The sequence below is a fragment of the Dyella japonica genome (genome assembly GCF_040545895.1).
In the GTDB taxonomy this organism is placed as follows: domain Bacteria; phylum Pseudomonadota; class Gammaproteobacteria; order Xanthomonadales; family Rhodanobacteraceae; genus Dyella; species Dyella japonica_D.
In genome coordinates, this window is the sequence record NZ_JBEPMU010000001.1 from 1,086,365 (window position 1) to 1,141,493 (window position 55,129).

A 55,129-nucleotide genomic window follows, 5' to 3' on the forward strand; every position below is an offset into this window, starting at 1 on the left:
AATGGGATGTCGCAAACGATCGCGACTACATCGGCCTGCCGATCCAGACGGTGCAACGCATACCGTCGCGGCAGGATCAATACAGCCAGGAATTCCGCGTGGCCTCCAATGGCGATGGACCTTTCAGCTACGTGGGCGGTGTTTATTTCTACACGCAGGAGATCAACGGCAAGCCGATCAGCGTGTACGGTCCAGCGGCCACGTACTGGCTGGTGAGCACCACGAATTTCCCGCGCATGCCGGACAATCTCGCCGATGGTTACGGCCAATACGGCAACTCGCACTTCGAAATGAAGAGCTATGCCGCCTTTGGCGAAGCCAACTACCGCATCACCGACAAGCTGACCGCGACGCTAGGCCTGCGCTACACCTACGAAGACAAGAACGGCGACTATTCGACCACCGTGTCGGGCGGCTTGCCGACCACGCCGGGCAGCATCCAGGACAACGCCAAGCTCTCGCTGTTCCGGCCGCAGAGTTATTCAGCCTCCGACAGCGGCGGCAATGTGTCGGGTCGCACCAACCTCGCCTATCAGTTCACCGATTCGCTGATGAGTTACTTGAGTTATGCGCGCGGTTACAAGTCGGGCGGACTCAACATGTCGGGCCTGCCGCTGGATGCCTTGAACAATCCCGCACTGGGAACCGCGGTGATCAAGGACGAAACGAACAAGACCTGGGAACTGGGCTTGAAATCGGCGTGGTGGGGCGGCCGTGCGACATTGAACCTTGCCGCGTACCACACGGTGGTCGACAACTACCAGGCCAACATCACCTCCAGCGTCGAGACGGCGGCGTTGCGCACGTATCCGGCGAACATTCCCGAAGTCACCGTCAAAGGCCTCGAAGCGGATTTCGCCGCGCAGGTGTTCCAGGGCTTCGTAGTGCACGCGTCGCTTGCCTATGCCGATGGCAAGTACACCGACTATCCGCTCGGACCCTGCCCGCTGGAATGGCAGAACCCCAATGCCGCGGGTGGTTGCCAACCGTTCAAGCCGCCGGCATCGCTGGCGAACAAGACGTCCAATCCTCGCGGTAACCCGAATGTACCGGGCGCGTATGTGCTCACGGGACTGCCGCTTGCCGGCCTGTCCAAATGGGCAGGCACGCTGGGCTTCGATTACGAGCTACCGTTCCGCACGGGTGCCTTCCTCTTCCACCTCGATTCGAGTGCGCGCAGCGGCTACAACAGCGATACGAGCAACTCCATCTATACGCGGATTGCCGGCTACAACGTCACCAATGCAAGCGTCGGCTATCGCTTCAACGACCATTGGGAAGCCGACGTCTTTGTGCGCAACCTGTTCGACAGCAACTACATCACGGCCCTCACCATCCAGACCGGAAATTCCGGCCTGATCCTGGGACAACCCAGCGATCCGCGCATGGTGGGCGTGACGGTTCGCGCGAACTTCTGACGGCGGCTGCGCAAGGCTCCACTCGCCAAAACGAGGGAGCCAGCACCAATCACGTGTGGCGCAGCATCAGTTCGACTTCGCGTAGAACACATAGGTGGCCGTATACGGAACGCCGACTTTCGTACCCGCGCGCGTGGGCGGCGTGACGGGTGCAACGCCGCCCGCGGTGGCTATCCGCTGAACGTAGACGACCTTGCTCAAGGCACCGGGCGCAGCGTCGGCCGTGACCTTGATGAGCAACCAGGGGATATCGGACGCCGGCTGCTTCGCAGGCACCGTGGTTACCGGTGTGTTCGTGTCACGGGTGATCTTGCTGCCATCGGCCGCTTCCCACGAGGGGCCGGCATAGTGATGGATCACCTCGTCATGGCCCTTGAGCTCGGCCAGTGGCGCCTCGAAGGTCCACTTCGGCACCGCTCCGGCCTCCGCGGTGCTCGTATAGATCTGAACGCCCGTCGCCTTAGCAGTGAACGCGACGGTGTAGCCGGCGGGCGGTTGCAGCGCAGCCGGCACCGCGTCTTCCGCCTGCGCCGCCCTTGTGCCGGCGAAAAGCAGGAAAACAGTCGCTGTCCATGCGATGGCGGATATTTTCTTCATGGGCTTGTCCTCGATGACGTTCTGCATGGGGGGATTCGTCGTGTCCGTCATGGATCGCAAACGGACATACAACGCGGGAGCCAATCTGCGGTGAGTCCCGAAAAAGAAGCAACGGGTTGATCGCCGTCTCGCCGACATGGATGGGCGACGCCTTTCCATGTCCAGGACTGCGTCCGATTCCTCTTCCCATGTTCGAGCGCGGCCACGTCAAGCCGACGTGACGCCGCCCGGCCAACTTGACGCCCGCGGTGCAGTTACGCCACCTTCCGGCACTGGATCAGGCCATGCGACTGCCGCCATGCGACGCGAGATCGCCATCGTCGTTTTTCCGGGGTTTCAACTGCTGGATGCCGCCGGCCCCGTCGCCGTCTTCGAAATGGCGGAACGCTTCCGGCCCGAAAGCTATGCGATCGACGTGCTCGCCCCGGGTGGCGGCGTGGTGCGCAGTTCATCGGGCGTGTGCCTGGCGGCGTCGCCTATCGAAAAGAAACGGTTCGACACGGTGATCGTATCCGGCGGCAACATGGCGCAAGTCGAAGAGAGCCAGGACGATATCGTGGCCTGGCTCGGCGACGATGCATGGCGCCGCGCCGCGGGCGTCTGCTCCGGTGCGTTCTTCCTCGCGCACGCCGGCCTGCTCGATGGCCGACGCGCGACCACGCATTGGGCGGTGGCCGAGCGCTTCCAGCAGCGCTATCCGCAGGTGCGGCTGGATGCCGACCGGATGTTCGTGAGGGACGGCAATGTGTGGACGTCGGCAGGCATCTCCGCAGGCATCGACCTTGCGCTCGCGCTCGTCGAAGACGATCTAGGCCCCGGCATCGCACGACGCACGGCCCAGCAACTGGTCGTGCACCAGCGTCGGCATGGTGGGCAATCGCAGTACTCCGTGCTGGTGGAACAAGGTGGCAAGACGGGAAGGTTCGGCGATCTCATCGGCTGGATGCGCTCGCGCCTTGCCGAGCCGATGACGGTCGAACGTCTGGCTGAGCGCGCGGCGATGAGTCCCCGGAACTTTGCGCGTGCGTTCGCGGCGGAAATCGGTGCCACGCCGGCGAAGGTCGTGGAAGGCCTGCGGCTGGAAGCCGCGCGCATCGCGGTGGAGACCAGCCACGTCAACCTGGACCACATCGCAGCATCGACGGGTTTTGGCGATACCAGCCGCATGCGACGTGCTTTCGTCCGCGCCTTCGGCATGTCGCCGCAGTCGTTGCGTCGAAGCGCGAGCGCGTGATGGAAACGGATCGGCGCACCGGCATGCCCTCGCGTTTGGCCGTTTTTGCGCGGAAATTGTCCTTGCCGATACGGCGGGCAACGCCTAAAAAGAACGCCTTGTAGCACCTCCTCCGCGCGTGTCATGACATCCGCGGCTTGCACGATGGAACCGTCACCGTCTTTCCCGTGAGGATACGCATGCGCGTTATTTCCCTTGTTTCGGCATGTCTTCTGTCTCTGGCTACCGCGCAAGCCGCGGCGGCCGCGCCTGCGCCTGCAGCGCCCACCACGCGACTCGATCACATCCTGCTGTGGGGACGCGGCATCGATCAGGTCACCTCGGTCATGGCGGTCAAGCTGGGCTTCCAGGTCCGGCCCGGGCGCGATCCCGATGGCGTTGCCAATCGCTACATCCGCTTCTCGGACACCAGCTTCATCGAGCTGCTCGGCATCACGCGCCCCAACCCCACGTTCGATCCGGGCATGAAGGAAGACCAGCAGGCGCTGAAAGGCGGACCGGGTTCGCGCACCTTCGGCTTCCGCTCCTCGTCGCTCGATGCGATCCATCAATCGCTGCAGGCGTTGCATTACGCCGTGACGCCGTTCTTCTCCGGTCCCGATAGTGCGAAGCCGGGTTGGCGACTGTTCGCGTTCGATCGTGCACCGTTGTCGAGCAACACCTTCTTCATCGACTATGCCGCCGATTACGCGCCCGACCAATTCGATCCCGGCAATGCCGAGGACTATCGCGTCACGCGCGAGCATCCCAACGGCGCGCGTGAACTCTCCTCGATATGGCTGGTCTCGGGCGACGCGGAGGCCGATCGCAAGCAGCTGGAGAAGATGGGCTTTGGCCACGCCGTGCCCGTGAAGCTGGCCGCGCTCGGTGCGAAAGGATTCTGCGTGCCCGTCGGCCCGACGGCGCTGTTGGCGCTTCAACCCGACGGTACCGGCCTTGCCGAGCAGACCATGGCCAGCGGCGGCCCCCGCATTCTTGGCGTGAGCTTTGCCGTGAGTGATCTCGCGCGTGCGCAGCGCTGGGCGGAGCGTGGCTACGAGCGCAAGCTCGCGACCTATCGCGGACTCTCAGGCGAGTCCGTTCTCGCTCCCACCCAGGACGATCTTGGCCTGTCCATCGAATTCCATGCGATGCAACAGGGCGGCTCACCCTGCGCGGCTGTAAACCTGTAGCGCCCATCACCCAAGGCGCACGATGCAGCACCGACGTGGCAGCCACGCCGGTGCGCACTTCGATGTCGCTTCGGCAGGATCGATCGGTACGTCGGCCGGCCGCACGTTAGTGCCCGATGCCTTCCATCAGGCACCTTGCTCGACCCATTGCGCGCGCCACGCCGGCGCATCGAAGGGGTCGGCAAAGTACTGACTTTCGTGCGCCACCCTGCCGTCCCGGAACTCCATGATGCTCACGGTGAACGCACGCTTGTCACCGTAGTTGATCGTGTATTCGGTGACCCAGAGGTTGCCCTCGCCTGCGATGCGCCGCACCGCAAATCCCGAGGGCTTGCCGGGATGATGGCCGCGAAGTGCCTGCAGGTTGTACCTGCCATGGATGATCTCGCCCGACTGCGGGTACTCGCAGATCGCGTCATCGTGATAGATCTCATGCTCGGCCACCAGATCGCCCGCGGCGGATGCCGCCCAGTGTCGATCCAGGGCCGTCCGAATGCTTTGCGCTTCCATCATCGGTCTCCGGCTGAGTCCGTGTGTTCGCGACGCCCGACGCCAGACAGGCATGCGGCTTGATCGAAGCGCCCGGCAGAGCGGCAGCGCTTCCACCACATGCAAGGCTGCGCTTCAGCCCGCTGGGCGGCAAGTGCACGCCCTTCACCCAGCCGCGGCTTGAGGCCACTGCCCCGCCTTGGGTGGCAACTCTCCCGCTCAAGGCTTATTTTTGTTCAATCACGAACAAAAAGCTTGACGGCCGCGCGGGCGAAGAATATTATTCGAAAGCGTACAAAATTATGCACGTCGATTGAAGGTGCATCTCTACACGCAGGGAGCCAACTTCAGGGCGATTCGTCGCCACTACCACCGGACCTCATGCCATGACCACCAAACGCTCTTCCACCCAATCCAGACGCCTTCTCGCCAGCAACCTGATACTGGCGTTGGCGTTCATTTCCAGCCCCTTGTGGGCAGAAGAAAATACCGCCGCGACCTCGCCCGCGAATGGTGCGCAGCGATCACATACGCTGAACACCTCGCGCAATGAGCAGGCAAATGACGTCTCCAGCAGCCGCATCAACGGCCGCTCGGACTGGGACGTGGATTACCCTTCGCAACTGGCCCCACAACCCGTGCAATCCTCCCGCGTCGCGAACGCGGTGGCGCAGCTGCCCGTGTCAGCGGAGTCGCAGCTCTAAGCATGGCTGCCTGATGCAGCGCACAGTCAGCGGCGTGATCGACACCCGTTGGCCTGCCCTGCCAGATCATCATGGCGCGCGTACCGTTTGCCACGCGCGCCATCGACGCTCCGTCATCAATACTTCAAATTGAGTTCCGGCACGTTCGGTCGATGGAGTTCGTACAGCTCCTGGAACTCCTCCTCCGTGAATTCGTCCGGAGCATAGACGGCCACCGGATCCCATTCGCGGTCGGTCTTCCGCGGTTGGCGAGGGCCGCCACGCAGCGAATACCAGCGCCCATCGCGCTCCAGCAATTCGGGGGCCTCTTCGACGTGCTCGGTTTTCACGTCATGGGGAGCGACAAGGAATACGGCGAAGATCATGGACTGGCTCCTCGTGCAAAAGCCGCCGCTCGCAAACGCGTGGCACGGCGGCATCGTGTAGCGATCGTAGCGCGTTCGGCCCGCGAGAACCTCATGGAGTCTCCCCGCGCTGGCTGTGTCAAAAGAACGCAGATTTCTCATCGACGTTCGACGAATGCCTCGGCCTCGTCCGTCGCCAGCGATACCAAAGTATCGGAGACACCTTGGTGCAATGGCGGCGCCCATGCCGGCTGACTAGGTTTGCAAGCGGGAAAGTGCGTCTTCACGGTGCCATTCCAACCACTGGCGGCAACGCAACCAACGAGGCGCTCCACCATGGCACTGGGCAAGTTGCCGATTGTTCCTGCGAGCTTCTTTGGCATCGTGCTCGGCTTCGGCGGTTTGGGTAACGCCTGGCGCGCAGCGAACGAGGTGTGGCATCTGCCTCGCGCGGTCGGCGAGGCGCTGCTGGCAGCAGCGGCGCTGATCTGGATCACGCTGCTGGTGCTGACCACCGCCAAGTGGATCTATGCGCGCCCCGCCGCGCTCGCGGAACTCAACCATCCGATCCAGTCGTGCTTCGTCGGCCTGGCCGGCCTCACGACCATGGTGATTGCCGCGGCGGTATTGCCTTATTCGCACACGGCTGCCTTGATTCTGTTCGTGCTCGGCTTTCTCCACACGGTGAGTTTCGCCGTATGGCTCACCGGCATGCTTTGGGAAGGCGGGCGCGACAAGGCGCACACCACCGCCGCGCTGTATCTGCCGGTGGTGGGCGGCTCCTTCGTCGCGGCATCGGTCGCCGCGAATCTTGGCTATGGCGACTGGGGCGAACTGGCGTTTGGTGCCGGCGCCTTTACCTGGCTGGCGATCGACGCGGTCCTGCTTCATCGGCTCTACACCGCCGAACCCATGCCACCGATAATTCGCCCCACCCTTGGTATCCAGCTGGCACCGCCCACCGTGGGCGCGCTGGCATACATCAACCTGAGTCACGGGCCGCCCGACATGTTCATCCATGCGATGCTCGCCTACGGCTTGATGATCAGCGTGGTGCTGCTGCGCCTGTGGCCGTGGATACGCGAGCAACCCTTCTCCGTCGGCTACTGGGGCTTCACCTTCGGCGTGACCTCACTCACGACGGCACCACTGCGTCTCATCGAACATGGCGAAACCGGACCGCTGGCCATCATGGCGCCGTACCTGTTCGTGGGCGGCAACATCATCATTGTGCTGATGACGCTGGCGACTCTTCGCCTGCTGCTGCAGGGGCGATTATTGTCTCCTCAGTGAGCCCGGCGACATGAGCCTGACCGACGGCAGCAACGAAACCGCGTAGCATGTGCAGCCTGCCTGGAAGCGTGCCGGGAGCCTAGCGATGAGCCACGTCGTTTCCATCAATGTCGGCCTTCCCGCGGATGTGGCATGGCGAGGCAAGGTCGTGCGCACGGCGGTATGGAAGCGCCCCGTGAACAGTCGCGTGATGGCGCGTCGCCTCAATCTCGACGGCGACGGACAAGGCGACCTCGCCGGCCATGGCGGCGTGCATCGCGCGGTCATGGTTTACCAGATCGCCTCGTACCGATACTGGGAACAGGTTCTGGATCGCCAGCTGGCCGAATACGGCATGTTTGGCGAGAACCTCACCGTCGATGGACTGCCCGACGACGAAGTGTGCATCGGCGACCGCTATCGCATCGGCGGCGCGTTATTCGAGGTATCGCAGCCGCGCGTCACCTGCTATCGCGTGGGCATACGCATGGACGAACCGCGCATGCCGTCGCTGCTCGTGTCGCATCGGCGTCCCGGCTTCTATTTCCGCGTGATCGAGGAAGGCGAGATCGGCGCCGGCGACGAGATCGTGCGCGTCGAGCAGGGCCGCGAGAAACTCACCGTCGCTGAAGTCGATGCCCTGCTCTACTTGCCCGGTCATCCGGAAGATCGGCTTCGGCGGGCCTCAAGCGAACCTTCGCTCAGCCCGGGCTGGAAGCAGTCCTTCGATGCGATGCTGGCGAACACCGGCAAACTGCCCGGCAACGCGGGGCTTGCGCCCGTGCTTCCCGATGTTGCGTGGTCCGGCTTTCGTCGCCTCAAGGTGGCGAAGGTGATCAAGGAAAGCGACGAAGTGACCTCGTTGCTGCTGGCCGCGATGGAGCCGCCGAATCTTGCACCGCCGTTGGCTGGGGCGTTCGTGGTGTTGCGCCTAGCGCGCACGGGTACTGACGCACCACTCACCCGCAGCTATTCCATCTCCAACGTCGGCGAAGACGGCATGTATCGCGTCAGCGTCAAACGGGGCACCGGCGATGGAAGCCGATACATCCACGACAATGTGCAAGCGGGCGACGTGCTCGACGTCAGCGCGCCGCGCGGAAGCTTCCACCTGCAAGCCGGCGACCAGCCGACAGTCTTCCTCAGCGCGGGCATCGGCATCACGCCGGTGCTCGGCATGCTGCACCAACTGGTGGCCGACGGTGCTGCTGTCCATCGCGACGTGTACTGGATCTATGGCGCGCGCAACGGCAGCGAACATCCCTTCGCGGCGGAGGTACGCCGTCTGCTGAGCGCGTTGCCGCGTGTCCACACACTCGTCGCTTACAGCCAGCCGCGCCCCGAAGATCAATTGGGCCGCGACTTCGATGCAGCGGAGCGCATCAGCGCGTCCACCATCCAGCGACTGGGCGTGCCCACCACGGCCCAGTTCTACCTGTGCGGCCCAGCCGGCTTCATGTCCGCGCTCATCGCCGACCTCAACGGCATCGGCGTGCCGAGCGGGAACATCCACACCGAGACTTTTGGCAGTGAAGCGTCCATCACGCCCGGCATCGCCGCCACGCCTGCACGGCAACCGCATGCACCGGCGGGCGTGCAAGGGCATGGGCCAACCGTTTCCTTCAGTCGAAGTGGATTGGCCCCGCCGTGGTCCGACACCTATGCAAGCCTGCTGGATTTCGCGGAAGCCTGCGATGTTCCGGTGCGGTGGTCGTGCCGCACGGGCGTCTGCCATACCTGCGAAACCGCGCTCATCGCCGGCCGCGTTCGCTACGACCCCGAGCCCATCGACGCGCCGGCCAGCGGCAACGTGCTCATCTGCTGCGCGCGGCCCGAGGGCGATATCGAACTCGATCTCTGACCGCTTACACGCGTCGCGGCACAAACCCCGGCACGCCGGTCTCCACCACGGCGTTCAGGCGAATGCTGGTGGTGATGGCGTGCCGCATCTCGTGCATGGCGTCGTCGGGCAATGGGGCAATGTCGAAATTTTCCCGGATATGCGCGGGATTGGTCGACGTAGTCAGGAACGCCGTTCCGCGTTGCGCCGCCCACGACAACGCGACTTGCGCCGGCGTCATGCCGACACGCTGTGCAATCGCCTTGATCACCGCATCGTCCGTGATTCTCGGTTCCATGCCGTGGCCCAGCGGTGCAAAGGCAAGCAGGACGATGCCGTGCTGCTTGCAGAATTCCAGCAGTTCCCATTCCGGAAGATAGGGATGGCATTCCACCTGCACCACGGCAGGCTTGATGCGCGCGATCGCGACTATCTCCTTCAGCTTGGGCAGCGTGATGTCGGAGAGCCCGATGGCACGGCAGCGTCCGTCGTCCACCAGCTGTTCCATGGCGCGCCATGTGTCGGCCAGGGTGACGCCGGTGTCGTAGATGGGCTTGTCGTGTTCGTCCCTGGGGTCCATCTCGTCGCCCGGCTGAAACGCAAACGGCGTGTGCACCAGATACAGGTCGAGATAGTCGAGCTGAAGACGACGAAGGCTGGCTTCGAAGGCAGGCCGTACCCGTTCGGGCCGGTGATTGGTGTTCCATAGCTTGGTGGTGACGAAGAATTCGCCGCGCGTCAACCCGCCGGCATCGAACGCTTCCTTCATCGCCTCGCCGACCACGTCTTCGTTGAGATAGCGCTCTGCGCCATCAAGGTGACGGAAGCCCGCTTCCAGCGCCCGCGTGATGGCCTGCTTGGCCTTGATGCGATCGGGTATCAGCGTGCCAAAGCCAACGGCCGGCATCGCACCGCTACCGTGCGCAAGGCGAAGGGTCTTGTCGCGCAGGTGTTCCGACGTACTCATGTTCGTGTTCTCTCGTGGAAAGCCACACCGACAACGCCATGCGGCATGTCGAACGTGGCGTGGAAATGGATGGCTTACGGTTTCTCGCGGAACGCCACGCGCTGCTCGAAGGCGCCGTTCGCATTGCCGCCGAGGGCGATGGAAAGTTGCACCGTATCGAGATGGCGCGCCGTGCTTGCATGGATCTGGCCTATCAACGCACGCTGGTAGCCACGCTCGGCATCCAGCACCTGGAGCACACCGATCTCGCCCACGCGATAACCTTGCTGGTTCAAGCGCAAGCTCGCTTCAGCGGCGTTCAAGGCGCGCTCCTGCGCGGCGTACTCCTCGCTGTCATGACGAATGGCCTGCAGCACATCCGCCACCTGCCCCAGCGATTTGATGACGGTCTGCCGGTAGCCTGCGAGCGATGCCTTGTAGCCATCCTCCGAGGCGCGGCGATTCGCCTGCCGTGTGCCGCCGTCGAAGAGCGGCCCCGTCAAACCAGCCGCAAAACCCCACAGCGTTCCGATGCCAGGGCCAGCCTGGGTGAGCGACGCCGACAGCGTCAGGTGCGGATACAGATCCGCCGTGGCCACGCCGATCTCCGCGCTCGCGGCATGCAGCTGCGCTTCGGCTTCGAGAATGTCGGGCCGCTCGCGCGCGAGTTCCGACGGCAGGCTCACCGGCAGGTTTTCCGGCAGCGTGAAATCGCCCAGATCAAAATCCGGCGCCGTCCAGTCACCAGGACTCTTGCCCACCAGGATCGACAACGCATGCCTTGCCACGTCGCGCTGCTGCGCCAGCGGCGGCAGCAGGGTTTCATCCTGCGCAAGCTGCGTGGTGGCCAGCGCGATATCTACTTGCGTGGCTGTACCGTACTCGTGAGCCTTGCGAACAAGATCCAGGTTCTTCTGGTCGTCGGCGATCAGCACCTGCACCGCCTTGATCTGCTCGCGAGCCGAGGCAAGCAGGATGGCCTGACTGGCGACATCGCCGGTCACGGTGAGATAGGCCGCGTCGAACCGATGCTGTTCGAGTTCGGCGAGCGCCGTGCGCTCCTCGATCTTCCGTTTGGTGCCGCCGAACAGATCGAAATCGAAACTCACCTGCGGACCGACCGCGTAGAAGTTGGAGGCACCTGCACCGTTGCCCGCCCGCTGACGACCACCCTGGGCCCCGAAGCCCACCTGCGGACTCAACCCTCCCGCCACGGATGCCACGGCTTCGTTGGCCTGGGCAATGGTGGCATCGGCGGCTTCCAGATCCAGGTTGCCGACGATGGCCTTGCGCATCACTTCGTCGAGCTTCGCAGAACCCAGCGACGACCACCAGTCGCCCTGTGCCTTCTTGCCGAGGTCGACGCGCGGTGCACCGGTGCTTTTGTTGCTGCCATCGAGCGCGTTTTCCGCCTGCGCGTCGTAATGCTTGGTGGCCGGCGCGGCGGGCCTTTCAAAATTCGGGCCTACCATGCATGCCGACAACAGCAGAGGCATGGCGGTGGCGAGCATGACCGTTCGAGTTGAATGCCTCGACGGATGCGGTCTGAACACTTTCATTTTGCGACTCCAGGAACCAGGCCGGGACGCGGCTTGCGTAGAAGAAGAACCAGCGGGCTGACGATCAACATGGCGATCATCAGCAGCTTGAACTGACCGATCACCGCGACCACCGCCGCCTGACCGGTGACCAGCTCATTCATCAGCGCCAGCGCTTGCCCCGAGAGCGCGTCACCGCCGATGCGGTAGGGCCTCAAGTTATTGGCGAGCGCCAGATGCATGCTCTGGGTGTTGCTGTAGAAGTAGATCTGCACGACGGCGATGCCGATGGTGCTGCCGTAGAGCCGCGAGAGATTGAAAAGTACGGTGCCTTCCGCGCGAAACTGCGGTTCCAGCGTGCTGAAGGCGGCGCGCGTGAGCGCAGGCATCAGCATGCCCAGGCCCGCGCCCTGGATGGCACCGGCGGCAACCACCGGCCACCAGTCCATCAGCGGCGAGTAGCCCAGCATGCGCCAGTTCCCATACGCCACCAGCGTCAGGCCAACGATGATCAATAGGCGGTTGTCGAACTTCGTTGGCGCTCGCCATGTCAGCAGCAACGCCGCCAGCAAGGCAACGCCGCGCGGAATGGTGATGTAGCCCGCCGTGTCAGCCGGATAGCCGAGCAATTCCTCCAGCATCGGCGAGGTCAGCGCCAGCGTCGGCAGCAGCACGAAGCCAAAGGCAAAGAACATCACCGTGGCCACGCCGTAGTTGCAATTGGTGAACAGGGCCTTGTGCAGGAAATGCTCGCTCCTCGTGCATACATGCACGATAAAGAGATAGAAGCCGATGATGGACGCGATGGCCTCGACCCAGATTTCCGGCGAGGCAAACCATTCCATGCGTTCGCCGCGATCGAGCATCATCTGCAACCCCGCGATGCCGATGGAGAACGTCATCCAGCCAAAGAAATCGAAATGCTCGCGCTTGTGCAGCTTCTTTTCTTTCAGATAGCAACCCATGGCCACGGCGATGAAAGCGGCCATGGGAAAACTCACATAGAAAATGGCATGCCAGCCCAGGTATTCGCCAAGCCAGCCACCCATCGCTGGCCCGCTCAGGATGCCCAGCAGCGACGTCACGCTCCACGCCACGCCGATACGGCCATGACGCAGCGGCGGCAGTTCATGCAGCAGGATGGCCATGGACAACGGCGCCAGCGTGCCGCTCGCCGCGCCCTGCAGGATGCGTGCGGAGACGAACTGCAGCGGCGTCTTAGCGAGCGTGTCGAGTATCAGCCCAACACTGAAGATCGCCAGCGACACCAGGAACACCTTCTTCCTGCCGAACCGGCCCGCGAGCCAGTGCGTCAACGGCATGACGATGGCGCCCGCCGCGATATACGAGGAAAACACCCAGCCGATTTCATCGTCGGTCATCGACAACCCACCCTGCACGTGCAGCACGGCCGCGTTCGGGATGGAGATGTTCACCGCCTGCATGTAAGTCGCCAGCAGCGCCGCGGCGACGAGACTCCAGTGTGCCCTCGCTTCGGCCTGGTGTTCGAGCGCCGTGTTCACCGCTGGGCTCCATGCGCCGAGCCACGCTCCTGACGCGTGTCGACCTGCGCCGTCACGCTCATGCCGGAATACAGTGGCCACTTCGGATCGATCTCGTCCAGCTCCAGCCGCACGGGCAGGCGCTGAACCACCTTCACCCAGTTGCCCGTGGCGTTCTCCGGCGGCAGCAACGCGAATTCCGAGCCCGTTCCCGGACTGATGCTCACCACGTGCGCCTTGAAACCATGCCCGGGATAGGTATCCACATCGACCGTGGCCGCCTGCCCCGCACGCATGTGCGTCAGGCCGGTTTCGCGGAAATTCGCCTCGACCCACACATGCCGGCTCGACATCATCGAGAACACGGTCGCGCCGCTGCTGACGAAGTCGCCCACCTGAAGATCGTCCACCTTGGTCACCACGCCATCGTCCGGTGCGATCACGCGGGTATAGGAAAGATCGAGCCGCGCGCGATCGAGCTGCGCCTTGGCTTCGCGCACCGTGGGATGACGATCGATCTCGATGTTGGGGTCGCCGTTCAACCCGGCGATGCTGTTGGCCACGTCCTGCTGCGCCGAGACAATGTGTTGGCGTGCCACCCGCAGGTTCGTTTCGGCTTGTTCATAGGAAGCACGCGAGGCGAAGTCGGAAGCAAGCAAGGCCTTCTTGCGCTCGTATTCGCGCCCATCGAAATCAGCGGATGCCTTGGCCGATTCGAGATCCGCCAACTGGCGGCGGTATGTCGCCTTCAGTGCTTCCACCTGCAGCCGCGCGCTGTTGAGCCGTGCCTCGGCCTGCTCCACCGCAATGCGATACGGATCGGGATCGATCTGGAACAGCAACTGCCCCGCGCGGACGGGCTGGTTGTCCGTCACCGCCACCTTCACCACCTGGCCGGGCACCCTGGCATTGATCGACACCTTGGCCGCGCGCACGAAGGCGTCGTCCGTTTCCACGGTGCCCGCGCCATGCAGATAGGTCGCGCCACCGCCGATCAGCAACAACAGCGGCAAGGCCGCCATCAGCGGCCAGCGGAGCCGTTCCCTCCTGCTTCGCCCGGCCGTCTCGGGGCTGCCCGAGCCAAGGCCTTCGGGGACTTCATCGAATGATTTGCGCATGACCGCTTCCTGCCACTTTAGCTACGGCGCGGAGACCTTCCTTCGCGCCAGTTGAATTTTGTACTGATCAGGATAATAATCCCGCCACAGACGAGAGGTCAAGTTTTTTATGCGATCAGGAACAAAAATAGACGGCACCGAGAAAAGGCCTCGTGGCCGGCCACGTGCCTACGAACCCGAAACCGCGCTGCGACAGGCCGCGGAAGCGTTCTGGAAGACGGGCTATTCGGGCACCTCGCTCGACGACATCTCCGCCGCCACCGGCATGAACCGGCCCAGCCTTCGCGCGGCGTTCGGCGACAAGCACGACATCTACGTCAAGGCGCTGCACGACTACTGGGCGCGCAAGTTCGAGGCGATGCACAAGGCATTGGCGAGCGGCGGCACCCTGGCCGAGACCTTGATGAAGGTCTACGACGCAGCGTTGTCGATCTATTTCTCGGGCGACGACCAGGTGCTGGGATGTTTCGTGGTGGGCACCGCCATTACCGAAGCGCCGGGCGATGCCGAGATCCAGCGCATTGCTGCCGACGGCTTTCGCAAGCTCGATGGCGATTTCGAGGCCCGCTTCAAGCTGGCGCGCACGCGCGGTGAACTGAAACCGGACGCCGATCCCAAGGCACTCGCCCTGCTCGCTTCCGCCACGATGCACAGTCTTGCTGTGCGCGCACGCGCCGGCAGTCCACGCACCGAACTGAGGAAGCTCGCGCAGAAGGCGGTGTCGGTGATGTGCGGCTGACGCCTTCACGCGATGGGAATTCGGAAAATGGCCAACGCCCGGGTTCATGCCCGGATCGAGACGCGCGCGGTGACGAACGAACTACCCGACATCATCGGTGACCACCTGACCCTGCTGTTCTGCGGCATCAATCCGGGCATGACGGCAGCCACGGCAGGCCACCATTTTGTGAACCGGAGCAATCGTTTCTGGCGCGTGCTTCATCTCGCCGGTTTCACGCCCAGGGAAATTCCACCGGAGCAGGACCGCACCATCCTCGACTACGGCTATGGCCTGACGGCGGTGGTGAGACGCGCCACCGCACGCGCGGATCAGTTGTCACGAGACGAGTTCACCGCGGCCGCCGCGGAGTTCACGCAGAAGATCGCACGCCGCGCGCCACGTTTCGTGGCCTTTCTTGGCAAGCCGGCGTACGCAGCGCTTTCCGGGCAACGCGACATCGTGTGGGGCGAACAGCCGGGCCAACTGGAAGGCGCCGCCATCTGGGTTGTTCCCAATCCCAGCGGGCGCAATCGCGCCTTCACGCTTGACGCGCTGGTCGCTGCGTATCGCCCGCTTTATCTGGCGACGATCGGGGCGACGACGAAGCGACATTCACCATGAGCGCGTGCGACACGTTCGGCGCGGCATAACCGGAGACTGCGGGTGATTGAAAAGAAATCGTCGTCGATCATCTGGCCAGGCAAGCCGCTGTCGCGCGCCTTTTTCCGTCGAGCCGCCACTACGGTGGCGCCCCGGCTGCTCAACAAAGTGCTGGCGTCAGCGGACGGCCGCGCAGGCCGCATCGTGGAAGTGGAAGCCTATGTCGGCGCCATTGATCCCGCGGCGCACACCTATCGCGGAAAGACCGCGCGCAACGCCGTGATGTTTGGGCCGCCCGGGCACATGTATGTCTATTTCACCTACGGCATGCACTGGTGCGCCAACTGCGTGAGCGGCCCGGAAGGCGCCGGCTGCGGCGTGCTCATCCGTGCGCTGGAGCCGCTGCACGGCGTCGCGCAGATGCGTGCCGCACGTCCACGGACTGCGCGCGACCTCGACCTGTGCCGTGGACCGGCGCGCCTGACGCAGGCGATGGATATCAGCGGCACGCAGAACGGCATCGATCTGGTGGAAGGCCTGGAAGGCTTCACCATCGTGGACGATGGCACGCCGCCGCCCAGGGATGCAGTGGGCGGGCCACGCATCGGCATCAGCGTGGGCAAGGATCACCCCTGGCGCTGGAGCGTGCCGGGCAGCCGCTACGTATCGGGCACGGCGGCACAGCGCGGCTGAGGTTTGCACTTTGCGCGTGCGTTAACAGCGAATCGACACGTTTTGCATCCCGCGCATCACACATGCGGAGTATAGTTAATTTGCGCATTCGCCAGGAGGCCTCCGCAGCAACCGCATGGCTGTAGGGAAAACTCAGGTAAGCGCACCGGGGCAGCGTCCTTACTCCCATTGGACCCACTGCCCCATTTTCATGCTTGGCAGTAGCTGCCCTTTTTCACGCGCGACACCAGCTCATTTTTCCGGCGGCGCTGTTGCCGTGCCCGTCTGCTCACCGCGTCCCTCGACGCCGGCACGCCAATCGGCCAGCGCGAAGCGGTGGATGCGTTGATCGCTGCCGCTGTAGTAAAGCGTGGCGAGATCCGGGGACAGTCGCGCCTCGATACCGAGTATCCCCAAAGGCTGCGGCGGGCCCCAGCCCTGCGCCGTGGCAAAGGCGATGAACAACGCGCTTCCGCTCGTGGTCGACGGCGGCCGCGATGAACTGAACACCACGAACGATTGATCGGGCGCCACCGCAGGATCGTAGTCGCCCGCCGTGCCATCGCTGAAACTCAATGGCGACGCTGCCTGGTATTGGCCCTCTTTCCGACGGCTGAGATAGAGCCGGAATTTGCCGCTGACCGGATCGGGCTTCATGAAATACACGCTGCCATCCGCAGCCACGGCCGGCGAGAACACCGACGTGCCGTCGTTGATGACATCGGGCAAGCGCTGAGGCGCGCCCCAGCCGTGCGCCATGCGGCTCACGCGCCATAGATTGCCGCCACGCCCCGGCCTCGGCTTGCCATTGAAGTAGCCATCGAGTGCCGCACCACCATCGTGCGCAGGTCGATTGGAGACAAACACCAGGTAGGAACCGTCCGGCGCCATGGCCGGCTCCAGGTCCATCCAGTGCCCGGAGAACGGCGCGGGCGCTGCCGCCGTCCAGTCCTTGCTCGTGCGCTCGGAGATGTAAAGGTGGCGGTCGACACCTTCTCCACGCGAGAACACCGTGATGCGCTCATCGGGCGAAAACACCGGCGACGCATCGCTGGGCTGCTGCCAGGGCTCGGCGGCGTAAGCAAAGCCCACAACCAGAAGGAACGCAAAGAGGGATAGGCAGCGCATGGTGTCAGGCCGTTGGAAAGTTTCGCCGACGCTAGGATGCAGACGCGCCGCGGTCCAAGCTTCTGTGCCGACTGGCGCGACAGAAGTGACGAACGGCGCATGTCGCGCTGTGAGCGGTGCCGGGCCACGGATGGTCGATCCATCGGATCGGACGCTGCGGCGTATGGACGTCCATGTGCAAGGTCGGCTGTCCATGATGACGATGGCTCCGGCTTTCCTGTCCAGCGGATGGCGCGGCATCGATCCCGTGAGGAGAGCAAATAGCCGCGGCGTGATGCACTCGTTCCATGCCCTCGCCAGAGCCGATCTTGCGCGCGACGAATCGGCCCTCAGCGAACCGCCGCCTCCACAATGGCCATGTCCTGCCCTGTGGTGCCGCCACTTACGCCCACGCCCGCGAACACCTCCCCATCCTGCGTGAGCGGTATGCCGCCGCCCATGGAAGTAAAGCGCCCGCCGCCGATCGCAAGCAGGGAAAAAAACTCGTGGCCAGGCTGCACCATCGGTGCGAGATCGGCCGTGCGCACGCGCACCAGCGCCGAGGTGTAGGCCTTGCGCTGGGATATTTCCAGCGAAAACGCAGGCGCACCATTCATGCGATGCTGCAATACCAGGTTGCCATGCACATCGATGATGCACACGGCCACCGGCACCTTGGCCTTGCTCGCCCCGGCTTCCACGCGCTCGGCCAGCGCCTTGGCCGTGCTCAGCAGGTCCATGGGTTCCTCCTTCCGCGATCGTGCGCGCAGCGGCCTAACGCGCGAGTTTTCCCACGTAGTAGCCCAGCCGTTCCTCGACATCGCCGGGTTTGTGGAATCCCTGCTCCATCAGCGCCTTGATGTTCGTCTGCGCGGCGGTGCGCCCCAGCGATGCGATGCATGCATCCCATCCGGCGCCAATTTCCACATCGGGCGACAAGCCGGCGTTGACGAGACGCTTGGTGTTGGCAATGGCCCATTTGTCGAAGCCGGCGATGCGGTTGGCCAGCGCGTCCACGAAGGCATCGAGTTCCGCGTCGGGGAGTGCGCGATTTACATAGCCATACATCTCGGCCTGGGCGCCGCGTATATCGTCCGAACTCAGCAGCACCTCCATCGCGCGATTTCGACCCATCAACAACGGCAGGCGCGCCATCGGTCCACCACCGGCCACCATGCCGACACCCACTTCCCATTGCGAGAAAATGGCTTTCTCGCGGCTGCAGAAACTCATGTCGCACGACAGCGTGATCTCGCTGCCGTTGCCGGTGGCGCGTCCGCGAATGAGCGCGATGGAAGCAAACGGCGCACGCGTCAGCCGCACCAGGAAATCCGGCCACGGCGGCAAGCCGGTGGGACCGGCCGGCATGCCGGTGAGGTCTTCGAGCCGCGCCGTGAAATCGGAATGGTTGAGGAAATACATATCCACCGCGCTATCGAACACCACCACCTTCACCTCGTCATCGGCCTCCAACGCGTTGATGAGATTCTGGAACTCCCGGACCATGTCCGGCCCCATGAGGTTGAGCGGCGGATTGTCGAAGGTGACGCGCCAATAAGCCGGGGAGCGCTTGGCAACCTTGATCTGCGCGGACGTCTTCGCTTGCATGGCGGCTCCTTTCGCTGCTGCTGCGGGGAACCACTTGAATGTCCCTCGGCCGTCCGAAGCGCACCAGTAGACGATGGTATCGCCGCAAGCGCGTTGGCGATCTCATCCAGACGCGCCCCGCGGCCGACACCTTGGTGCAATTGGCGAACGCTCGACGGGCTACCTAGCATTACGCGAATCAGAAGAAGATCTTTCGCGCACGCGAGGCGGCGCGCAGCGCGCCGATCATTGTCATCTCCAAGGAGACGACCATGGACATCAAGCAAACGCAGAACGCATCGGCTAGCGACGGCCTGGGCGCGCTGGCGTTCGACATGAAGCTGGAGATCGCCGTGCTCCCCGTGGCGGACGCGGACCGCGCCAAGCGTTTCTACGCCGGCCTGGGTTGGCGACTCGATCTGGACTTCAAGCGCGGCGACGACTATCGCGTCATCCAGTTCACGCCGCCGGGCTCGGGCTGCTCGGTGATCTTCGGCAAGAACATCACGCTATCGGCGCCCGGTTCCATGCAGGGGCTGTATCTCATCGTCAGCGACATCGAGATGGCCCGCAAAGAGCTGCTGCGCCGTGGCGTCGCCGTGGGCGAGCCCTTCCACGATGCTGGTGGCGTATTCCATCACGCGGACGCGGCGAAGCTGGTTCGCGGCCTGAATCCCCGCCGGCACAGCTACGCCACGTTTGCTGCGTTCAATGATCCCGATGGCAACGGCTGGCTGCTGCAGGAGATCACCGCACGTCTGTCCGGTGACCTTTCATTGGACGACCCACGGTTCACGCCTGAAGTGTTGAAGGCGATCCACGGCGTTAGCTGAGTGCAGCGCCGAGCGAGCTAGTCCGCTGGGCCGAACAGCTTGTGCATGATGCGCCAGCGTCCATCGCAACGCAGCAGTGAAAGCACGTTGTAGAAGTGGTTGCCCAGGAAGCGCAGCTCCGCTGTCACCGTGGCCATGTCGCCCAGCACCTGGATGTTCAGCGGCGCCATGGTGAATGGCTCGCCTGCGGCGGACGGGCTCTGCCGCGAACCCACGGCCTGGATGTATTCGTCGGCAGTGCGCGAGCGGAAACTGCCGGTCACCGTGTCTTCCACGCGTGCAGTGGCATGAAACACTTCGTGCAGCGCTTGCGTGTCCCCCGTGTACACGCCACGCAGGTAGCGATACGCCAGATCGAGTACGGCCTGATGGTCAGTCATGGAGCCAACCTCCTAATTTACGGCGGTATGGGCGGATGAGCCGGCCACGGTGCGCACGCGGGAAATGAGCTGGCCAGCGTCCACATAGCCCGGCGCCACACTGTAAAGCTTGTCGCCATCCTCCAGCAGCAGCGAAGGGAAACTGGAGATGCCCCAGCGACGCGCCTGCAGGAAATCGTCGCGTGTCTGGCCAATGGCTTCGGCCGATTGCCAATCCTGAAGGAATTCGTCTGGTGTAATGGCGAAGCCAAGCGTCACCAGGGCTGCGGACGCGACCTTGGCCAACACATCGCCCTTGGTGATGTCCTGGCCATCCACGTAGAACGCACGCTGGATGGCGCGCAGCACGGCGAGCTGATCCACCGCGGGAGCCAGGCGCCGTGCGGTCACCACGGCGCGGCAAGCCGGCTCGGTGTCGTAAACCAGATGATCGTTGGCGAGGAACGCGTCGCGATTGAACGGCAGGCCACTCGCCTGCTCCACCCGCGACCAATGCGCCAGGCGAGCCTCGCGCTGTGACCGAGGCATCACGGCGGTTTCACCGGGGCGCAGGCCGCCCACGACCACGTCCAACGCAAGCGCGGGAAAGGCGTTGCACAGCTCGGTGACTTCCTTGCCGAAGCCATAACACCAGGAACACATCGGATCGGCGATCAGGATCAGTTTCATGCTCAACAACCTCGTGGAAAGTGTTTTCGATTCATCTCCGGCGCGGCGTCAGTCGCTTCAGCACCAGGCGCTTCACTTCAATTCCACACGGACTCTAGGCCTGCGTTCCGGCGCGATAAATATGGTTCAATGCATTTCATTTGATACGTGGCGTAATGAATCATGCGTCGCCAGTTTGATGACGTGCTGCTCGGAAGCATTGAGCTGTTCTGCCTGGCCGCCGAACTCGGCAGCTTCACGGCGGCCGCCACCGCGGCCGGTGTCACGCCAGCGGCAGTCAGCCGCTCGGTGGCGCGACTGGAAGAACGCATGGGCGTTCGGCTATTCGTTCGCACCACGCGGCAGATCCGTCTTACGGACGTGGGCCGCGCCTATTTCGAGGAATGCCAGCAGGCCCTCACTCAGCTGATCGAGGCCGAACGCATGGCCACGGGCCAGCAAGTTCGGCCCATCGGCACGCTGCGCATCAGCGTGCCCACGACGTACGCCCACTATCGACTGCTTCCCTGGCTTCCGGAGTTTCGCGAGCGGCATCCAGAGGTGCAGTTGGACATCCATGTAAGCAACCGCAACGTCGACTTCTCCGACGAAGGGTTTGACCTGGCCATCCGCGTGCGCACACCGGCCGACTCCACCTTGATCGTTCGCCATCTGGAAGACGCGGAACTGGTGATGGTTGCCACACCCGAATACCTGGCGCGGCGTGGCACGCCCGCGACGCTGGACGACCTGAACCGGCACGAGTGCATCCAGTTCGACCTGCCCAGCAGTGGCCGACGCATTCCCTGGCTCTTCCAGGACCAGGGCAAGGACATCGACTTCACCGGCGATGGTGGCTACGTGCTGTCGGAAGACGTACTCGGCGGCGTCACGCTCGCGCGCCACGGTGCGGGCCTGTTCCAGACGTATCGCTTCATCGTGGAAGATGACTTGCGCTCGGGCCGGCTGGTGACGGTGCTGCCGGCGTTCGGCGGACGCTCGCGCCCCTTCAGCCTGCTCTACCCGCACAGCCGCCACGTGCCATTGCGCGTGCGCAGCTTCATCGACTTTCTGGTGGACAAGGTGTCCTGATGTTCGGCGCCATCCGCGCGCATCGGCTGCACTTGTTACGCCACGTATCAACTGAAATGACGCTAGCGAGATGGTGGCGCGATGGCGCAGCCCTTACCATCCGCACGCGCTACGCCCAACCGTTCGAACGAGAATGCCATGATCGATCTCTACACGTGGAAGACCCCCAACGGCCGCAAGCCCGTCATTGCGCTGGAAGAGCTGCACCTCGATTACGTGGTCCATCCCGTGGACATCGGTCGCGACGAACAGTTTCTGCCCGGCTTCGTGGCGGTGTCGCCCAACAGCAAGATCCCCGCCATGGTCGACCGGGAAGCGGCGGTGACGCTGTTCGAGAGCGGCGCCATCCTGCAGTACCTGGCCGAGACGACCGGCAAGCTGCTGCCTGCCAGCGGCAAAACGCGCTACAGCACCCTGCAATGGCTGAACTGGCAGGTGGGCGGCGTGGGTCCGATGTTCGGGCAGCTCGGTTTCTTCGCCAATCGCGCCAAGGAAAAACTTCCGCTGGCGATCGATCGTTACCTCATCGAATCCAACCGCCTGCTCGACGTGCTGGAACATCGCCTTGCCCAATCCGCCTATGTCGGCAACGACGATTACAGCATTGCCGACATCGCCATCTATCCATGGGTGGTCGCGGTGATCACCGCCAACCCGACGCTGCTCGGTGATGCGCGCGAACGGCGTCCGTCGATGGACCGCTGGATGGCCACGCTCGCCGAACGGCCGGCCGTGATCAAGGGCATGGCCGTACTGCAGGACGTCTGACAGATCGCCTTGCCCACGTGCCTGCCGTACGCGCAGGCAATGCTTTGCGCCCTCTACGTAAAACTACGCAGGCATCTCCCGTAGTTCGTCGCTTGTGACCCGATTCCGCCGCATGGAAGCTGGCGAACGACCGTTGGCCAGCCACGCGAGCGCCACCCACCGTGGCATCGCTCTGCCTCTTCGGTATCACCGGGTGAAGGAGCGCGCCGTGTTCAGCACCATGTTCGAACGACGCATGAGGGTGATCGCCGTCGTGACGTTGCTGGCATTCGTCGCGCATGCCGCGGTTTCCGTCGCCGGCGCCCATCGATTGACACATCGGCGCGTCAGGACATCGATGATGAAGACTGTTCTTCCACGACTCGGAGTGACGACCATGCTGCGTCGACTGATGACGTTTCTTCTTGCTACGGCAACGGCCTCAGCGACGGCACTCGCTGCCGCTCCGCAAGACCCCGGCACCGTCACGCCCGCCGAAGCCCGCGCCATCGCGAAGGAGGCCTATGTCTGGGGCTTTCCCATGGTCGAGTCGTACAAGACGCTCTATGCGCAGGCGATCGACGCCGGCGGCTCGAACTATCGCGCACCGCTCAATCACATCGGCGGCTCGGCCAACGTGTTCACGCCCAAGGACACGGCCATCGTCACGCCCAATTCGGATACACCCTACTCGGCGGTGTGGATGGACCTGCGCGCTGAGCCGCTGGTGCTCACCATTCCCAGGATCGACAAGGGCCGCTACTACTCGGTGCAGCTGATCGACCTGTATACGCAGAATTTCGACTACATCGGCTCGCGCACCACGGGCAACGACGGCGGCATCTATCTGGTTGCCGGGCCGGGATGGAAAGGCGCGACACCCCCGGGCGTGAACAAGGTGTTCCATGCCGAGACGAATATCGTGTACGCCATTTATCGCACGCAGCTGTTCAACGACAAGGACATCGACGCGGTGCGCAAGGTCCAGGCCGGCTATCTCGTCCAGCCGCTCAGCGCCTATCTCAAGCAGCCGCCACCGGCCGCACCGCCCAGAATCGAATTCCCGCCGTACGACGCCACGCGCGCCCACGACCTCGGATTCTTTTCGTACCTGAATTTCCTGCTGCAGTTCGCGCCCGTCGATCCATCGGAAGTCGCACTGCGGCAGAAGTTCGCGAAAATCGGCATCGCTCCCGGCAAGCCTTTCGATGCCGACAAGCTTTCGCCCGACATGCGCCACGCCTTGCTCGACGGCATCAAGGATGCCGACGAGGAGTTCGCCAATTTCAAGAAGACCAAGGTGGACGGCCAGCTCATCAGCAGCGCGGATCTGTTCGGCACGCGTGCCTTTCTCAAGAACAACTATCTCTACCGGTTTGCCGGCGCAAAGATGGGCATCTTCGGCAACTCAGGAGCCGAGGCGAATTACGAGGGCTATTTCACCGACGCCGACCATCAACCACTGGATGGCTCCAAACACGCCTACGTCCTGCATTTCGGCAAGGATCAGTTGCCGCCGACCAAGGCGTTCTGGTCGCTCACGATGTACGACGGCAAGAGCCAGTTGCTGGTGGACAATCCGCTCAATCGCTACCTGATCAATTCCCCCATGTTGCCCAGCCTCAAGCGCGATGCCGATGGTGGACTCACGCTATATGTGCAGCATGACTCGCCCGGCAAGGACAAGGAGAGCAACTGGCTTCCCACGCCGAACGGGCCATTCTTCGCGGTGTTGCGCAACTACGATCCGGACGAGGCGGTACTCAACCACCGCTGGAAACGCCCGGAGTTCACCCGGATTCCCTGATCTGATCGGTTGCGCCGCGTCGTCGACAGCGCAGCCTCCGCACATCAGTGGAGACTGCGCATTCCTCTCGACCGCAGCAACACGCGTTGGTCAAGCACCTACGCAGGGCGATGCAACGCGACCAGGCTGGCGTCCTGTCGATGCGCCCAACGGTTCAACGCCGCGCAGAGCACCAACAGCACGGCGGTGACGAAGAAGACTTCGCGCAGGCCCACCCACGCGCCGATCTGTCCGCCGATCAGCGGACCGACCACCTGGCCGGCGAATTGCGAGGACTGCAGGTAACCGAGCGTCTTGCCCGTTTGGTGATCTTCCACCAGGGCACGCACGCCCTTGGCCACCGCAGGCAGCAGCCCCGCCATCGACATGCCCATGAGCCCGCGCAACACCGCCAGCTGCCACCATTGCGTGACGAAGGCCTGCGGAACCATCACCAGTGCCGTGACCAGCAGGCAACCGATGATGACTTTGTTGCTGCCCACGCGGTCGGCGAACGCACCCAACCGCGCCGAGGTAAGCATGCTGCCGAACGCCGACGCCGCCATCACGATGCCCGCCATGCGTGCGAGATGATCGCGCGGCACGCCAAGTTCGCCGATATACACCGTGATGATGGGTTCGATGGACATGTTGGCCAGCAGCACCATCATCGCCGTCACCAGCAGGGTGATGATGAGCGGCTTGTGTGCCATGCCGGCCTTTGCATCGCCGCCGTTGCCCGGCGGTGCGCGCGTATCGAGTGCGCGATTGAAGTCTTCGCGCACGAAGAAAATCGTGATCAGTGCAGCCACCGCAATCACGCCACCGCCGACGAAGAAGGTGCCGCGTATGCCGACGAGATCGGGCAAAAACCCGCCGACCAGCGGGCCCACCAGGCTGCCCGAAAGCGCGCCGATTGAAAGCACGCCCAGTGCCCAGCCCGCGCGGTTGCGCGGCGCCTGCGTGCCGACCATCACGGTCGCCGCCGAGGCATAACCGCCCACCAGGCCTGCCAGCAATCGCAATAAAACGAGTTCCGTCACGCTATGCGCGGTGCCGATCAGCGACATCACGATGGCCATGCCGATGGCAGCGCGCACCAGCATCGGCTTGCGGCCATAGCGATCGGCCAGATGGCCCCACAGCGGCGCGGTAAGCGCAGTGCCGAAGAAGGTGGCGCCGAATGCAATGCCCGACCACTGCACGATCGAGGCGGACGAAGTGACGCCCAACTGCTCGACGTACAACGGCAGGAACGGCAACAGCATGCTCAGGCTCACCAGCGTGGTGAACGAACCGAACACCGCGATGGCGAGATTGCGCTTCCAGTACGCCGCATTGCGATCCGAATAACTGGCAACCGCAAGCGGCGCCGCGCCAGGCGAACTGATGGTGTCTATCTGCGTGGACATGGATTCACTTTGGTTGGCGTGGCGCGCGGCACGCGCTTGCGCGCCGGGCCACCAACGGGATCCGACGACGCGATTCAATCGCGTCGTCGACTAGGTCATTTCTTTTCGGCGGCGCGCTGCGCGCGGAAGGCTTCGGCGGGCAAACCGCCCCAGCCCCAGTTCTCCATTTCCACTTCGTCGATCACCACGAAGGTGGAGTCCAGTGGCTTGTGCAATACGTCGAGCAATAATTGGCTGACGCCCTTGATGAGCAGCGCCTTTTCCTCTGCCGTCACCGCGCTGCGCCCGGGAGCGGAACCTTCACGCGTGACCTTGATGTTGACGATAGGCATGGTCGTAACCTCCAGGTGAGAGGGGCGGACGATTGTCCACCCCTCGTGATGACTCAGTGACCGGCGCTCTGGCCGCCGTCGACGTGCAGGATCTCGCCCGTGACGAAGCCCGCGGTGTCGAGGTAGATCACGGCATCGGCGATATCGGAGATCTCGCCCATGCGGCCCACCGGATGCAGGCCAGCGAGCGCACCGTGCGTTTCAGGCGCATGCATCGGCGTCTTGATCACGCCAGGTGCCACCGCGTTCACGCGGATGCCGCGCTTGGCGTATTCGATGGCAAGCGACTTGGTGGCGGCGTTGAGGCCGCCCTTGGTCAGCGAAGCGAGCACCGACGGCACGCCGTCGACCGCATGATCGACCAGGCTGGTGGTGATGTTGACGACGTGGCCGCTGCCCTGCTTCTCCATCTCGGCGATGGCCAGCTGGGTGATGTGGAAGAAGCCGGTGAGATTGACCGAGATGTTGTCGGCGTAGTCCTGCGCGGTGAACGCGGTGAACGGCTTGGCGGTGAAGATGCCGGCGTTGTTCACCAGCGTGTCGATGCGACCGAAACGGGCGATGGCTTCAGCCACCACGCGCTGGGCCACGGCGCGGTCGCTGATGTCGCCCGGCACGGCAATCACGTCCGGGTCGCTCGATGCCTTGATCGAACGCGAGTTGGCGATCACGCGATAGTTGCGGTCACGGAAGGCCTTGACCAGGCCGGCGCCGATGCCTTGCGAGGCACCCGTGATGATGGCGACTTTCTGCTGACTGTTCATGAGACGGTTTGCTCCAGATGTGGGGAAGAGGTTCAGCTCAATGCTGATCGGCTGTGCTTTGCCGACACCCACAATTTAGGAGCGTGCTGTGCGTTAGAGAATTCCTGCTATTCGGCAGACACTCTTCCGCGTGGCGGTTGAATCGCGGTATCCGGCACGAACGAGGCATCCTTCGCCAGGCAGGCGAAGCGAGATCGCAGACGCGGCAGGGCAAAGTCGACGAAGGCCCGCACCTTGGGCACGGAAAGACGTCCATACGGCGACACGATGTTCACCGGCAGCGGCGGGGGTTCCGCATCCGCCAGCAGCACCTGCAGCTTGCCGGCCCGGATTTCCGGAGCCACGTGGTACGACAACAGGCGCGTCACGCCGTGGCCGTCCACCGCCGATTCGATGGCGGCGCGAATATTGTTGACCACCAGTCGCGGCGTGAATGACACGGAGCGCGACACCGACGAGCCTTCCAGCGGCGGAAAGCTCCACGAATCCATGCCCATGTGGGCCATGGCAACGATCTGCTGTTTGCCCAGGTCCGCCGGCTCCGCGATGCGCGGATGCGTGGCCAGGTAGCGCGGCGACGCCACGATCACGCGGCGCACTTCGCCAATGGGATGCGCCACCAGCGTCGAGTCCGCCAGATGGGTGATGCGCAGCGCCAGGTCCATGCCCTCTTCCACCAGGTTGACCGGGCGTTCGAGCAGATGGAGCCGCACGTTCACCGTGGGAAATTCGTCCATGAAGGCATCGACGACGGGACGCAGGATTTCCACGCCCGAAAACACCGTGGCCGTAATGGTGAGCGTGCCGCGCGGCACCGAGCGTTCGCCCGCCGCGTTGCGGTCGGCTTCCTCCAGCTCCAGCAGCAGCTTGCGGCAGGCGATGGCGTAGCGTTCGCCGGCTTCGCTCAATTTGATGGAGCGCGTGGTCCGATGCAGCAGCGGCACGCCCACGTGCGCTTCGAGAAAGGCGATGGCGCGGCTCACCGCGGCAGCGGAGCGCCCAGTCTTGCGGCTCGCACCGGCGAGGCTACCCTCGTCCAGCGCGGCGACGAACACCTTCATGGCATCGATGCGATCCATAGGACTTGCCTTGCCTGCCGGCGTGGGAGCCGGGTTGGGGAAAGTGTCCTACAACTGTTCGGATCGCAGCCAGTTGCAGAACGTGATGACGGCGTCGGCCCAGTTCAGGCCGTCGCTTGTCGCCATTCGCTGATCAAGGTCTGCATTAGCGCCTGTGCCGACATGGGTCGCGCCAGCGGCGCACCCTGCCCGGCCCAGTGCGCGCCGTAGCCAGCTTCACCGGTGGCGCGCCCGGCCGCGTTCAATGCCTTGCCGGCGTCGTACGCCGTGGGATAGTCCGGAATGTCCGCATCCATCACGGTAGCGCCCAGACGAGTGAACAGGCTGCCGAGGCTGCGTGCGGGACGACCGGAGACAGCGCGCGTCATCACCGTGGCGTACGCGGCGTCGCTGGCCATGGCCTTGCGATAGCCGGCATCGGCCAGCGATTCGTCTGCCACCACGAAGGCGGTGCCCAGTTGCGCCGCTGCGGCACCCAGTTCGAGTGCGGCGGCGATGCCTGCGCCATCCATGATGCCGCCGGCGGCAATCACCGGTATGCGCACGTTCTCCACCAGCAACCGCGTCAACGCGAACGTGCCCAGTCGCGTGTCTTCGGCATCGGGGTCGAACACGCCGCGATGGCCGCCCGCTTCATAACCCTGCGCCACCACGGCATCGATACCGGCGGCCTCGATGGCCTTGGCTTCCTGCACGTTGGTGGCCGTGGCCATGAGGAACACGCCCGCGTCGCGCAGGGCCTTCAACTGCTCGGGCCGGGGCAAGCCGAAATGGAAACTCACCACGCGGGGCTTTTCCGCTACCAGCATGGCGAGCATGTCGTCATCGTCCAGGAAGGAGATGTAGATCTCCTTGAGCGAGGATGGCGGCGTGGCGCCGAAGCGCTTGAACTCCGGCGCGAGTCGCGCGATCCACGCGGCCTCTTTCGCTGCATCGGCGTGCGCGGGACGGTGCACGAACAGGTTGATGTTGAGGGGGCCGTTGCTCAGCTGGCGAAACGCATGGATGGCCTCGCGCGCCTTGCTTGCCGTCATGGCGCCCACGCCCAGCGAACCCAGCCCGCCACTGTTGCTGACCGCGGCGGCAAGCGCGGGCGACGACGTACCCGCCATGGGGGCCTGGATGATCGGCACGCTCATGCCGATGGCACTGAGCAGTGATGACGACGCGGCGTTGGCCATGGCGGGAGACTCCTGGCTCGATGGGGATGGCTGGGACTTTACCCGCCTGCCATGCCCCATCGAAACCACGAGTCGCGGCAATCAGTCTTCCGCGGCATGAAAGAATGCTGCCGCGCGATGCGCCGTGCCGTCGACCTCAGGCCACCGCCAGGCCGTAGCGCGAGGCGGGCTTGGTGTGCGACAGGTTGGGCATCAGTTTCTGGCGCGCCGCTTCATAGCTGGCCCAGTCGCCTGCATCGGGCAAGGCGGGGATGGTGATCAGCTCGCCCTGGTCGAGGCCCGCCAGCGCGGCGTCCACCATGTCGGCAGCCGACATCACCCATGCCGGCGGCAGGTTGCTTACCGGATGTCCCAACACGTCCCAGAATTCCGTGGCCGTCGCGCCCGGCAGCACGGCCTGCACCTTCACGCCCTTGTCGGCCAGCTCGTGATGCAGCGAGCGGGAGAACGCCAGCACGTACGCCTTGCTGCCGCCGTATACGCCGTTGAGCAGCTCCGGCGCCACCGCCACGATGGAGGCGATGTTGATCACCGTGCCCTGCCCGCGTTCGACGAAGCCCGGCGCCGCCGCATAGGCAAGGCGCGTGAGCGCGTTCACGTTGAGCGAAATCATTTCCGACATGCGCGCCACGTCCGACTGCAGCAGCGGCGTCGCGGCGCCGAAGCCGGCGTTGTTCACCAGCATCGAGATGCTGCGGTCGGTGCGCAGCAGCGCTTCCACGCTGGCCAGTTCGGCTGCGTCGCTCAGGTCGGCCGGGAACACCTGCACCGAACGCCCGGTGGCGTCGGTCAGGCGGCGGGCCAGGTCGCTCAGTCGCTCGCGGTTGCGCGCCACCAGGATCAGGTCGTAGCCGCGGCGGGCCAGGCGTTCCGCATAGATGGCGCCGATGCCGGACGAAGCGCCGGTGATGAGGGCGGTGCCCTTGTTCTGAATGGTCATGTCGTTTCTCCACATGTGCCGGCGGGATACCGGTGTCTGGAGAGCGTTGTAAACCGGCCCCATAAAGACTTAAATGTCGTATATGCCACCTTTTAGGACACAGCGAGGCCGAGCCATGCAACGCATTGGTTTTATTATCTTTCCTGGCTTCCAGGCAATGAGCCTGGCCGCCGCTTCGGCCTTCGAGTTCGCCAATCTTGAGGTGGAGAAGACCGTCTATGAGGTCCGTTACCTCTCCGAAACCGGCGCCTCCATTCCCAGCTCCTTCGGCATGACCGCGCAGAGCGAAGCCTTCTCCGACGAACCGTTCGACACCTTGCTGATCGGCGGCGGCGCGGGTATTCCCGAGGCCACGCCTGCCCTGCTGGATTTCATCCGCTCGGCGCCCGCCCGATGCCGCCGCCTGGCGGCCATCTGCACCGGCGCCTTCCTGCTGGCCGAAACCGGCCTGCTCGACGGACGCCGCGCCACCACGCACTGGCTGCTGGCGCGCGAACTCAGCGAGCGCTATCCAAAAGTGGATGTGGAAGAAGACCGCATCTTCATCATCGACGGCGCCATCTGGACCTCGGCCGGCATGAGCGCCGGCATCGACCTGGCGCTGGCGATGGTGGAGAAAGACCTCGGCGCCGAGGTGGCGCGCAAGGTGGCGCGCAAGCTCGTGCTCTATCACCGTCGCGCGGGCGGACAGTCGCAGTTCTCCGCATTGCTGGAACTGGAACCGAAGTCCGATCGCATCCAGAGCGCGCTCACTTACGCGAAGAGCCATTTGCGTTCGACGCTATCGGTGGAAGAACTCGCGACGGCGGCCAACCTGAGCGCGCGCCAGTTCAGCCGTGCGTTTCGTGCGGAAACCGGCCAGTCGCCCGCGAAAGCGGTGGAGCATCTGCGCATCGAAGCAGCACGACTGATGATGGAGCAGACGCGCCATCCGGTGGAGGTGGTGGCGCGCGAAACGGGATTCGCCGATCGCGAACGCATGCGCCGCGCGTTCCTTCGCGCATTCGGCCAACCGCCGCAGGCCATCCGGCGACAATCGCCGATGCACGAACCGGATGATCTGGCGACCGCGTAACGCGCGCGCTCAACGCGCCGCGTGCAAACGCCCGTAAGCGGCCGGCGGCGTGCCGTAGCGTGTCTTGAACGCGCGCGCAAAGGCCGCTTCCGACGCATAGCCGGCAAGCTCCGCCGCCCTGCCCGCCGACAACTTGCCCGCGCGCAGCGATTGCGCCGCCACAGCCAGGCGCACGCCGTTGACCCAGTCCATCGGCGTCATGCCGCTGATCTCGCCGAAATGCCGCGCAAAACTGGCGCGCGAGGTATGCGCCACGTCCGCCAGGCTCTGCAGCGTCCACGCATGCGCAGGATCTTTCAGCACGGCATCCACCACCTGCGCCATCTTCGGATGGGCGAGCATGCCGAGGATGCCCAGTTGCAGCTGCCCGCTCGCCGTCATGCTGCGAAGCACGAGCGTGAACATCGCGCCGGTGACCATCTCGATCACGGCACTGCCGCCCGGCAAGGGACGCGCCGCTTCATCCCGCAAGACCTGGATGAGTCCAAGTAACGCATCGCGATGTTCGGTTCTTACGTGCAGCACCTTTGGCAAGCCGGTCCATAAGGCGTCGGTGGCGCCGGACAGCTGGAATGCGCCGCACAACATGTCCAGCGTCGGACCGTCGCCGCCATGTTCGATCAGGGTCACGCGACCATGCGGCCGGCGCCGGTTTTCCAGCATCGGACGCTGCCCGTCGATGCCAGCCGCGACGCTGCGCAGGATGTGCGCGTCGCCATAGGGAAACAGCAGCACGTCGCCAGGCTCCAGCGCGCTGGTCTTGCCGTCCACCTCAAGCTCGGCGCGGCCCGCCAGGATCACGTGGTACGGCAAGTGGTTGGGCGGTGTCGACGGATGGTCCAGCGTCCATTCGCCCGCGAAATGGCATTGCAGCTCCACCGAACCGGTGGGCGCGATGGCGTGAACCAGTCGATCGAGGCCATCCATCGGTTGAGACTCCCGGGCAAAGGATTGAGACGCGCGTGTGCGGAACGAACCGCCCTCCGTTCCTATCATTTTCACACGGTCAAGGTTTCCCCACACCGCTTTCCCTATCTCATTGAGGAGCACACGTCATGAACCGTCTCGCCACCATCAACGTCGCCGATGCACCGGAAGAATCCGCCGCCCTGTTCGCCGCCATCAAGAAGGCGGTGGGCAAGGTTCCCAACGCGTACGCCGCCATCGGCAGCAGCGCTCCGAATGTTCTTGCGCATGTGCTGCAAACCGGCGCCGTGCTGAAGCAGGGCGAGCTGTCGGCGCTGGAACTCGAAGCGATCAACCTCGCCGTGAGCGAAGCCTCGCAGTGTGACTACTGTCTTGCCGCCCACAGCATGACCGGCAAGATGGCCGGCTTCACCGCCGAGCAGATCCAGCAGGTCCGCAAGGGTGGCCTGGAAGGCAACGCGAAGATCGACGCACTGGTGAAGTTCGCGCTGACGCTGGTGACCACCAGCAACACGCTCTCGGCGGAAGCCGTGGCCAATGTGAAGGCGGCCGGTTACAGCGATCGCCAGATCCTGGAAGCCATCCTCGCCATCAGCGCCATCCTGTTCACCAACATGGTCAACCGCGTCAACGACACGGTGCTCGATTTCCCGAAGGCCGCGTAATGCGGGACACCGGGCCGCGATGCACATCGCGGCCCGGTGGTGTCATCCCATCGAGCCGTCCTGGTCTTCTTCGGATCGTCCCATGCACGCGGGATGGCCGCACTGGCACTGCGCTTCCAGGTGACCGGAAGCCTGTGCCTGGCGACAGTGGGCGCTACAGAACTCGCCCTGTTTCGCCACGTAGCATTGGCACGGTGGGTACGCGCATTGAAAGCCGGTCGGCATGACAGGTCTCCGTCGACAGAGAGTGCAAGCGTAATCATCGGCGCGTATGCATAGGTCATCACGGCGTCAGTAACACGTTGCCGTTTGGATATGTTCAAACGCCGGCGCATGGTTTACGGCACGCGTAAAACCATCGTTTCGGCAACAGCCGCATGGCACCAACGCGATGAACACACCGGTGTCACACGGCAGGGATTGCCCGCGCACTACGGTCCATGCCACCTCTTCTGCGGAACAAGGTGGCAAGCATGAAACGATCATCTCTCATTATCGCCACGGCGCTGTTCATCTCGGTGCCCGTGTGCAGCGAGCTTTGGGCACAGGCCGCGACATCGGGCGACTCCGCTGCTACTGCGAAGAGCCCCGTCTCCGACCAGGATTTCTTCACCAAGGCATCGAGCGACGGCGCCACCGAAATACAGCTGGGCCAACTAGCCGAGCAGAAGGCTGCCTCGCCGCAGACCAAGGCGCTCGCGCAGCAACTGGTGAAGGATCACACGGCCGCCAACAAGCAGCTCGCTGCGCTGGCCGCTCGCAAACACGCCAACGTGGTATTGCAACCGCCGCCGTCCGATGTAATGGACAAGCTGCAGTCGTTGAGTGGCAACGATTTCGACAAGGCCTATGCCTCGGCCATGGTGGGCGGCCACGAGAAAGCCGTTGCGCTGTTCGACTCCGCCTCGCACAGCAGCGATTCGGACGTGCAGGCATTCGCCAGCAAGACCCTGCCGACGCTCAAGCATCACCTGGAGATGGCGCAGGCGCTGTCGTCAAGCAAGCCATTGGGCACGCCTTGATGTTGCGAGTGCAGGAACGCGCCAGGCCTCACGATCCCGTAAAGGATCGCGAGGCCTGGCCACGCACGGCTATCAATGCGTGGTGGTCGCCGGAGCCGGCGAACTTTGTGGATATGCCGGAGATGGCGTGGTCGCGGGAGTGGCGGGAGTCGCTGGCGACGGCGCGGCCGTAGAACTTACCGGCGCCGGCGGCGGCGTGCTGGCGTTGTCGTCACCCTGGTGACTGCAACCGGCAACAGCTGCCAGAGCCAATACCAGCGGTGCGCAGAGCTTGCGTGTCGGAAAAACCATGTCTTACCTCCGTGGGCGTGGATCAATGGAATCGGGTTGATCTAGCGTGGATCGATGAAAGCCTCGTTGGCTCGCACCGTCATGCACGCGCCTTGCGGGTGCGCGCGGCCTTCTTTGCAGCGGCGGAACGGCCCGCCGCGCCCTTGGTGCTTGCCGCTTTCCTGGCCGCAGCCGAACGTGACGCGCTGGTTCGTTTACTCGCGCTGCGCTTGGCCTGCTTGGACACGGCCGCGTGCGATGCCGCCGCGTGTCCTTCCTTCTTCAGCGCACGCGTGGTGGCGCGCGAACGCGTGGCAGATGTCTTGCGGCGATGCTTCGATGCCGTTTCATCCTGCGCAGCCTTCTTGCGCGTCGCCTTGCTCGCCGTCTTGCTCACCGGCGCCTTGACGCCTGCGCGCCTCGCCTTGGAAAGGCCAATGGCAATGGCCTGTTTGGTGGAACGCACACCGTGCTTGCCTTCGCGCACGTGCTCGATTTCTTCACGCACGAATTCGCCGGCCTGCGTGCTTGCCGATTTGCCTTGCCGCTTGTCGCGGGCGACGGCCTTGCGCGTTTTTGCATCGGGCATGATGAACTCCGGATCTGAGTGTCTTCATGATCTAAGCCACCGTATGTGCAGCGAGCGTCATCCTTTCGCACAACGATGCACCACGTTCAGTGGGGACTCATGCTTCCGGCCACGCCTGTAACAGGACGACGTCGCTGCGTTAACGCCAGCCATGCAAGGCTGCAAGCGCAACAACAGGCGCATTCCGCCACCTCACCGCGTTGATCCGGACGTCCACGAGGGAAACACCATGAGCAACCTGATCGTCGCCAAGTTCGACAACCAGTTCGCTGCGGCCTCCGCCTTCGACAAGCTGATGTCCCGTGGCCTGCCACGCCGCAAGGGCGTCGTGCAATGCGATGAAAGCGTGGGCTTGTCCGCCGCCAGCGCCAGCGCACCGACCACAGTGGTATCGCGCGTCAGCCATCGCGGTGAACGCGAAGGCGAGAAACACCATCTCCGCGCGCCCGACGTGCTGCCGCCTCCCATCGAGATCGGTTTCGCCGTGCTCACCGTGGAGATCGACGACGACAACTCGATCGAGGAAGTGATCGCGGTGATGCGTGCACTGGAGGCGATCGACGTGCATGTTTTGCCCGGCGAATCATTGAAGGAAGACGACGCCTTGCTTTGGCCCGATGAAGGCATGGGCAATCGTACGGATGTCGAACGCGCCATCCGCGCCTCGCAGCAGGGAAAGCACCGGCTGCATTGATGCTCCCACGCGTCCCTGCCGAATGGTGGGCGGTCGATGCTGGTGGACGTACCAACGTCCTTAGCCGGCAAGCCAGGCTGCAGCCCCTACCTAGGGGAAATTACCTAACCCACGCCCCGTAGATCTTCGCTGGTCCGACGCTGCGCAAGCGGATGAAATACGCGGGCGCAGGCCGTCCTCACCATGGGCAATGGCCAATCGCCACGGGACACCTTTCGCCAAGCGCAGGTCAAACCCGTTCTCCATAGCCTGGCGACCGACATTCCGGGGACACGCCCATGAGTGCGCTGGCAAAAATCAAGCACGAACTGTTGAAGATGCTGCCGCCGACCATCTTCTTCTTCGTCATGCTCAATCTCGTGCTGCTTGTTCGCGCACTGCTGACGCGGGGCAGCGGGCTCTCGCTGCCCACGTTCGCCACGGTGACGATCTCGGCGCTGATTCTCGGCAAGGCCGTGTTGCTGGCCAACATGCTGCCCTTCATCAACCGCTTTCCCGAGAAGCCGCTGCTGTGGAACGTGCTGTGGAAAACCGTGATCTACAACCTGATCGCCACGTTCATCCACTATCTCGAACGGTTGCACGAAGCCTGGAAGGACACCCACGACCTTGGCGCGGCACAGCATCAGCTGTTTGCCTCGATGATCTGGCCGCATTTCTGGGCCATCCAGATCCTGCTGCTGGTGCTGATCTTCAACTACTGCGTGTTTGCCGAGCTGGCGCGCCTGATCGGCGTGGAGCGACTGCGCGCGATGTTCCTCGGCCCCATCCCGGCCAACCTGGAAGCCACGCGAAGTTCCGCCAGATAACCCGCCTTCAGAGCGCGGCGGCCCGATCCGTTTCTCGCGCATCGGGCGTCGTCACGATGCCGCGGCCGGCGCTGATCGCCAGGCATTGATCCGCCACCGACGCCACGCCCGCACGATGCGACACGGCGATGATGATGGTCTGCGGCAGGCGACGCTTCAGCGTGGACAGCACGGCAAGCTCCGCATCCGGATCCAGCGCACTGGTGGCTTCGTCCAGCAACGCGATGGCCGGGCGATGCAGCAGCACTTGCGCCAGCAGCAGTCGTTGCAATTCACCGCCGGAAAGCCGGCTCGATGAACTGCTCAAGGTGGTATCGAGTGCCGACGATGCATCGGCCAGCCGCTTGTCCAGGCCCACATCGACCAGGGCCTGCAGCATGGCGGCATCGCTGGCATCGGGCGCGGCCCAGCGCAGGCATTCGCGCACGGTGATCTGCCAGGGACGCACGCTCTGGCTGACATAGGCGCCCTTGCCCACCAGCGCGGCATACGCAGCGAAGTCGATGGCGTCGTCGCCCAGGCGTGCGCGGAATTGCGCCGGCGCCACCATGCCGGCCAGCACGTCGACGAGACTGCTCTTGCCGATGCCCGAGTCGCCGCAGATCAAGGTGAGCTCGCCGGGTACCAGCGTGAGGTCGCGCACGTCGAGGGGCGTCGGTGCGTCCAGTTGCAGCTGACGGATGTGCAGCGCGTCGCTCACGGGCGAAGACGATGCCGCCTTGTTCCTTCCGGCCGCAGCGAGGTCGACATGGCGATGCCACAGCTCGAACGCGGGAATCGACGTGCGCAACTGCTGGAAATACTGCCGCGTGGAAACCAGGTAAGGCAGCAGGCGCGCCAACAGCAGGCACACGGCGATGAGGGCGGCGCGATCCACGCCGTGCCAACGGTTCGCGATGAAGAAGATGGCGGCGATGCCGAGCGCGGCGAGCATCTCCAGCACCAGCCGGCCCGAGGCGATCAAGTCCAACTGGCGACGATAGCCCTTGCCCAGTCGTTGCGAGATATCGGCGTAATGCGCCTTCTCCGCATCCTCGCGGCCGAACGAGCGGATGTGCCGCCAGCGTCGCGGAAAGTCTTCGCTCAACCAGAACAGGCGCGTGAGGTCGGCCACGTATTGCCGATTCACCGCAACCTGCTCGCGACTGCTGATGCGCGAGGCGATGAGTGCGAAACCCACCACGAACGGCACCGCCAGCAACAGCTGCGGCGACAGCCACAACGCCATGGCTAGGCTGACCACCGTGGTCAGGCCGGCCACCAGCAACTGCAATAGCGCGTTGAAGCCTTGCGTGACGATCTCGACGTTGTAGGTGAGCACGTGGGCGATTTCCGCCGACGTGGCATCCGACAACGAGGACAGTGGCGCATCGATGCGCCGCGCGTGCACCGTCTGGCGCATGTACATGCCGTAGCGGCTCGCCAAACGCGCACCAACGCGCGCGGCCTGCCAGCGCAGCATGGCGAACACGGCCGAGGCGATGACGAACGCAAGAACCTGCATGTCCGCCGTGCCGCTCATCAGCCAGCCCAGTCCGGACGGCATCAGCTGACCCGGTTCCACCAGCGGCACGAGGCAGATGGCAGCCAGGTTTCCCGTGAGCGCACTGCCCAGCGACAACGCGACGTACCAAGCCACGCCGCCGAACCCGAGGTTCGCCAGCGTGTCAAAAAAGGGCCGCGACAGGCCACGCAACTGCTCTTGCGACCGCGTGCTTCCGTTCTGCATGACTACGGAACCACTCGGTTTTTTACACGCGCCCGTCGCGGCACAGTTGGCACCTGATGACAGTGCAGAAGAACACCTCGATCCGCTTCAGCTCCCATGCCCGTAGGTGCTGCACGGGGCATGGAAGGTTGCTGCCTGCGCCGGCTTTTTCAGCCCAGCAGCCGCAACAGCGCGTCCACCGACGCGGCCGGATCGCGCCCACGGCGAAGCTCGTAGGCTCCGCCGCGCTTCACCGCCTGCACGAGGGCATCCCAGCCGGGCTGCGACGCGGCGTACGGCTGCTCGGCAACCAGCCGCTCGATAATTTGGTGCTCGGGAATCGGATGGATCAACTCGTCCGGATCGTCCGCAGGCTGGCGCGAAACGAAGACCACGCAGGCCAGCGCCAGCGGCGTCTGCGCCAGGCGGCCATGGCCGTCGCGCAGATCCACTTCGTGCTTCTCCACGCCGCTGCGGCGACGGATCATGGGTGACTGCTCGATCCATCGACGCAAACCGGCATCCTCGACGAAACGCAGCGCATCGGCCTGCACGTGAAGATAATTGGCCACGCCCGTGGCCATGCCGCTTTGCGGATGCACGAATACCGCGTCTTCGGAGAGGAACTCCATGCCGCGCAGCAGGCTGTGCAAGGCCAGCGTGGACTTGCCCGCGCCGCTGGAGCCCATCACCAGCGCGCCACGCCCTTCCCGACCGACACAGGCGCCATGCAAGGGCGCGAGGCCGAGCGCGCGCGTGGCCAGCGTGAACACGCTGAACTCGATCAGCTCGTAACGCAGGTAATACGGGTTTTCCAGCATGTCCGGCGAGGCCACCACCAGCGCGCGGTGCTGCTCGGGAAACAGCACCGCGTAATTGGAGGCGTCCATCACGCCGCACAGGAAACCCGCACCCGATTGCATGCTGACCAGGGGCGGTTCCTGCCCCGCCGCAACATCTCGCGCAGGCGCCAGCCGCAGCTCCACGTGCAGGCTCGGCGGCGTCATCGGCAGCACGTGCGGCGGCAGGCCCGCATAGGCCATCGCCGCCACATTCAGCAAGGCGGCGCTGTCACTGGTGAAGCGAACGTGAGCGCCCAGCACATGGACGTCCATCGAACGCCCTGCGGACGTCCGTTCGAGAAAGGGATCGGGGCTCAGGTCGCCCGTCATGAGGTCCAAGGTCTGCGCCATAGGCTTCGTTCGGCAAGGTGCGGCGCTGTGATAGCACAACGTTTCTCGCGGCGACATCGAAATATTTTCGTAACGGGCCGCAACCGTGCCCACTTTGCCTGGCACTCACGTCCGACGAGCGTGGAACGCTGGAGGCCGAATCGCCGGTCTGCCATGGATACGCGCCGGCGCAGTTCGCCCTACGGCTACGATTGAGGCACGTCTAAGATGCTAACGATTCAGGTCGGCCACTCCTACTTCCTGAGGTTCGACCGTAAACAGTGGGAGCGCGGCAAGCCTTATCCGCCGCTTGCCACCATGCAGGTGGCCGCGTTGCTGCGGCGCATGGGCCATGAGGTTTCGCTGTTTGATGCCATGCTCGCCGAGGGCGTGGAAGAATACGGCACGTCATTGCGCGCCGCGTCGCCCGATGTGGTTGTCATCTACGAAGACAACTTCAACTACCTCACCAAGATGTGCCTTGGGCGCATGCGCGATGCGGCCTGCGAGATGATCGCCATGGCGCACGCCAGGGGCGCGCGCGTGATCGTGGCGGGCTCCGATGCGTCCGATCAGCCCGATGCGTTCCTTGCCGCGGGCGCCGATGCCGTGCTGATCGGCGAAGGCATTGCGCCGCTGGTGGAATTGATCCGCCGCATCACGGAGAACCCGACCATCCGCACGCGCGAGTGGGTGGCCGATCTATCCGGCGTCGCCGCGATGGTGGGCGGACAGATGCAATTGACGCGCGTGGGCGCGGTGCCGCCCGATCCGCGCATCGTCGGCCATCCCGCGTGGGACCTGGTCGATATCGAGCGCTACCGCACGCTGTGGCGCGAACGCCATGGGTATTTCAGCCTCAACATGGCGGCGTCGCGCGGCTGCCCGTTCCGCTGCAACTGGTGCGCCAAGCCGATCTGGGGCAACCACTACAACCGCCGCACGGCGGAAGACGTGGCCGCGGAAATGACGTACCTCAAGCGCACTTTCGGGGCCGATCACATCTGGCTGGCCGACGATATTTTTGGTTTCCACGTGGAATGGGTGGAAGCGTTCGCCGCGCACGTCAACGAATCCAACGGCTCTATTCCGTTCACCATCCAGACGCGCGCCGACCTGATCAGCGAGCGCATGGCCACCGCACTAAGCCACGCCGGTTGCGCCGAAGCATGGATCGGCGCGGAAAGCGGCAGCCAGCGCGTGCTCGACCACATGAACAAGGGCACGCAGGTCGAAGACCTGATCATTGCGCGCGAACGGCTGGGCGCGGCACGCATTCGTGTGGGCTATTTCATCCAGCTCGGCTACCTGGGCGAGGATCTCGAAGACCTGATGGCCACGCGGGATCTCATCACTCGCGCCGCACCCGACGACATCGGCGTCAGCGTTTCCTATCCGCTGCCCGGCACGCGCTTCTACGAACAAGTGAAGGCACAGCTCGGCGAGAAGACGCATTGGCAGGACAGCGGCGACCTGGCCATGATGTTCCAGGGTGCCTACGATTCCGAGTTCTATCGCCACGTGCGCGACCTGCTCCATGAGCAGGTGATCGTGCAGCAATGGAAGGTGGTGGGCCAGACGGATCGCCATCGCAAGGCCTCGCATGCGCTCGATGCGCGCTGGGATGCGCTGATCGCCACCGAGGCGGTGCATCGCACCGGCGCGGCGGAAGCGACGTTGCGATCCAGGACATCCTGCCATGTGTGATGGTTTCGACGTGGCTGCTGCGCTCCCGCCGCTGGGCATCATCAAGTCCGGCCTGGAGCACACCACGGAAACGCTGGCGGCGGAGCTTGCCCGCCCCAGCGGCGAAACACCCGGCTGGACGGAACTCGAATGGCAACTGGCCACCGCGGTGGCCACGGCGCACGGCGTCGCGCCGCTGCTTTCCGTGTATCCGCGCTGGCAGAACCCGGCGTGGTCGCGCTTCATCGACAGCCAGTACGAACACGTGGCTCAGCGTCATCAGCGCATCACGTCATTGCTTGAACGCATCGATGCCGACGCCCGTGCCGCGGGCATCGCGCTGGTGGCGTTGAAGGGATCGGCGCTGCACGCGCTGGGCATCTATTCGCCGGGCGAACGGCCAATGGCGGACATCGACCTACTGGTCAGCGATGCCGACGCCGAACGTACGGGACGCCTGCTGGAACATCTCGGCTACGTGCAATCGTTCGCTTCCTGGAAGCACCGCGTGTTCAAGCCCGTTTCCGGCAAACCGGCGTTCGGGCTTGGCGAGCATCGCGATACGCCGGTGAACATCGAACTGCACACGCGCATCCAGGAACGGCTGCCGGTAGCGACCGTCGACATCACCGATCGCATCTATCCCAGCCATCCGGTGCCGGGCATCAACGCCTATCCGTCACTGGGCGCGTTGATGTGCCATCTGCTGCTGCATGCGGCCGGCAATGTGTGCAGCCGCACGCTGCGCCTCATCCATCTCAACGATATCTCGCTGCTGGCCTCGCGCATGGTGCGCAGCGACTGGCATGTGCTGTGGAACCACGACACGGGCGAATCGCCGTGGTGGGCGCTACCGCCGTTGCGGCTGGTATGGCGCTACTACGACAAGGCCGTGCCGCCCGCCCTGCTGTACGAACTGGAACTCGACTGCCATGCCCTGCTCCGCAGCGTATCGCGGCACCAGACGCTGACGCAGGTATCGTGTTCGGAGCTGTGGATTCATACCTGGCAAGGCGTGGAATGGACACGCTCCGCGCGCGAGCTCGGCCACTACGTGCTGCAACGCTTGCGCCCTTCGAAGGAAGCACGCGAGGAACGCGAGGACATGATCCGCACGCAGCTGTGGCTGCAGGGCTCGCCTTGGGTCAAGTCGCGCCAGTGGTTGCGCATCTTCGCCATGCTGACGCGCTCGGTGCCGCGCATGGATACCCTCTACGTGGTGCGCGCCGCATTGGCGCAAGCACCCACACCGCGCACTCAGCGTCCGGAACCGGCCGTCAGCACCTGCAGGTAGAGCGCTTCGAAGGTGCGGGCCGTATAGTCCGCATCTTCCATCACGGCGCGTCGCTGCGCGGCAACAGCCAGGCGCAGGCGCAATTCGTCATCTTCCAGCACACGCCCGATCGCTCCGGCCAACGCCGCCCAATCACCCACGGGCACCGCGAGCGCTGCCGTTGGTGACCATTCCGCGATGTGGCCCACGGCCGTGCCCACGGTGGGAAGACCCATCACCGCCGCCTCGAGCAGCACCAGCGGACCGGCTTCGTGGCGCGATGACATCACCAGCAGATCCGCCGCTTCCATCATCGGCCGCAGTTCGCGCTGCGTCTTGAAGCCGTGGAAGTTCACATGGCCGTCGAGGCCGAGCTCGTGCGCCATCCGCTGTATCTCACCGTCCAGCGTATCCACGCCGACGATGTCCATCTGGAAATCCACGCCCGCTTCGGCCAGCACGGTGAGCGAGCGCAACAAGGTGGCCTGGTCCTTCACGCGGTTGAGGCTGGCCACATGGATCAGGCGCGCACGACCGGTGCGCCGGCAGCGCGGCGGCAGCGGCGGCCATGCGCGCAAGTCCACGCCCAGCGGAATGCGGCGGGCCTTGAGCCCAAGTTCCTGCAGCGAATCGATGATGGGCACGCTGGCGGCAGTCACCGCGTCGGCACTGCGCAGCACCAGGGCTTCGCGCAATCGTCCTTTCCAGCGACGGCGGCCGCCGTAATCGATCTCGTGCAGCGCCACCAGTTCGCCGCCGGCGATGTGCACGAAGCTGGGCAGGCGCAGCAAGATCGCCGCGGCCACGGCCACCATGCTGCACGAACCGGAGAAGATCGCGTGCACCAGGTCGAACGGCGCACGACGATGTTCGTCGCGGATGGCACGGATCGCACGCAGGCGCGACCAGCCATCGCCGATGTTGTGGATGCGTGCACCGGCCAGCTGCCAGCTATCCGCGGCCGCTTCCTGCCGCAGCGCGAACACATGCACTTCATGCTCGCGCGCGAGCCGGCGGATCAACGCGAGCAGCACGGGAATGACGCGGAATTCGCCCGTGCGGTCGACGCCGCCAGGCACCACCAGTGCCAGCTTCATGGCGTGCCTCCACGCCGCGCGTGCAGCAGTTGCCCATAGGCGTCGGCCCAGCGCCGGCCCACCGCCTGCAGCGACAAGGCCGTATCGAAATGCGCGCGCACTTCGGCCGGCGAAGGACGTTGTGCGGCGCTGTGCACCAGCGCATCGGCCAGCGCCTTGGCATCGCCGCGCGGCCACAGCCGGCCAACGTCGCCGACCAGCGCACGGAACGAAGGGATATTGGTGACCACCGGCATCGCGCCGCAGGCCAGCGCTTCCAGCACGGCGTAGCCGCAGCTTTCCGCGTGACTGCCCGAGACGAAGATGTCGGCGGCGCGCATCAGCGACTGCACGCGTTCATGCGGTACCTTGCCGAGCAGATGCACGCGTCCCGCCAGCCGCGGATCGCCATCGATGCGCTGCTTCACCTGAGCCAGCAGCGGCGCACTGCCGAAGGCGCACCACAACTGCACGTTGGGCAGCCGCGTGGATGCCTCGGCAATGCCATCGAGCACGGTCATGGGATCCTTGCCTGACTGCAGGTGCCCCACCCAGACCACGCAGGGATCGCCATACAGGCCGGTTTCTTCCCATGCGCGCGCGCGGCTTCCCGGCGTGAAGCGGCTGGTGGATTCGGGTATCACGAACAGCCGCGTCGACGGATCCAGCAAGCCCGCCGTCACGAACGGCCGCGCGAGTTCCGGCGCAGTGAACGCCACGCCATGCGCGGCGGCATACCAGCGCCGCCAACGCGACCGGCGCCAGCGTGGCGGCAGCCGGTCGGCGTGGTCCTGCAGAAGCATCGGCAGATGCGGCAGTTCAAGCGACAACGCATGCGCATCGCTGGCAGCGCCAAGGCTGTGCACATGCACCACATCGGCCTTGATCTCGTCCACCAGCCGCGCCACGCGACGCGCGCGCTCCGTGGCGCTCGCATCGTGGGCCGCCACGAAGTAGTAGTCCACGCCGTTGCGCGTGAGCTGTTCCGAGCGCGCGGCGACCTGGATCACGCTGACGCGCGTGCCCGCGCTCGCGGCCGATTCGGCGATGTCCACCAGTGATGGCCATGCCTCCAGCGCCTGCGCCAGCATCAGCCCTTCCGGTGCGGGAAAAAAGTTGACCTGCGCGACATGCAACGGCGGCACGGATCAGAGCCCCGACACTTGAGGCATGCGCAGGCGTACCAGCCGGTTGGCGAGATTCAGTTCCCACGGACTGTCGTACCGGCGCATGCGATAACGCCATGATGCCGCCGCCGACAACGTGCGCTTGGCCCAGGTGGGCGAGCGCAGGTCCTGCACGGTGGGATAGCGGCAGCGCAGCACGGTGACGAAATCGTGGATGCGTCGGCGCAGCTTGTCGTTCACCCACGGCGCATCGGCGTGGCAGGCGTAATCCACCCAACGCTTCTGCGTCCACTCCTCCGGCGTCGAAGGAAATACCAGTGGCTCGCCGTTGGCATCGCGCAACGGCGTGGAGGCGCGCTTGCCGCGATCCTTCTCGTGCTTGCTGCTTTCGGGCAGCGGCGTGTAGACGTAGACGATGATCTCCGACTGCGGGTTGACGCGCTTGAGCTCGCGGATGAACTCGAACGTGTGCTCGGTTTCCTCTTCCGTGTTCTCCGGCGGCGCCACCATGAACGACAGCTCCGGGATCACCCCATGACGACGGCACAGCTCGGCCACCGCCAGCGTCTGGTCCGGGCGCGTGCCCTTGCGGATTTCCTTGAGCATCGTGGGGCTGGCCGATTCGGCGCCGATATAGGCCATGCGCAGCTTGCTCTTGCGCACCAGCTTCCACGTGCTTTCCGACAGATTGAGCAACGCGTCCGCGCGTGCATAGCACCACCACGGCAGCTCGTAGCGTGCCATGATTTCCAGTAGCGGAATCATGTCCTGTTCGCGGTCGAAGAAGTTGTGGTCGAAGTACTGGATGGAATCGGCGCCCAGCTCGTACTTCAGGTATTTCAGGTCGCGTTCCAGGCGCGGTATCGGCGGCAGCGCCGTAGCGCCGCCGAACATCGCCGCCACGCCGCAGAACGTGCAACGGAAACGGCAACCCACCGAGGCCTGATGCGCGGCGGTGCGACGGCCGAGGAAGGTGCGCGCCAGGTAACGGCGCGGATCGCCCAGCTTGTCGTACGGCAACACCACCGGCGGCCCGTTGCGCGAGAAGGGACGACTGGTGTTGTGCACCAGCTCGCCATCGTTGAGCCACGACAGTCCGTTGATGGTGGAAAGTTTGGCCGCATCGCCCGCATGCAGCGCGGCGATGAGTTCCGGCATGGTGTCTTCGCCCTGCCCGCGGATCGCATAGTCCACGTACGGCGCCTTGAGCGCGGTCTCGGTATACAGCGTGGGGAAGTAGCCGCCCCACACGATGGGCACGTCCGGCCGGTGCGCGCGGATCGCCTGCGACACGGCGATGGCCGGCTCGATCTGCGGGCCGCCCATCACGCTGATGCCGACCGCCGTGCACTCGCGCTCGTCCAGCGCGTGCAGCGTCTTGTCGACGAAGTCGCGATCCATGTTGCCGTCGATAATGCGGCTGCTGCCGTCGCGGTCCAGCGTGGTCGACAGGTGCAGCAGCGCCAGCGGGAAGCGCGCGCTGGAGCGCGACGTGATGGTCGGATTGATCAACAGCGTGTGCGGCGTGCGGTTCATGACATTGCGTATCGGTGGTGGATCATGGCTTGCGCCACAGCTGGAAAACGAGGGCCACGGGCACGTCCAGCGCCGCGCGATCGAAGTGCGCGCCGGCAGGAATGTCGATGGGATCGAGCATGGGTTCGAGCACGCTGCCGATCTCCAGCCCCACTCGCGCGCACGCGGCGTGCCAGTGGCTGTAGAGATGCGCCGTGTGGCGCACGGCATAGCGCTGCCCGTCGGCCTTGAAGTCGCGCAGCCAACCGAGCGCGTGGCCGATGGGATGCACGTCGCTGCACAACACCATGCCGCCCGGCTGGGTGACGCGGCACAGTTCGCCCAGCACCGGTTCGAGCTGCTCGACGTGACCCACGGCCAGGCCGCAGAGGGTCAGATCGGCCCACGCGTCGGTCACGGGAAGATCGTCCAGGCTGCCCTGCATCAGTTCGATCGATGCGCGTCGGCGGCCGGCGTCAAGCTCGGCCTCCGCACGCAGCAACATGTCGCGCGAGAGATCCACGCCGGCCACTCGTGCCGCGCCGCGCTGCATCGCATAGCGCATGTAGCGCCCGGTGCCGCAGCCTGCGTCGAGCACGTTGCGTCCGCTGAGATCCTGCGGCAACAGGCCGAGCATCGCACGCTCCTCGGTAAGCATCACCGGGTTGTGTGCGCGCGCCGGATAACTCGGCGCCCACAAGGCGTACGCTTCGGCAGGATCGAGAATGGGCGTGTGGCGCAACATCAGCAGCGAGCCTCGGCGGTGAGGACGGGTGCCGACGCGCGGTCGCGCACCGTTGCAAATTCCAGCCCGGGTTCCAGCGCCAGCAGCGCCGGATCGGCCAGCGATTTCGCCAGCAGCTTGGGACGGCCATCGAGCAGCACCGGCACGGTTTCCACACCGGCCACCGCAAACCAGTCGGCAAAGTCGGGATCGGCGATGCGCGGCAGGCCATCGCGCACCACGGCGCGAATCTGGCTGCGCTCGAGCCCGATCAGGCTCCACTCCTCATGGCCGCCGCGGTCTTCCACGATCACCAGGTCGGCATGTGCGCCTGCATCCAGATGGCCACGCCATGGCATGCGCAGCATGCGCGCCGCATCGGTGGAGACCAGCGCAAGCACTTGCTGCGGCGTCAGTTCACAACGGACGGCGACACTGCGCAATTCTTCCAGCAGGTCGCGCGAACCGCTCAGGCGCGAGTCCGTGCCCAGCGCCAGGCGTCCCGCATCGGCGAGCTTGCGTGGCCGCAACGTGCGTCCCAGCAAGCGTTCGTTGCTGGTGGGACACCACACCACGCCCGCACCGCGTTCGATGATCCGGTCGATATCGTGCTCGCGCAGGCCCACGCCATGCACCAGCACGCTGTGGGCGGCAAGGCAGCCCAGTTCGTCCAGATGCGCCAGCTCGGCCTGCGCCACGGCATCGGTGCCTTCGGCCAGGTGGATGATCCACGGCCGGTCCACCGGCGTCTGCGCGAAGCTCTGCTGTACCGGCGGCCCGTACGAGCTCCAGCCGAGCGCGTAGCTCCAGCCGTAGTCGCGCAGCAAGGCCACGGGAAAATCCAGCATATCCAGCGCTTCATGCCACGGATCGTGATGCGCGACGAAGGTGGTGCCCGCCAGCAGATTCTTCAGCGCGCCATGCCGCATACGTAGTGCCTTGGGCACGCGCAGTGCCGCCGTCACGGCCTCGTCGCTGAAATGCGCCTGGAACGCTTCGATCCATGCATAGCTGTTGGGAAACACCTCGCCTGTCGCCAGTGGCGGCACGGTGTTCACCTGCAGATGCTCGTGCGCGTTGATCAGCCCGGGAAAGATCAGGTGATCGCGCAGGTCAATGCGGTGCGCCCACGCGGGCAGCGATGCATCGATGCGTCCGCCGCGTATCAGCAGCGGTTCGCGCGAGACGCCCTCGGGCGTGACGCACGCCGCGCCGCAAAGACTGGCATGGGTTCGGGCGAACCAGGCATCCATGGCATCACCGCTTGCGCATCACGATGAGGAAGTGATCGCCCATGTCGCGCAGCAACGGCAGCGCGCCGAGGCGATCGTCGAGTCGGCCCAGCCGTTCGTACCAGTGACGGCGGCGGCGGTAGTAATCCACCAGGTACGGCGGCGGCATGAACAGGCTCAGCGCGCGATAGCTTTCCAGCGAAAAGTGTTCGCCGAAGGCGCGGTAGAACTCGCGCGGCAGGTAGTAGTACGTCCAGATGGTGTGCTTGTTCATGCCCACTGCGGCCGGGCCGCGCGTACCGCGCACGCTGGCGCGGCGGAAACGTCCGCGCATGGCGTAGTGGCCCATTTCCCACGGGCAGATGCGACCGATCACGGAGAACACCAGCTTGCCGCCGGGCTTGAGCAGGCGCGCGCATTGCTCGGCGACGGCGTGCAGGTCCGGCGCGCAATTGAGCGGGCCGAAATTGGAATAGATGCCGTCGAATTCGTCCTTCAACTGATCCAGCTGCTGCACGCCAAGGTGCACGGCCATGATGTTGGATTCGAGCCCCGCCACGGCAGCGCGCGAACGCGTGCGTCCGACCATCTCAGGCGACCAGTCCGTGGCCACCACCTGATAGCCGCGGCTGGCGAATTCCAGCGCGTCATGCCCGGTGCCGCAGCCGATATCAAGCAATTGCGAGCCGGCGGGTACTTCCTTGCGCACGGTGTCCCACATCGTGATACGCATGCGCTGGATCAGTTCATTGTTGCCGCGCGGACCGTCGTAATCGGCGGCCACGCTGTCGAAGGCTCGCTGCGTATCGAGCAATTGCGCTTCGTTCAAGGAGGCCTCCATCGAGCGCCGGTTCGCATATCCCATGACTGATTTCCAACGCTCGCTTGCAGGTTGATCGATGCGGCGCCACGCCGCGCGGTGATGACAGGTCTGCCCTCTTCCCGTAGGTGCCCTCAGGCGTGCGTTTGGTTGAATGAAACCGTCACAACCTGCTTACGACGCAGCGCATTGCGCACGATGGCGGCGAACGCACCCAGCGACAGGCCGAACAGGATGCCGATGCCCCAGATGAGCGTGAGATTCGGGAAAACCGGCCCCTGCGGCACATACACTGGCCACATCAGCGACGTTTGGTAGGTGTAGTTGCGGGTGAGACGGATGCTGAGCTCGCCTTGCGTCTGCCGCAGTTCGCGGATCTGCGCGTCGGTGGCGGTCAGCAGCATGGAAGCCACGCCTTCGCCCTGTGCATCCTTCGCTGCGCCGGGCTTGGCCGCCTGCAGGAGCTGGTCGCGCTGGGCCTCGGCGGCCTTCAGGTCGGCATCCACGTCGTCCAGGCGGGCCTGCGTCATCGCCAGGGGCTTGGCCAGCAGTGCCTGGTGCACCACCTGCAGTTCCGCCACCGTGGCCTCGGCGAATTGCTTCGCCTGTTCCGGCGACCACGCGCGCACGCTGAACTTCACCAGCGGGCCGGCGTAAGGCAACGGTTCGATCTTCACGCTCTTGCGATACAACCGGGCTTCGGGCGCGTCGTCCTTGATGCCGAGGTTCGCCAGCACGTGGTTCTGGAACGGCACCAACTGCAGGCGCTCGAGCACGCGCGCCAACGGTTCGACCTTGGGATCGGTACCCTGAAGGGCCGGTACCTGGCCGATCTGGATATACGCCGTGGCTTCCCACTGGCGTCGCGCCGAGTGCGAGAACGCGAACACCGCGATCAGCACCGCCAGCAGGCCGGCGAGGAACCACGCCCATTCGCGCGCCAGGATGTGCCACAAATCCAATACGTACACTTCGTCTCGTTGCATGATCGGCTCACTCATGAAAGGGTTGGCGGGACCATGCCGCGATTGGTCGGCAAGGTGTGGTCGATGGAGTTATCCGTGCCCGATGGCCGATGGTTCGGCAGCAGCGCGGCGATCAGCTGCAGCAGCAGGCACAGCAGGATGAAACCGGCATTGGTCCAGGTGAACGCCTGCGGCGCGAACGGCGCCATCAGGCAGGTATAGGACACGCGAAGGAAGATCAGCAGGCCGAACAGCGGCACCGTCGGCTGCAGCCGACGCACGCTCCACAGCAGCAAGGCGTACAGCGCCACGATGGAGACCGCCGCGCCCAGGGGTCCCCACGCCATCAGGAACGGAAAGAATTCCGTGCCCACGTTGATGTTCGCGGCATCCAACGGAATGCCCGTGCCTGCCGTGGCGATGGAGCCGGACATCGGCACCAGCTGGTTGATCAGGAAATGGCTGTCCACGTAATGCTTGGCGAGAATGGAGCCAAAGTTGTACGGCCCGGCGCTGGCGTACAGCAGCAGCCACTTCACGCCCTGCGGCGCGGCCTTGTACATGTCGCTGAAAGGCAGCGTCACATAGTCGAGCGTGCCCGAGCGCAGGATGCCAAGCACGGAGAACAAGGTCGCGCCGCCCACCACCAGCAGCGCCACGCTCTTCCACGGCAGCGGGCGCGCATCGTCACGGCGCAGCAGGATCACCAGCACGACGGAGAACAGGGCCGCGAAGATGCGGTTGCGATCGATCACCAGCACGGGAAACACGAAACCGATCGCAATCAGGGCCGCACGCAAGCTCTTGTTCCGCGCGCACAGCATGCCGATGGGCGGCAAGACCCAGCACATGTCCGACACGTGGCGAATGTGGTCGCGGCCGCCTTCCATGTTCGCGTACGACGACGGCGTGGAGAACAGCGGAATGGGAAACAGCGTGAGATCGAGCAGGCAGAACAGCACGATCAACCCGGCGAACAGCAGCGCGACGAACGCGTCGCGCGTGCCGGTGTAATCGCGTCGACGGAACATGCTGCTGGTCGGCAGGCGGATACCAGCCACCACGTCGAACGCAAAGATCGCCAAGGCCATCGTCACCAGCAGCAACAGCCCTTCCAGGTAATCCGGCGGCAGGTCGTAGGTGAGCAGGGTCAGCCCGCACGTCGCCAGCAGCGGCAGGCTGAGATAGAACGACGGCAGGCGAAGCAGCTGTTTCATGCCTGCTCCAGCACGTGATGCGCCATCCGCCGGCGCGTGCGCGACATCAGCGACAGCAGCGCGTAGCCGGCCAGATGCACCGTGACCGCGCACACGCGCCGTTCCAGGAAGCCGATCTTGGCGCCGATGTAATGCGCCTGCGCCAGCAGCAACGTGCGATACGGTTCCTCGAACATCGCCGAACGGCGGATCGCCACGTCGCGCGCCTCCATCAGGTTGTGCACGCGGACGCGCGGATCGCGCGTGCGGCTCAGGTTGCTGGTGTGGATGCGATACGCGCACACATTTCGGTCGATGAAGCCGATGGCGTCATGGGCCGCCAGGCGCAGGAAGAAATCCCAATCGTCGATGCGCAGGGTTTCGCTCCAGCCCGCCACCGTTTCCAGCGCGCGGCGACGCACCAGCGTCACCGGCCCGCCGATGGCCCACTGCGAAATCACCGCGCGGCGGATGCCGTCGTCGGTCGCATAGAGGCTCTTGTCCGCGTGGTGCAGGTCGCGCATGCCGCTGTCGTAAAGGCGGTTGCCTTCCTGGTCCACCACTTCGGAATCGCCGATCACGGCCCACTTGTCCGGATGCGCCTGCAGATAATCCACCTGCGCATCGAGACCGCCAGGCAACAGATAGTCGTCGCTGGCACCCAGCCGCAGGAAATCGCCGCGGGCGCGCGCCGCCAGTTCGTTGAGCGTGGCGGCCACGCCCTTGTTCTCGCGCCGCACGTACTCCACCGGAATGTCGTCACCGTGCCGGCCGATCCAGGCGGCGATCCTGCGGCCGGTGTCGTCGGTCGAGCCATCGTCGATGATGACGATTTCCTTCACCGGATAGGGATCCTCCAGCACGCTGTCCAGGCAGCGCTCCACGAAACGCTCGTGATTGAAGGCAGGCACCAGGACGGAGACCAGCGGCAGGTGGGGTCCCGACGGCAGGGCATCGTGCATTTTCATAGTTCCCCCAGGTATCGACGGACCACGATCACGTTGAAGACGAGGTAGAGCACATAGTTCACGGTGAACGCGTACATCGCGCCGACCAGGCCGTAGCGCGCGGTGAACAGGTAGACCAGCACCACGTAGCTGATCGCAAAGGCCAGCTCGGAGGCCACGAACAAGCGCGTCATGGCCTTGGCGAGCATTACGTAGGAGAGGACGAACGAGGCGATCTTCATCACGTCGCCGACGAGCTGCGGACCATAAAGGCTGTTCGCGGTGGTGAAGTCCGCGCTGAACAGCAGCGCCGTCACCCAGTCGCGGCATACGTATACGCCAACGGCCAGCACCACCACCGCCGGCATGATGTAGCGATAGGCCTGGCGCAGCTCCGACACCAGCGGCGCGCGTTCGTGCGTCGAGGCGAGCTTGGGCAGGTAGTACACGTTGATCGCGGTGGTGAGAAACAGCAGGTAGGCATCCGACACCTTGCTCACCGCCTGCCAGTAACCCACCTGCTCCCAGCCGAACTGCGCGGCGAGGTGATCGCGCACCGCGATGTTCACCAGCGGCGGCAGCAGCGCCGAGGTCAGCGTCATCACGGAGAAGGTGGCCAGGCGCAGCGTCATCTCGCGGTCGAAGCGCATGCGCAGCATGCCGCGGTCGAAGTACGGGCTGCGCCACCATGCAGGCAGGCCCACCGCAAGCACCAGCAACTGCCCCACTACCAGCGCAAGCAGCGCGCCATACAGATGCAGCCACCGCGCCAACACCAGCGCCACCACGATGCTGAGCAGCGAACCGAGCACCTGGATGAAGGCCAGGCGCTTCACGTCCATGAAGCCGTTGATCACGGCGAGTATGTAGTTGACCAGCGCAATGCCCAGCTGCACCGCGGCGAGCACGGCGATGAGACCCTGGTAGCGCACGTCGCCCAGCAGCCATCCGGCGATCTGCCGGCTCAACAGCAAACCGATGCAGCCGATCAGGCAGGACGCGCACAACGCATACCACAGCGCCGCCGAGAGCAGGCGCGACAGGCGCTGCGGATGCTCGCGATACTCGGCCACGTACTTGACCACGCCCGCACTGATGCCGCCCCCGGCCAGCACGGCCAGCACCGACATCAGGCTCATGAACTGGCCGAGCCGCCCGACGCCTTCCGGCCCTGCCATCCAGGCGACCAGCTTGAGTATCACCAGCCCCGCCAGCAGCTTGGCCGCCGTGGCGATGGAGGCATAGAAGCCGGCGCGCACGATGTTCATGGCGCACGCTCGAACGCGTTGCAGGCGTCGATCACACGGCGGATGGCTTCCTCGTTCATCGCCGGACCCATCGGCAGGCTCAGCACTTCGTCGTGCAACTGCTCGGTGATCGGCAACTGCAGGCCGCTCAGCGACGCATATGCCGGCTGGCGATGCGGCGGCACCGGGTAATGCACCTGGCTTTGCACGCCGTGCGCGCGCAGATGTTGCTGGAGCGCATCGCGCGCACCGCAACGCACCACGAACAGATGCCAGGCGTGCCGCGATTCGTCCGCCACCTGCGGCAGCACGATATGCGCGTGGCGGATGCCCTCGCGATAGTGACGCGCCACCTGCCGGCGCATGGCCACTTCATGATCGAGATGCGCGAGCTTCACGCGCAGCATGGCGGCCTGGATCTCGTCCAGGCGCGAATTGCAGCCCTGATACAGGTGCTGATACTTCACTTCCGAGCCATAGTTGCGCAGCGCCAGCACACGCGCGGCGAGTTCGGGATTGCGGGTGACAACGGCGCCGCCATCACCCAGGGCGCCCAGGTTCTTCGCCGGGAAGAAACTGAAGCCGGCCGCATCGCCGAGCGCGCCCGCGCGGCGTTCGCCCAGCGACGCGCCGTGCGCCTGCGCCGCGTCCTCGATCACCAGCAGGCCGTGACGTTGGGCGATGGCGGACAACGCGTCCATATCCGCCAGCTGTCCGTACAGGTGCACGGGCATCAGCGCACGCGTGCGCGGACCGATGGCCGATTCAACGCGCTCGGGGTCTAGATTGAACGTATCCGCATCCGGCTCCACCAGCACAGGCACCAGTTGATTGGCCGTGATGGCGAGCAAGGTGGCGATGAAGGTATTGGCCGGAACGATCACCTCGTCGCCGTCGCGCAGCGCGCCCAGCTCCTTGTAACCGCGCAGGATCAGCGAAAGCGCGTCGAGCCCGTTGCCCACGCCCACGGCATGGGCCACGCCGCAGTACGCCGCGAACTCGCGCTCGAACGCGCCGAGTTCCTCGCCCATCACGTACCAGCCCGAATCGATGACGCGCGCCGCAGCGGCCTTCAGCTCGTCGGCGTAACGGGCGTTGACGTCCCTGAGGGAAAGGAAGGGCACGTCCATCACAACACCCACTCGTAGAAATCGTGCACCACGGCGCGCGCACCGAAGGATTCCTTCTGCGCGATCAGTCCGCTGTTGAGCACCGTACCGGCCTGTTCGGTGGAGATGCCGAAACTGAAATAGCTGCGGTCCGCATAGGTTTCGCTGACCAGCGTGCCCAGCAACAGGCTGAGCGCATCCACGCGCCTGCCCTCTTCCGAGGCGGCGATGTATTGCGAATGCACCGTCCGGCCAAAGTCGTAGACCAGCACGCCGGCAAGCAGCGCATCGCCCTGGCGTGCCTCGTGCAGCACGATCTGCTCGGGAAAACGTGATTGCAGCAGCTGCAGCTCGGCGAGGCTGTGGGTGGGAGCCACGTCATGCCTGCGCAACACCTCGCCCAGCAAGGCGTGATATTCGGTGAGGTCGTTACCGCGCCGCACTTGCACGCCGGCAGCATCCGCGCGGCGTATGGCCCGGCGACGTGCTTCCGAGAAACTCACGCGCTCGCGCAACGGCACCACGGAGGAAATATCGCGGCGCACCAGCCGCGCACCCACGCGCTGCAAGGCGTAGAGATCTTCCTCCGATGGATACGCATGGAATACATGCGGCACCGCTTTGTAGATCAGGCTCGATACGCCCGCCTGGCGATAGTGCTCGCCCATCAGCTCGAACACCGCCAGGGTGGAATCCGCACGCAGGTCGTGCGTGGTGATCAGCCCGGCATAGGTGAGCCCGCCGTGGCTGGTGACCACATTCTCGCGAAGGCTCGCCGGAAATACCGCGACGATTTCCGCGCCGCGTTCCACCACCAGCGAGCGGTCGGTGAAGCGGTCGGCGTGATAGTCCATGTAGCCGCGACGATGGAGGAAATTGCCATTCCTCGACCGCCCGACCACGGCGTCCCAGGCGGCGGCGTCCGATGCATCATAAGGGCGCGCCTTAACCATGGGCTTCACCCAACAGCGGCTCGTGCGCCACGGCGACGCCAAAACCATCCATGCCCATGTCGTTGCCGTTGTAGAACATCAGCGTGTCGTCGCCGCGCCGGATCAACGCGGGATAGCAGATCGTGCGCGAGTCCCAGCCGCTGTCGGACAAGGCCAGGCCCAGCGCTTCGTCGCGGCGCTCCCAACCGATGCCGTCATCGCTGAAGGCGACGCCGGGAAAGTATTCGCCGGTCACGTTGCCGCGCGTGAAATACATCGCGTAGCGTCCGTCCA

The 55,129-nt window shown here is 64.7% G+C and carries 56 protein-coding genes (2 of these 56 cut by a window edge); 21 read left to right on the forward strand and 35 right to left on the reverse strand.

Annotation, left to right across the window (positions count from 1 at the left end):
* Nucleotides 1-1,418, forward strand: the 3' portion of a protein-coding gene (locus ABIC75_RS04690; protein ID WP_354012683.1) for a TonB-dependent receptor. 1,051 nt of this gene lie to the left of the window's left edge; 1,418 of the gene's 2,469 nt are visible here — the last part of the coding sequence; the start codon falls outside the window, past its left edge; it ends in the stop codon at nt 1,416-1,418.
* A 66-nt stretch (nt 1,419-1,484) separates the two neighbouring features.
* Here ABIC75_RS04690 and ABIC75_RS04695 read toward each other — a convergent pair whose 3' ends face one another.
* Nucleotides 1,485-2,042, reverse strand: a complete 558-nt coding sequence (locus ABIC75_RS04695) for a DUF3455 domain-containing protein (protein WP_354012684.1) — start codon at nt 2,040-2,042, stop codon at nt 1,485-1,487.
* 271 nt (nt 2,043-2,313) lie between these two features.
* Between ABIC75_RS04695 and ABIC75_RS04700 the strand changes: the two genes are divergently transcribed.
* Together ABIC75_RS04700 and ABIC75_RS04705 are read left to right on the forward strand one after the other, a co-directional pair.
* Nucleotides 2,314-3,249 carry a GlxA family transcriptional regulator gene (locus tag ABIC75_RS04700; protein ID WP_354012685.1) on the forward strand — a complete coding sequence of 312 codons (936 nt, stop codon included), beginning with the start codon at nt 2,314-2,316 and terminating at the stop codon, nt 3,247-3,249.
* A gap of 179 nt (nt 3,250-3,428) precedes the next feature.
* Entirely contained in the window at nt 3,429-4,421 is a 993-nt protein-coding gene (locus tag ABIC75_RS04705) for a VOC family protein (RefSeq protein WP_354012686.1), read from the forward strand.
* Nucleotides 4,422-4,547: 126 nt separating this feature from the next.
* Here the strand turns inward: ABIC75_RS04705 and ABIC75_RS04710 are convergent, their stop codons facing one another.
* Nucleotides 4,548-4,931, reverse strand: coding sequence for a nuclear transport factor 2 family protein (locus tag ABIC75_RS04710; RefSeq protein ID WP_354012687.1), 384 nt, complete (start codon nt 4,929-4,931; stop codon nt 4,548-4,550).
* 59 nt (nt 4,932-4,990) lie between these two features.
* Here ABIC75_RS04710 and ABIC75_RS04715 point away from each other — a divergent pair, with 59 nt between their 5' ends.
* Entirely contained in the window at nt 4,991-5,227 is a 237-nt protein-coding gene (locus tag ABIC75_RS04715; RefSeq protein WP_354012688.1) for a hypothetical protein, read from the forward strand.
* 69 nt (nt 5,228-5,296) lie between these two features.
* Nucleotides 5,297-5,614, forward strand: a complete 318-nt coding sequence (locus tag ABIC75_RS04720) for a hypothetical protein (RefSeq protein WP_354012689.1) — start codon at nt 5,297-5,299, stop codon at nt 5,612-5,614.
* 116 nt (nt 5,615-5,730) lie between these two features.
* On the opposite strand, the gene ABIC75_RS04725 is transcribed toward ABIC75_RS04720, so the two are convergent.
* Nucleotides 5,731-5,979: a hypothetical protein gene (locus ABIC75_RS04725; protein WP_354012690.1), complete on the reverse strand. Its 249-nt coding sequence runs from the start codon at nt 5,977-5,979 to the stop codon at nt 5,731-5,733.
* A 315-nt stretch (nt 5,980-6,294) separates the two neighbouring features.
* Here ABIC75_RS04725 and tehA point away from each other — a divergent pair, with 315 nt between their 5' ends.
* Nucleotides 6,295-7,251 carry a dicarboxylate transporter/tellurite-resistance protein TehA gene (gene tehA / locus ABIC75_RS04730; protein WP_354012691.1) on the forward strand — a complete coding sequence of 319 codons (957 nt, stop codon included), beginning with the start codon at nt 6,295-6,297 and terminating at the stop codon, nt 7,249-7,251.
* An 85-nt stretch (nt 7,252-7,336) separates the two neighbouring features.
* The gene (locus tag ABIC75_RS04735; protein ID WP_354012692.1) at nt 7,337-9,091 is read left to right on the forward strand and encodes an MOSC and FAD-binding oxidoreductase domain-containing protein; all 1,755 of its coding nucleotides are present in this window, start codon (nt 7,337-7,339) and stop codon (nt 9,089-9,091) included.
* 4 nt (nt 9,092-9,095) lie between these two features.
* Here the strand turns inward: ABIC75_RS04735 and ABIC75_RS04740 are convergent, their stop codons facing one another.
* The 4 genes from ABIC75_RS04740 to ABIC75_RS04755 form a co-directional block, all read right to left on the reverse strand.
* On the reverse strand, nt 9,096-10,037 hold the full coding sequence (locus tag ABIC75_RS04740) for an aldo/keto reductase (protein WP_354012693.1): 942 nt from the start codon (nt 10,035-10,037) through the stop codon (nt 9,096-9,098).
* Between the two features lie 74 nt (nt 10,038-10,111).
* Nucleotides 10,112-11,527: an efflux transporter outer membrane subunit gene (locus ABIC75_RS04745; RefSeq protein ID WP_354012694.1), complete on the reverse strand. Its 1,416-nt coding sequence runs from the start codon at nt 11,525-11,527 to the stop codon at nt 10,112-10,114.
* A gap of 44 nt (nt 11,528-11,571) precedes the next feature.
* Entirely contained in the window at nt 11,572-13,077 is a 1,506-nt protein-coding gene (locus tag ABIC75_RS04750; protein WP_354012695.1) for a DHA2 family efflux MFS transporter permease subunit, read from the reverse strand.
* Nucleotides 13,074-14,174 (reverse strand): HlyD family secretion protein, encoded by a 1,101-nt coding sequence (locus tag ABIC75_RS04755; RefSeq protein ID WP_354012696.1) that lies wholly within the window; start codon nt 14,172-14,174, stop codon nt 13,074-13,076. Before ABIC75_RS04755 ends, ABIC75_RS04750 begins: the two co-directional genes overlap by 4 nt.
* Before the next feature lie 109 nt (nt 14,175-14,283).
* Here ABIC75_RS04755 and ABIC75_RS04760 point away from each other — a divergent pair, with 109 nt between their 5' ends.
* From ABIC75_RS04760 to ABIC75_RS04770, 3 genes are read left to right on the forward strand one after another with little or no spacing between them, the layout of a single operon-like run.
* Nucleotides 14,284-14,913: a TetR/AcrR family transcriptional regulator gene (locus tag ABIC75_RS04760; protein WP_354012697.1), complete on the forward strand. Its 630-nt coding sequence runs from the start codon at nt 14,284-14,286 to the stop codon at nt 14,911-14,913.
* Between the two features lie 27 nt (nt 14,914-14,940).
* Nucleotides 14,941-15,516 carry a G/U mismatch-specific DNA glycosylase gene (gene mug, locus ABIC75_RS04765; RefSeq protein WP_354012698.1) on the forward strand — a complete coding sequence of 192 codons (576 nt, stop codon included), beginning with the start codon at nt 14,941-14,943 and terminating at the stop codon, nt 15,514-15,516.
* Nucleotides 15,517-15,558: 42 nt separating this feature from the next.
* The gene (locus ABIC75_RS04770; protein WP_354012699.1) at nt 15,559-16,188 is read left to right on the forward strand and encodes a DNA-3-methyladenine glycosylase; all 630 of its coding nucleotides are present in this window, start codon (nt 15,559-15,561) and stop codon (nt 16,186-16,188) included.
* A 231-nt stretch (nt 16,189-16,419) separates the two neighbouring features.
* Here the strand turns inward: ABIC75_RS04770 and ABIC75_RS04775 are convergent, their stop codons facing one another.
* The 3 genes from ABIC75_RS04775 to ABIC75_RS04785 form a co-directional block, all read right to left on the reverse strand.
* Nucleotides 16,420-17,295 carry a TolB family protein gene (locus tag ABIC75_RS04775; protein WP_354012700.1) on the reverse strand — a complete coding sequence of 292 codons (876 nt, stop codon included), beginning with the start codon at nt 17,293-17,295 and terminating at the stop codon, nt 16,420-16,422.
* A 329-nt stretch (nt 17,296-17,624) separates the two neighbouring features.
* A complete protein-coding gene (locus tag ABIC75_RS04780) occupies nt 17,625-18,014 on the reverse strand; it encodes a GlcG/HbpS family heme-binding protein (RefSeq protein WP_354012701.1) in 390 nt (129 codons plus the stop codon).
* Between the two features lie 34 nt (nt 18,015-18,048).
* Nucleotides 18,049-18,882, reverse strand: a complete 834-nt coding sequence (locus tag ABIC75_RS04785) for an enoyl-CoA hydratase/isomerase family protein (RefSeq protein ID WP_354012702.1) — start codon at nt 18,880-18,882, stop codon at nt 18,049-18,051.
* Nucleotides 18,883-19,133: 251 nt separating this feature from the next.
* Here ABIC75_RS04785 and ABIC75_RS04790 point away from each other — a divergent pair, with 251 nt between their 5' ends.
* Nucleotides 19,134-19,694 carry a VOC family protein gene (locus tag ABIC75_RS04790; protein WP_354012703.1) on the forward strand — a complete coding sequence of 187 codons (561 nt, stop codon included), beginning with the start codon at nt 19,134-19,136 and terminating at the stop codon, nt 19,692-19,694.
* 17 nt (nt 19,695-19,711) lie between these two features.
* Here ABIC75_RS04790 and ABIC75_RS04795 read toward each other — a convergent pair whose 3' ends face one another.
* Together ABIC75_RS04795 and ABIC75_RS04800 are read right to left on the reverse strand one after the other, a co-directional pair.
* A complete protein-coding gene (locus ABIC75_RS04795; protein ID WP_354012704.1) occupies nt 19,712-20,074 on the reverse strand; it encodes a nuclear transport factor 2 family protein in 363 nt (120 codons plus the stop codon).
* A 12-nt stretch (nt 20,075-20,086) separates the two neighbouring features.
* Nucleotides 20,087-20,743, reverse strand: a complete 657-nt coding sequence (locus ABIC75_RS04800; RefSeq protein ID WP_354012705.1) for a DsbA family protein — start codon at nt 20,741-20,743, stop codon at nt 20,087-20,089.
* Between the two features lie 162 nt (nt 20,744-20,905).
* On the opposite strand from ABIC75_RS04800, the gene ABIC75_RS04805 reads away from it, so the two are divergent.
* From ABIC75_RS04805 to ABIC75_RS04815, 3 genes are all read left to right on the forward strand, one after another.
* The gene (locus ABIC75_RS04805) at nt 20,906-21,814 is read left to right on the forward strand and encodes a LysR family transcriptional regulator (RefSeq protein ID WP_354012706.1); all 909 of its coding nucleotides are present in this window, start codon (nt 20,906-20,908) and stop codon (nt 21,812-21,814) included.
* Between the two features lie 138 nt (nt 21,815-21,952).
* Nucleotides 21,953-22,582, forward strand: a complete 630-nt coding sequence (locus tag ABIC75_RS04810) for a glutathione S-transferase N-terminal domain-containing protein (RefSeq protein WP_354012707.1) — start codon at nt 21,953-21,955, stop codon at nt 22,580-22,582.
* A 376-nt stretch (nt 22,583-22,958) separates the two neighbouring features.
* Nucleotides 22,959-24,368, forward strand: coding sequence for a DUF1254 domain-containing protein (locus tag ABIC75_RS04815; protein ID WP_354012708.1), 1,410 nt, complete (start codon nt 22,959-22,961; stop codon nt 24,366-24,368).
* Nucleotides 24,369-24,466: 98 nt separating this feature from the next.
* Here the strand turns inward: ABIC75_RS04815 and ABIC75_RS04820 are convergent, their stop codons facing one another.
* From ABIC75_RS04820 to ABIC75_RS04845, 6 genes are all read right to left on the reverse strand, one after another.
* Nucleotides 24,467-25,759, reverse strand: a complete 1,293-nt coding sequence (locus tag ABIC75_RS04820; protein WP_354012709.1) for an MFS transporter — start codon at nt 25,757-25,759, stop codon at nt 24,467-24,469.
* Between the two features lie 95 nt (nt 25,760-25,854).
* Nucleotides 25,855-26,091 (reverse strand): tautomerase family protein, encoded by a 237-nt coding sequence (locus tag ABIC75_RS04825; protein ID WP_204634357.1) that lies wholly within the window; start codon nt 26,089-26,091, stop codon nt 25,855-25,857.
* A gap of 53 nt (nt 26,092-26,144) precedes the next feature.
* Nucleotides 26,145-26,855: an SDR family NAD(P)-dependent oxidoreductase gene (locus tag ABIC75_RS04830; protein ID WP_354012710.1), complete on the reverse strand. Its 711-nt coding sequence runs from the start codon at nt 26,853-26,855 to the stop codon at nt 26,145-26,147.
* Nucleotides 26,856-26,962: 107 nt separating this feature from the next.
* On the reverse strand, nt 26,963-27,934 hold the full coding sequence (locus tag ABIC75_RS04835) for a LysR family transcriptional regulator (protein ID WP_354012711.1): 972 nt from the start codon (nt 27,932-27,934) through the stop codon (nt 26,963-26,965).
* 104 nt (nt 27,935-28,038) lie between these two features.
* Complete coding sequence (locus ABIC75_RS04840; RefSeq protein WP_354012712.1) at nt 28,039-29,115, reverse strand: NAD(P)H-dependent flavin oxidoreductase; 1,077 nt, start codon at nt 29,113-29,115, stop codon at nt 28,039-28,041.
* Nucleotides 29,116-29,251: 136 nt separating this feature from the next.
* Nucleotides 29,252-30,055, reverse strand: coding sequence for an SDR family NAD(P)-dependent oxidoreductase (locus tag ABIC75_RS04845; protein WP_354012713.1), 804 nt, complete (start codon nt 30,053-30,055; stop codon nt 29,252-29,254).
* 115 nt (nt 30,056-30,170) lie between these two features.
* Between ABIC75_RS04845 and ABIC75_RS04850 the strand changes: the two genes are divergently transcribed.
* Entirely contained in the window at nt 30,171-31,130 is a 960-nt protein-coding gene (locus ABIC75_RS04850) for a GlxA family transcriptional regulator (RefSeq protein ID WP_354012714.1), read from the forward strand.
* A gap of 9 nt (nt 31,131-31,139) precedes the next feature.
* Here the strand turns inward: ABIC75_RS04850 and ABIC75_RS04855 are convergent, their stop codons facing one another.
* Nucleotides 31,140-32,057, reverse strand: coding sequence for an AraC family transcriptional regulator (locus tag ABIC75_RS04855; RefSeq protein WP_354012715.1), 918 nt, complete (start codon nt 32,055-32,057; stop codon nt 31,140-31,142).
* 128 nt (nt 32,058-32,185) lie between these two features.
* Between ABIC75_RS04855 and ABIC75_RS04860 the strand changes: the two genes are divergently transcribed.
* Nucleotides 32,186-32,722 (forward strand): carboxymuconolactone decarboxylase family protein, encoded by a 537-nt coding sequence (locus tag ABIC75_RS04860; RefSeq protein ID WP_354012716.1) that lies wholly within the window; start codon nt 32,186-32,188, stop codon nt 32,720-32,722.
* Between the two features lie 473 nt (nt 32,723-33,195).
* Nucleotides 33,196-33,744: a DUF4142 domain-containing protein gene (locus tag ABIC75_RS04865; protein WP_354012717.1), complete on the forward strand. Its 549-nt coding sequence runs from the start codon at nt 33,196-33,198 to the stop codon at nt 33,742-33,744.
* Between the two features lie 370 nt (nt 33,745-34,114).
* On the opposite strand, the gene ABIC75_RS04870 is transcribed toward ABIC75_RS04865, so the two are convergent.
* Nucleotides 34,115-34,603 (reverse strand): DUF6496 domain-containing protein, encoded by a 489-nt coding sequence (locus tag ABIC75_RS04870; RefSeq protein ID WP_354012718.1) that lies wholly within the window; start codon nt 34,601-34,603, stop codon nt 34,115-34,117.
* Between the two features lie 229 nt (nt 34,604-34,832).
* On the opposite strand from ABIC75_RS04870, the gene ABIC75_RS04875 reads away from it, so the two are divergent.
* Together ABIC75_RS04875 and ABIC75_RS04880 are read left to right on the forward strand one after the other, a co-directional pair.
* Nucleotides 34,833-35,297, forward strand: a complete 465-nt coding sequence (locus ABIC75_RS04875) for a hypothetical protein (RefSeq protein ID WP_354012719.1) — start codon at nt 34,833-34,835, stop codon at nt 35,295-35,297.
* A gap of 278 nt (nt 35,298-35,575) precedes the next feature.
* Nucleotides 35,576-36,106, forward strand: a complete 531-nt coding sequence (locus tag ABIC75_RS04880) for a hypothetical protein (RefSeq protein ID WP_354012720.1) — start codon at nt 35,576-35,578, stop codon at nt 36,104-36,106.
* A gap of 7 nt (nt 36,107-36,113) precedes the next feature.
* Here the strand turns inward: ABIC75_RS04880 and ABIC75_RS04885 are convergent, their stop codons facing one another.
* Together ABIC75_RS04885 and ABIC75_RS04890 are read right to left on the reverse strand one after the other, a co-directional pair.
* Complete coding sequence (locus tag ABIC75_RS04885) at nt 36,114-37,835, reverse strand: ABC transporter ATP-binding protein (RefSeq protein ID WP_354012721.1); 1,722 nt, start codon at nt 37,833-37,835, stop codon at nt 36,114-36,116.
* 149 nt (nt 37,836-37,984) lie between these two features.
* Nucleotides 37,985-39,007, reverse strand: a complete 1,023-nt coding sequence (locus tag ABIC75_RS04890) for a serine kinase (RefSeq protein ID WP_354012722.1) — start codon at nt 39,005-39,007, stop codon at nt 37,985-37,987.
* Nucleotides 39,008-39,214: 207 nt separating this feature from the next.
* On the opposite strand from ABIC75_RS04890, the gene ABIC75_RS04895 reads away from it, so the two are divergent.
* The gene (locus ABIC75_RS04895) at nt 39,215-40,693 is read left to right on the forward strand and encodes a B12-binding domain-containing radical SAM protein (RefSeq protein ID WP_354012723.1); all 1,479 of its coding nucleotides are present in this window, start codon (nt 39,215-39,217) and stop codon (nt 40,691-40,693) included.
* A complete protein-coding gene (locus tag ABIC75_RS04900; protein WP_354012724.1) occupies nt 40,686-41,966 on the forward strand; it encodes a nucleotidyltransferase family protein in 1,281 nt (426 codons plus the stop codon). The genes ABIC75_RS04895 and ABIC75_RS04900 overlap by 8 nt, the downstream gene beginning before the upstream one ends.
* Here the strand turns inward: ABIC75_RS04900 and ABIC75_RS04905 are convergent.
* The 13 genes from ABIC75_RS04905 to ABIC75_RS04965 form a co-directional block, all read right to left on the reverse strand.
* Nucleotides 41,930-43,042: a glycosyltransferase family 4 protein gene (locus ABIC75_RS04905; protein WP_354012725.1), complete on the reverse strand. Its 1,113-nt coding sequence runs from the start codon at nt 43,040-43,042 to the stop codon at nt 41,930-41,932. The genes ABIC75_RS04900 and ABIC75_RS04905 overlap by 37 nt on opposite strands.
* Nucleotides 43,039-44,112: a glycosyltransferase family 4 protein gene (locus tag ABIC75_RS04910; protein ID WP_354013069.1), complete on the reverse strand. Its 1,074-nt coding sequence runs from the start codon at nt 44,110-44,112 to the stop codon at nt 43,039-43,041. The genes ABIC75_RS04905 and ABIC75_RS04910 overlap by 4 nt, the downstream gene beginning before the upstream one ends.
* Nucleotides 44,113-44,169: 57 nt before the next feature.
* Entirely contained in the window at nt 44,170-45,684 is a 1,515-nt protein-coding gene (locus ABIC75_RS04915; protein WP_354012726.1) for a B12-binding domain-containing radical SAM protein, read from the reverse strand.
* 22 nt (nt 45,685-45,706) lie between these two features.
* The gene (locus ABIC75_RS04920) at nt 45,707-46,408 is read right to left on the reverse strand and encodes a class I SAM-dependent methyltransferase (protein WP_436407872.1); all 702 of its coding nucleotides are present in this window, start codon (nt 46,406-46,408) and stop codon (nt 45,707-45,709) included.
* Nucleotides 46,408-47,640: an amidohydrolase family protein gene (locus ABIC75_RS04925; protein WP_354012727.1), complete on the reverse strand. Its 1,233-nt coding sequence runs from the start codon at nt 47,638-47,640 to the stop codon at nt 46,408-46,410. Before ABIC75_RS04925 ends, ABIC75_RS04920 begins: the two co-directional genes overlap by 1 nt.
* Before the next feature lie 4 nt (nt 47,641-47,644).
* Complete coding sequence (locus tag ABIC75_RS04930; protein WP_354012728.1) at nt 47,645-48,484, reverse strand: class I SAM-dependent methyltransferase; 840 nt, start codon at nt 48,482-48,484, stop codon at nt 47,645-47,647.
* Nucleotides 48,485-48,573: 89 nt separating this feature from the next.
* Complete coding sequence (locus tag ABIC75_RS04935) at nt 48,574-49,425, reverse strand: lipopolysaccharide biosynthesis protein (protein WP_354012729.1); 852 nt, start codon at nt 49,423-49,425, stop codon at nt 48,574-48,576.
* Nucleotides 49,426-49,436: 11 nt separating this feature from the next.
* Nucleotides 49,437-50,621, reverse strand: coding sequence for a hypothetical protein (locus ABIC75_RS04940; RefSeq protein WP_354012730.1), 1,185 nt, complete (start codon nt 50,619-50,621; stop codon nt 49,437-49,439).
* Nucleotides 50,618-51,562 carry a glycosyltransferase gene (locus ABIC75_RS04945; protein ID WP_436407885.1) on the reverse strand — a complete coding sequence of 315 codons (945 nt, stop codon included), beginning with the start codon at nt 51,560-51,562 and terminating at the stop codon, nt 50,618-50,620. Before ABIC75_RS04945 ends, ABIC75_RS04940 begins: the two co-directional genes overlap by 4 nt.
* A gap of 2 nt (nt 51,563-51,564) precedes the next feature.
* Complete coding sequence (locus tag ABIC75_RS04950) at nt 51,565-52,815, reverse strand: O-antigen translocase (RefSeq protein ID WP_354012732.1); 1,251 nt, start codon at nt 52,813-52,815, stop codon at nt 51,565-51,567.
* Nucleotides 52,812-53,924, reverse strand: coding sequence for a DegT/DnrJ/EryC1/StrS family aminotransferase (locus ABIC75_RS04955; protein WP_354012733.1), 1,113 nt, complete (start codon nt 53,922-53,924; stop codon nt 52,812-52,814). Before ABIC75_RS04955 ends, ABIC75_RS04950 begins: the two co-directional genes overlap by 4 nt.
* Nucleotides 53,924-54,856, reverse strand: a complete 933-nt coding sequence (locus tag ABIC75_RS04960; protein ID WP_354012734.1) for a GNAT family N-acetyltransferase — start codon at nt 54,854-54,856, stop codon at nt 53,924-53,926. The genes ABIC75_RS04955 and ABIC75_RS04960 overlap by 1 nt, the downstream gene beginning before the upstream one ends.
* Nucleotides 54,849-55,129, reverse strand: partial view of a hypothetical protein gene (locus ABIC75_RS04965; protein WP_354012735.1) — the final stretch only. Its footprint extends 664 nt past the window's final position; 281 of the gene's 945 nt are visible here — the last part of the coding sequence; its start codon lies beyond the right edge, outside the window; its stop codon occupies nt 54,849-54,851. Before ABIC75_RS04965 ends, ABIC75_RS04960 begins: the two co-directional genes overlap by 8 nt.

What these genes read in the sequence shown, in the direction of transcription:
- ABIC75_RS04925 (WP_354012727.1), bottom strand. Translation starts at nt 47,640, where the DNA reads ATGGATGCCTGGTTCGCCCGAACCCATGCCAGTCTTTGCGGCGCGGCG.
- ABIC75_RS04775 (WP_354012700.1), bottom strand. Translation starts at nt 17,295, where the DNA reads ATGCGCTGCCTATCCCTCTTTGCGTTCCTTCTGGTTGTGGGCTTTGCT.
- ABIC75_RS04710 (WP_354012687.1), bottom strand. Translation starts at nt 4,931, where the DNA reads ATGGAAGCGCAAAGCATTCGGACGGCCCTGGATCGACACTGGGCGGCA.
- ABIC75_RS04910 (WP_354013069.1), bottom strand. Translation starts at nt 44,112, where the DNA reads ATGCTGGCGCAGGCGCTGGAGGCATGGCCATCACTGGTGGACATCGCC.
- ABIC75_RS04760 (WP_354012697.1), top strand. Translation starts at nt 14,284, where the DNA reads ATGCGATCAGGAACAAAAATAGACGGCACCGAGAAAAGGCCTCGTGGC.
- ABIC75_RS04850 (WP_354012714.1), top strand. Translation starts at nt 30,171, where the DNA reads ATGCAACGCATTGGTTTTATTATCTTTCCTGGCTTCCAGGCAATGAGC.
- ABIC75_RS04705 (WP_354012686.1), top strand. Translation starts at nt 3,429, where the DNA reads ATGCGCGTTATTTCCCTTGTTTCGGCATGTCTTCTGTCTCTGGCTACC.
- ABIC75_RS04875 (WP_354012719.1), top strand. Translation starts at nt 34,833, where the DNA reads ATGAGCAACCTGATCGTCGCCAAGTTCGACAACCAGTTCGCTGCGGCC.
- ABIC75_RS04840 (WP_354012712.1), bottom strand. Translation starts at nt 29,115, where the DNA reads ATGGCCAACGCCGCGTCGTCATCACTGCTCAGTGCCATCGGCATGAGC.
- ABIC75_RS04885 (WP_354012721.1), bottom strand. Translation starts at nt 37,835, where the DNA reads ATGCAGAACGGAAGCACGCGGTCGCAAGAGCAGTTGCGTGGCCTGTCG.
- ABIC75_RS04755 (WP_354012696.1), bottom strand. Translation starts at nt 14,174, where the DNA reads ATGCGCAAATCATTCGATGAAGTCCCCGAAGGCCTTGGCTCGGGCAGC.
- ABIC75_RS04780 (WP_354012701.1), bottom strand. Translation starts at nt 18,014, where the DNA reads ATGGACCTGCTGAGCACGGCCAAGGCGCTGGCCGAGCGCGTGGAAGCC.
- ABIC75_RS04805 (WP_354012706.1), top strand. Translation starts at nt 20,906, where the DNA reads ATGCGTCGCCAGTTTGATGACGTGCTGCTCGGAAGCATTGAGCTGTTC.
- ABIC75_RS04835 (WP_354012711.1), bottom strand. Translation starts at nt 27,934, where the DNA reads ATGGATCGCATCGATGCCATGAAGGTGTTCGTCGCCGCGCTGGACGAG.
- ABIC75_RS04895 (WP_354012723.1), top strand. Translation starts at nt 39,215, where the DNA reads ATGCTAACGATTCAGGTCGGCCACTCCTACTTCCTGAGGTTCGACCGT.
- ABIC75_RS04880 (WP_354012720.1), top strand. Translation starts at nt 35,576, where the DNA reads ATGAGTGCGCTGGCAAAAATCAAGCACGAACTGTTGAAGATGCTGCCG.
- ABIC75_RS04890 (WP_354012722.1), bottom strand. Translation starts at nt 39,007, where the DNA reads ATGGCGCAGACCTTGGACCTCATGACGGGCGACCTGAGCCCCGATCCC.
- ABIC75_RS04855 (WP_354012715.1), bottom strand. Translation starts at nt 32,057, where the DNA reads ATGGATGGCCTCGATCGACTGGTTCACGCCATCGCGCCCACCGGTTCG.
- ABIC75_RS04700 (WP_354012685.1), top strand. Translation starts at nt 2,314, where the DNA reads ATGCGACGCGAGATCGCCATCGTCGTTTTTCCGGGGTTTCAACTGCTG.
- ABIC75_RS04740 (WP_354012693.1), bottom strand. Translation starts at nt 10,037, where the DNA reads ATGAGTACGTCGGAACACCTGCGCGACAAGACCCTTCGCCTTGCGCAC.
- ABIC75_RS04905 (WP_354012725.1), bottom strand. Translation starts at nt 43,042, where the DNA reads ATGAAGCTGGCACTGGTGGTGCCTGGCGGCGTCGACCGCACGGGCGAA.
- ABIC75_RS04865 (WP_354012717.1), top strand. Translation starts at nt 33,196, where the DNA reads ATGAAACGATCATCTCTCATTATCGCCACGGCGCTGTTCATCTCGGTG.
- ABIC75_RS04900 (WP_354012724.1), top strand. Translation starts at nt 40,686, where the DNA reads ATGTGTGATGGTTTCGACGTGGCTGCTGCGCTCCCGCCGCTGGGCATC.
- ABIC75_RS04785 (WP_354012702.1), bottom strand. Translation starts at nt 18,882, where the DNA reads ATGCAAGCGAAGACGTCCGCGCAGATCAAGGTTGCCAAGCGCTCCCCG.
- ABIC75_RS04870 (WP_354012718.1), bottom strand. Translation starts at nt 34,603, where the DNA reads ATGCCCGATGCAAAAACGCGCAAGGCCGTCGCCCGCGACAAGCGGCAA.
- ABIC75_RS04800 (WP_354012705.1), bottom strand. Translation starts at nt 20,743, where the DNA reads ATGAAACTGATCCTGATCGCCGATCCGATGTGTTCCTGGTGTTATGGC.
- ABIC75_RS04790 (WP_354012703.1), top strand. Translation starts at nt 19,134, where the DNA reads ATGGACATCAAGCAAACGCAGAACGCATCGGCTAGCGACGGCCTGGGC.
- ABIC75_RS04830 (WP_354012710.1), bottom strand. Translation starts at nt 26,855, where the DNA reads ATGAACAGTCAGCAGAAAGTCGCCATCATCACGGGTGCCTCGCAAGGC.
- ABIC75_RS04915 (WP_354012726.1), bottom strand. Translation starts at nt 45,684, where the DNA reads ATGAACCGCACGCCGCACACGCTGTTGATCAATCCGACCATCACGTCG.
- ABIC75_RS04920 (WP_436407872.1), bottom strand. Translation starts at nt 46,408, where the DNA reads ATGTTGCGCCACACGCCCATTCTCGATCCTGCCGAAGCGTACGCCTTG.
- ABIC75_RS04930 (WP_354012728.1), bottom strand. Translation starts at nt 48,484, where the DNA reads ATGGGATATGCGAACCGGCGCTCGATGGAGGCCTCCTTGAACGAAGCG.
- ABIC75_RS04955 (WP_354012733.1), bottom strand. Translation starts at nt 53,924, where the DNA reads ATGGACGTGCCCTTCCTTTCCCTCAGGGACGTCAACGCCCGTTACGCC.
- ABIC75_RS04810 (WP_354012707.1), top strand. Translation starts at nt 21,953, where the DNA reads ATGATCGATCTCTACACGTGGAAGACCCCCAACGGCCGCAAGCCCGTC.
- ABIC75_RS04960 (WP_354012734.1), bottom strand. Translation starts at nt 54,856, where the DNA reads ATGGTTAAGGCGCGCCCTTATGATGCATCGGACGCCGCCGCCTGGGAC.
- ABIC75_RS04825 (WP_204634357.1), bottom strand. Translation starts at nt 26,091, where the DNA reads ATGCCTATCGTCAACATCAAGGTCACGCGTGAAGGTTCCGCTCCCGGG.
- ABIC75_RS04695 (WP_354012684.1), bottom strand. Translation starts at nt 2,042, where the DNA reads ATGCAGAACGTCATCGAGGACAAGCCCATGAAGAAAATATCCGCCATC.
- ABIC75_RS04935 (WP_354012729.1), bottom strand. Translation starts at nt 49,425, where the DNA reads ATGCAACGAGACGAAGTGTACGTATTGGATTTGTGGCACATCCTGGCG.
- ABIC75_RS04720 (WP_354012689.1), top strand. Translation starts at nt 5,297, where the DNA reads ATGACCACCAAACGCTCTTCCACCCAATCCAGACGCCTTCTCGCCAGC.
- ABIC75_RS04820 (WP_354012709.1), bottom strand. Translation starts at nt 25,759, where the DNA reads ATGTCCACGCAGATAGACACCATCAGTTCGCCTGGCGCGGCGCCGCTT.
- ABIC75_RS04815 (WP_354012708.1), top strand. Translation starts at nt 22,959, where the DNA reads ATGCTGCGTCGACTGATGACGTTTCTTCTTGCTACGGCAACGGCCTCA.
- ABIC75_RS04725 (WP_354012690.1), bottom strand. Translation starts at nt 5,979, where the DNA reads ATGATCTTCGCCGTATTCCTTGTCGCTCCCCATGACGTGAAAACCGAG.
- ABIC75_RS04940 (WP_354012730.1), bottom strand. Translation starts at nt 50,621, where the DNA reads ATGAAACAGCTGCTTCGCCTGCCGTCGTTCTATCTCAGCCTGCCGCTG.
- ABIC75_RS04950 (WP_354012732.1), bottom strand. Translation starts at nt 52,815, where the DNA reads ATGAACATCGTGCGCGCCGGCTTCTATGCCTCCATCGCCACGGCGGCC.
- ABIC75_RS04735 (WP_354012692.1), top strand. Translation starts at nt 7,337, where the DNA reads ATGAGCCACGTCGTTTCCATCAATGTCGGCCTTCCCGCGGATGTGGCA.
- ABIC75_RS04860 (WP_354012716.1), top strand. Translation starts at nt 32,186, where the DNA reads ATGAACCGTCTCGCCACCATCAACGTCGCCGATGCACCGGAAGAATCC.
- ABIC75_RS04795 (WP_354012704.1), bottom strand. Translation starts at nt 20,074, where the DNA reads ATGACTGACCATCAGGCCGTACTCGATCTGGCGTATCGCTACCTGCGT.
- tehA (WP_354012691.1), top strand. Translation starts at nt 6,295, where the DNA reads ATGGCACTGGGCAAGTTGCCGATTGTTCCTGCGAGCTTCTTTGGCATC.
- ABIC75_RS04845 (WP_354012713.1), bottom strand. Translation starts at nt 30,055, where the DNA reads ATGACCATTCAGAACAAGGGCACCGCCCTCATCACCGGCGCTTCGTCC.
- mug (WP_354012698.1), top strand. Translation starts at nt 14,941, where the DNA reads ATGGCCAACGCCCGGGTTCATGCCCGGATCGAGACGCGCGCGGTGACG.
- ABIC75_RS04945 (WP_436407885.1), bottom strand. Translation starts at nt 51,562, where the DNA reads ATGCACGATGCCCTGCCGTCGGGACCCCACCTGCCGCTGGTCTCCGTC.
- ABIC75_RS04745 (WP_354012694.1), bottom strand. Translation starts at nt 11,527, where the DNA reads ATGCTCGCCACCGCCATGCCTCTGCTGTTGTCGGCATGCATGGTAGGC.